The 52272-nt window shown below is 69.7% G+C and carries 38 protein-coding genes, 1 tRNA gene, 2 pseudogenes and 1 riboswitch (1 of these 42 cut by a window edge); of the genes and pseudogenes, 26 read left to right on the top strand and 15 right to left on the bottom strand.

Going from position 1 to position 52272, the window contains the following annotated elements; genetic code table 11:
• The 4 genes from AB0M67_RS24975 to AB0M67_RS24990 all read right to left on the bottom strand — a co-directional run.
• Window positions 1-600, bottom strand: the 5' portion of a protein-coding gene (locus AB0M67_RS24975; RefSeq protein WP_365748827.1) for an ABC transporter permease. It extends 192 nt beyond the left edge of the window; only the first 600 of its 792 coding nucleotides appear in the window; it begins with the start codon at window positions 598-600; its stop codon lies off the left edge, out of view.
• Window positions 597-1568, bottom strand: coding sequence for an ATP-binding cassette domain-containing protein (locus AB0M67_RS24980; RefSeq protein WP_365748829.1), 972 nt, complete (start codon window positions 1566-1568; stop codon window positions 597-599). Before AB0M67_RS24980 ends, AB0M67_RS24975 begins: the two co-directional genes overlap by 4 nt.
• 65 nt (window positions 1569-1633) lie before the next feature.
• Window positions 1634-1873, bottom strand: a complete 240-nt coding sequence (locus AB0M67_RS24985; RefSeq protein ID WP_365748831.1) for a DUF397 domain-containing protein — start codon at window positions 1871-1873, stop codon at window positions 1634-1636.
• Window positions 1874-2007: 134 nt separating this feature from the next.
• The gene (locus AB0M67_RS24990) at window positions 2008-2454 is read right to left on the bottom strand and encodes a nitroreductase family deazaflavin-dependent oxidoreductase (RefSeq protein WP_365748833.1); all 447 of its coding nucleotides are present in this window, start codon (window positions 2452-2454) and stop codon (window positions 2008-2010) included.
• A 276-nt stretch (window positions 2455-2730) separates the two neighbouring features.
• Between AB0M67_RS24990 and mfd the strand changes: the two genes are divergently transcribed.
• Complete coding sequence (gene mfd / locus AB0M67_RS24995) at window positions 2731-6291, top strand: transcription-repair coupling factor (protein WP_365748834.1); 3561 nt, start codon at window positions 2731-2733, stop codon at window positions 6289-6291.
• Window positions 6292-6429: 138 nt separating this feature from the next.
• Complete coding sequence (locus AB0M67_RS25000; RefSeq protein WP_365748918.1) at window positions 6430-7173, top strand: HNH endonuclease family protein; 744 nt, start codon at window positions 6430-6432, stop codon at window positions 7171-7173.
• A gap of 158 nt (window positions 7174-7331) precedes the next feature.
• Here the strand turns inward: AB0M67_RS25000 and AB0M67_RS25005 are convergent, their stop codons facing one another.
• A complete protein-coding gene (locus AB0M67_RS25005; RefSeq protein ID WP_365748836.1) occupies window positions 7332-8246 on the bottom strand; it encodes a class I SAM-dependent methyltransferase in 915 nt (304 codons plus the stop codon).
• 49 nt (window positions 8247-8295) lie between these two features.
• Window positions 8296-10800, bottom strand: a complete 2505-nt coding sequence (locus AB0M67_RS25010) for a YfhO family protein (RefSeq protein WP_365748837.1) — start codon at window positions 10798-10800, stop codon at window positions 8296-8298.
• A 174-nt stretch (window positions 10801-10974) separates the two neighbouring features.
• Here AB0M67_RS25010 and AB0M67_RS25015 point away from each other — a divergent pair.
• Window positions 10975-11343: pseudogene (locus AB0M67_RS25015) on the top strand (GtrA family protein); the annotation flags it as partial.
• 112 nt (window positions 11344-11455) lie between these two features.
• On the opposite strand, the gene AB0M67_RS25020 reads toward AB0M67_RS25015, so the two are convergent.
• Window positions 11456-13453 carry a tachylectin-related carbohydrate-binding protein gene (locus AB0M67_RS25020; protein ID WP_365748839.1) on the bottom strand — a complete coding sequence of 666 codons (1998 nt, stop codon included), beginning with the start codon at window positions 13451-13453 and terminating at the stop codon, window positions 11456-11458.
• A 187-nt stretch (window positions 13454-13640) separates the two neighbouring features.
• On the opposite strand from AB0M67_RS25020, the gene AB0M67_RS25025 reads away from it, so the two are divergent.
• The 11 genes from AB0M67_RS25025 (at window position 13641) to AB0M67_RS25075 (ending at window position 33443) form a co-directional block, all read left to right on the top strand.
• Window positions 13641-23438: a LamG-like jellyroll fold domain-containing protein gene (locus tag AB0M67_RS25025; RefSeq protein ID WP_365748840.1), complete on the top strand. Its 9798-nt coding sequence runs from the start codon at window positions 13641-13643 to the stop codon at window positions 23436-23438.
• Window positions 23435-23941 carry a hypothetical protein gene (locus AB0M67_RS25030; RefSeq protein WP_365748842.1) on the top strand — a complete coding sequence of 169 codons (507 nt, stop codon included), beginning with the start codon at window positions 23435-23437 and terminating at the stop codon, window positions 23939-23941. The genes AB0M67_RS25025 and AB0M67_RS25030 overlap by 4 nt, the downstream gene beginning before the upstream one ends.
• Window positions 23942-24105: 164 nt before the next feature.
• Window positions 24106-24765, top strand: a complete 660-nt coding sequence (locus AB0M67_RS25035; RefSeq protein ID WP_365748844.1) for a SurA N-terminal domain-containing protein — start codon at window positions 24106-24108, stop codon at window positions 24763-24765.
• A gap of 74 nt (window positions 24766-24839) precedes the next feature.
• Window positions 24840-25847, top strand: coding sequence for a nucleoside triphosphate pyrophosphohydrolase (locus AB0M67_RS25040; RefSeq protein WP_365748845.1), 1008 nt, complete (start codon window positions 24840-24842; stop codon window positions 25845-25847).
• A gap of 106 nt (window positions 25848-25953) precedes the next feature.
• Window positions 25954-27234 carry a cytochrome P450 gene (locus AB0M67_RS25045; protein ID WP_365748847.1) on the top strand — a complete coding sequence of 427 codons (1281 nt, stop codon included), beginning with the start codon at window positions 25954-25956 and terminating at the stop codon, window positions 27232-27234.
• Between the two features lie 147 nt (window positions 27235-27381).
• A complete protein-coding gene (locus tag AB0M67_RS25050) occupies window positions 27382-28368 on the top strand; it encodes a transglycosylase family protein (RefSeq protein ID WP_365748849.1) in 987 nt (328 codons plus the stop codon).
• A gap of 264 nt (window positions 28369-28632) precedes the next feature.
• A riboswitch (cyclic di-AMP (ydaO/yuaA leader) is annotated at window positions 28633-28808 on the top strand.
• Between the two features lie 4 nt (window positions 28809-28812).
• Window positions 28813-29529: a transglycosylase family protein gene (locus AB0M67_RS25055; protein ID WP_365748851.1), complete on the top strand. Its 717-nt coding sequence runs from the start codon at window positions 28813-28815 to the stop codon at window positions 29527-29529.
• Between the two features lie 311 nt (window positions 29530-29840).
• Window positions 29841-31136 (top strand): phosphopyruvate hydratase, encoded by a 1296-nt coding sequence (gene eno, locus AB0M67_RS25060; protein WP_365748854.1) that lies wholly within the window; start codon window positions 29841-29843, stop codon window positions 31134-31136.
• 162 nt (window positions 31137-31298) lie between these two features.
• Window positions 31299-31772, top strand: coding sequence for a septum formation initiator family protein (locus AB0M67_RS25065; RefSeq protein ID WP_365748856.1), 474 nt, complete (start codon window positions 31299-31301; stop codon window positions 31770-31772).
• A 133-nt stretch (window positions 31773-31905) separates the two neighbouring features.
• On the top strand, window positions 31906-32457 hold the full coding sequence (locus tag AB0M67_RS25070; RefSeq protein WP_365748858.1) for a DUF501 domain-containing protein: 552 nt from the start codon (window positions 31906-31908) through the stop codon (window positions 32455-32457).
• Window positions 32454-33443: a Ppx/GppA phosphatase family protein gene (locus AB0M67_RS25075; protein ID WP_365748860.1), complete on the top strand. Its 990-nt coding sequence runs from the start codon at window positions 32454-32456 to the stop codon at window positions 33441-33443. Before AB0M67_RS25070 ends, AB0M67_RS25075 begins: the two co-directional genes overlap by 4 nt.
• A 78-nt stretch (window positions 33444-33521) precedes the next feature.
• Here AB0M67_RS25075 and AB0M67_RS25080 read toward each other — a convergent pair whose 3' ends face one another.
• Both AB0M67_RS25080 and AB0M67_RS25085 read right to left on the bottom strand, forming a co-directional pair.
• Complete coding sequence (locus AB0M67_RS25080) at window positions 33522-34067, bottom strand: NUDIX domain-containing protein (protein ID WP_365748861.1); 546 nt, start codon at window positions 34065-34067, stop codon at window positions 33522-33524.
• Between the two features lie 16 nt (window positions 34068-34083).
• Complete coding sequence (locus AB0M67_RS25085) at window positions 34084-35205, bottom strand: adenosylhomocysteinase (protein ID WP_365748863.1); 1122 nt, start codon at window positions 35203-35205, stop codon at window positions 34084-34086.
• Between the two features lie 196 nt (window positions 35206-35401).
• Between AB0M67_RS25085 and AB0M67_RS25090 the strand changes: the two genes are divergently transcribed.
• The 4 genes from AB0M67_RS25090 to AB0M67_RS25105 all read left to right on the top strand — a co-directional run bounded on the left by AB0M67_RS25090 (window position 35402) and on the right by AB0M67_RS25105 (window position 37451).
• On the top strand, window positions 35402-35662 hold the full coding sequence (locus AB0M67_RS25090; RefSeq protein WP_365748920.1) for a hypothetical protein: 261 nt from the start codon (window positions 35402-35404) through the stop codon (window positions 35660-35662).
• Window positions 35634-36161 carry a DUF6879 family protein gene (locus tag AB0M67_RS25095; protein ID WP_365748865.1) on the top strand — a complete coding sequence of 176 codons (528 nt, stop codon included), beginning with the start codon at window positions 35634-35636 and terminating at the stop codon, window positions 36159-36161. The genes AB0M67_RS25090 and AB0M67_RS25095 overlap by 29 nt, the downstream gene beginning before the upstream one ends.
• Window positions 36162-36184: 23 nt before the next feature.
• Window positions 36185-37036, top strand: a complete 852-nt coding sequence (locus AB0M67_RS25100; RefSeq protein ID WP_365748867.1) for a helix-turn-helix transcriptional regulator — start codon at window positions 36185-36187, stop codon at window positions 37034-37036.
• Window positions 37037-37100: 64 nt separating this feature from the next.
• A complete protein-coding gene (locus tag AB0M67_RS25105; RefSeq protein WP_365748869.1) occupies window positions 37101-37451 on the top strand; it encodes a cupin domain-containing protein in 351 nt (116 codons plus the stop codon).
• Here the strand turns inward: AB0M67_RS25105 and AB0M67_RS25110 are convergent.
• Both AB0M67_RS25110 and AB0M67_RS25115 read right to left on the bottom strand, forming a co-directional pair.
• Entirely contained in the window at window positions 37430-37660 is a 231-nt protein-coding gene (locus AB0M67_RS25110) for a DUF397 domain-containing protein (RefSeq protein WP_365748870.1), read from the bottom strand. The two genes, AB0M67_RS25105 and AB0M67_RS25110, sit on opposite strands and share 22 nt — an antisense overlap.
• Window positions 37657-38490 carry a helix-turn-helix transcriptional regulator gene (locus AB0M67_RS25115; RefSeq protein WP_365748872.1) on the bottom strand — a complete coding sequence of 278 codons (834 nt, stop codon included), beginning with the start codon at window positions 38488-38490 and terminating at the stop codon, window positions 37657-37659. Before AB0M67_RS25115 ends, AB0M67_RS25110 begins: the two co-directional genes overlap by 4 nt.
• Before the next feature lie 181 nt (window positions 38491-38671).
• Between AB0M67_RS25115 and AB0M67_RS25120 the strand changes: the two genes are divergently transcribed.
• The 3 genes from AB0M67_RS25120 to AB0M67_RS25130 are packed head-to-tail and all read left to right on the top strand — an operon-like array spanning window position 38672 to window position 39202.
• Complete coding sequence (locus AB0M67_RS25120) at window positions 38672-38818, top strand: hypothetical protein (RefSeq protein ID WP_365748875.1); 147 nt, start codon at window positions 38672-38674, stop codon at window positions 38816-38818.
• Window positions 38808-39014 (top strand): hypothetical protein, encoded by a 207-nt coding sequence (locus tag AB0M67_RS25125; protein WP_365748877.1) that lies wholly within the window; start codon window positions 38808-38810, stop codon window positions 39012-39014. Before AB0M67_RS25120 ends, AB0M67_RS25125 begins: the two co-directional genes overlap by 11 nt.
• Window positions 39011-39202: a hypothetical protein gene (locus AB0M67_RS25130; RefSeq protein ID WP_365748879.1), complete on the top strand. Its 192-nt coding sequence runs from the start codon at window positions 39011-39013 to the stop codon at window positions 39200-39202. The genes AB0M67_RS25125 and AB0M67_RS25130 overlap by 4 nt, the downstream gene beginning before the upstream one ends.
• 1310 nt (window positions 39203-40512) lie before the next feature.
• Here the strand turns inward: AB0M67_RS25130 and AB0M67_RS25135 are convergent.
• Window positions 40513-41637 carry an NAD(P)/FAD-dependent oxidoreductase gene (locus tag AB0M67_RS25135; protein WP_365748882.1) on the bottom strand — a complete coding sequence of 375 codons (1125 nt, stop codon included), beginning with the start codon at window positions 41635-41637 and terminating at the stop codon, window positions 40513-40515.
• 160 nt (window positions 41638-41797) lie between these two features.
• Window positions 41798-41923: pseudogene (locus AB0M67_RS25140) on the bottom strand (SRPBCC family protein); the annotation flags it as partial.
• A 414-nt stretch (window positions 41924-42337) separates the two neighbouring features.
• Here AB0M67_RS25140 and AB0M67_RS25145 point away from each other — a divergent pair.
• The 3 genes from AB0M67_RS25145 to AB0M67_RS25155 all read left to right on the top strand — a co-directional run bounded on the left by AB0M67_RS25145 (window position 42338) and on the right by AB0M67_RS25155 (window position 46814).
• Entirely contained in the window at window positions 42338-43723 is a 1386-nt protein-coding gene (locus AB0M67_RS25145; protein ID WP_365748885.1) for an NAD(P)/FAD-dependent oxidoreductase, read from the top strand.
• A gap of 245 nt (window positions 43724-43968) precedes the next feature.
• A complete protein-coding gene (locus AB0M67_RS25150) occupies window positions 43969-45273 on the top strand; it encodes a cyclopropane-fatty-acyl-phospholipid synthase family protein (RefSeq protein WP_365748922.1) in 1305 nt (434 codons plus the stop codon).
• A 191-nt stretch (window positions 45274-45464) separates the two neighbouring features.
• Complete coding sequence (locus AB0M67_RS25155; protein WP_365748887.1) at window positions 45465-46814, top strand: phospholipase D-like domain-containing protein; 1350 nt, start codon at window positions 45465-45467, stop codon at window positions 46812-46814.
• Between the two features lie 115 nt (window positions 46815-46929).
• Here the strand turns inward: AB0M67_RS25155 and AB0M67_RS25160 are convergent, their stop codons facing one another.
• Together AB0M67_RS25160 and AB0M67_RS25165 are read right to left on the bottom strand one after the other, a co-directional pair.
• Window positions 46930-49473: an FtsX-like permease family protein gene (locus tag AB0M67_RS25160; protein ID WP_365748888.1), complete on the bottom strand. Its 2544-nt coding sequence runs from the start codon at window positions 49471-49473 to the stop codon at window positions 46930-46932.
• Between the two features lie 268 nt (window positions 49474-49741).
• The gene (locus tag AB0M67_RS25165) at window positions 49742-50512 is read right to left on the bottom strand and encodes an ABC transporter ATP-binding protein (RefSeq protein ID WP_365748890.1); all 771 of its coding nucleotides are present in this window, start codon (window positions 50510-50512) and stop codon (window positions 49742-49744) included.
• 432 nt (window positions 50513-50944) lie between these two features.
• On the opposite strand from AB0M67_RS25165, the gene AB0M67_RS25170 reads away from it, so the two are divergent.
• Both AB0M67_RS25170 and AB0M67_RS25175 read left to right on the top strand, forming a co-directional pair.
• Window positions 50945-51027, top strand: a tRNA-Leu gene (locus tag AB0M67_RS25170).
• 229 nt (window positions 51028-51256) lie between these two features.
• Window positions 51257-52135 (top strand): Bax inhibitor-1/YccA family protein, encoded by an 879-nt coding sequence (locus AB0M67_RS25175; protein ID WP_365748891.1) that lies wholly within the window; start codon window positions 51257-51259, stop codon window positions 52133-52135.
• Window positions 52136-52272 lie beyond the last annotated feature (137 nt).

Genomic DNA, 52272 nt, shown 5'->3' on the forward strand with positions numbered 1-52272 from the left:
GACCGGGACGAACGCGCTGGAAATGAGCGGGAGGATGACCAGCGGCAGCGCGTTGTTGCTTGCCGCCTCGGGGTTCGGGCTGGCCAGTCCCATTCCGACGGCGATCCAGGTGAACGCCAGGGCGACCAGCGCCAGCAGCCCGAACGCCGCCAGCCACTCCAGGGCCGTGGCGTCCGTGGACCGGAAGCCGATGGCCACGGCGACGGCGCCGACGACGACCACACCGGCGAGCGACTGCAGCACGCTGCCGACGACATGCCCGATGATGACGGAGCCGCGGTGGATCGCCATCGTACGGAAGCGGGCGATGATCCCCTCGGTCATGTCCATGGAGACGGACACCGCGGTGCCGGCCGGGGTGGCGCCGATGGTCATCAGCAGGATGCCCGGGACGAGATAGGCGATGTAGTCGGAGCGATCGGCGCCGCCGCCACCGATGCCCGCGCTCATCACGTCGCCGAAGACATAGACGAAGAGCAGCAGCAGGACGATGGGCGTCAGCAAGAGGTTCAGAGTGAGTGACGGGTAGCGCCGCGCGTGCAGCAGATTGCGGCGCAGCATGGTGGAGGAGTCGCGGACGGCTAGGGAGAGGGTGCTCATCGGACGGTCTCCTTGGGCTGGTTGGGGACGTGGGCCGGGCCGGTCAGGGCGAAGAAGACGTCGTCGAGGTCGGGGGTGTGGGTGGTCAGTTCGTCGGCCTCGATACCGGCGGAGTCCAGCCGGTCGAGAAGAGAGCGCAGCTCGCGCTGGCCGCCGTCGCTGGGGATCGTCAGTGTCAGTGCCTCGTCGTCCCGGGTGGCCTCGCGCAGCGCGAGGGCGGCGGATCGGTAGGCGGCCGGGTCGGAGAAGCGGAGCCGGATGTGTCCGCCGGGGACGAGCCGCTTGAGTTCATCGGCGCTCCCCTCGGCGGCGATCTTGCCGTCACTGAGCACCGCGATGCGGTCGGCGAGTTCGTCGGCCTCCTCCAGGTACTGGGTGGTGAGGAAGACGCTGACGCCGTCGGAGACGAGTCGCCGGATGATGCCCCACATGGTGTGGCGGCTGCGCGGGTCGAGGCCGGTGGTCGGCTCGTCGAGGAAGATGATCCGCGGACCGCCGACCAGCGTCATGGCGAGGTCGAGGCGGCGTCTCATGCCGCCGGAGTAGGTGGAGGCGGGCTTCTTCGCGGCGTCGGTGAGGTCGAAGCGCTCCAGCAGCTCGGCGGCGACCCGCCGTCCCTCGCGCTTGGACAGGTGGTGCAGGTCCGCCATGAGGAGTATGTTCTCCTCGCCGGTGATCAGACCGTCGACGGCGGAGAACTGCCCGGTGACCCCGATCGCGCCGCGCACGGCCTGCGGGTCGATGGCCAGATCGTGGCCCCCGACGTGCAGTTCGCCGGCGTCGGCGCTGATGAGGGTGGAGAGGATCTTGACGGCGGTGGTCTTGCCGGCGCCGTTCGGACCGAGCAGGGAGAAGACCGTGCCCGCCGGCACCGTCAGGTCGATGCCGTCGAGGACCGTCTTGTCCCCGTAGGCCTTGCGCAGCCCCCTGGCCGTGATGGCGAGAGAGCGAGAAGTCGGTGTCGTCATGGACCGGAGATTGCGGCAGGGCGCATTCAGCGCGGTTTCACGACGGTTTCAGTGCCGCGGGGTATTCAGCCGTCGGCGCTGGTGTCTGTCTCGGCGGTCGCGTCGGGGGCGGCGGCGAAGTGGTCGAACTCGCCTGCTTTGACGCCGAGGATGAAGGCGCGGAGCTTCTCGGGGGTGGTGGTGACGATGACGTCCGGCTTGTCGCTCTCGTGGAGCTTGATGGAGCCGTCGTCGGACACGGCGACGTTGACGCAGCCGTTCGCCTCGCCGCTGAAGGAGGACTTCTGCCAGTTGAGGGCGGACACGCGCTCACCTCTCTCGGGTGTCTTCCGCGACCTGGCGGATCGGATTCCGCCGACTCCGCCGCTGTGAGGCTACCGCTCTCCACGCGCTCGCGCTGTGCCCCGGGACGGGCCCGGGGCACAGGCAGGGCAATTGGTCAGTGGGGGGTCGGTGACGGCTCCAGGACGAAGACGGGGATCTCACGGTCCGTCTTCGTCTGGTACTCGGCGTACGGCGGGAACGCCTCGACCGCGCGGTTCCACCACACGGTCTTCTCCTCCCCGGTGATCTCGCGGGCGATCATGTCCTGGCGCACGGGGCCGTCCTGGAGTTCCACTCGGGGATCGGCCGTGATGTTGTGGTACCAGACCGGGTGTTTGGGGGCGCCGCCCATGGAGCCGACCGCCACGTAGACACCCTCGTGCTCCACCCGCATCAGCGGGCTCTTGCGGATCTTGCCGCTCTTCGCGCCCCGGGTGGTGAGGACGATGACGGGCAGACCGTTCAGCGTCGTCCCCTTCGTACCGCCCGAGCTCTCGTACAACTCGACCTGCTCGCGCGCCATCGGCATCGTGCTGGGCTCGTACTCACCCTCAAGAGGCATGGTGATCCATCCCATCATCCGTCGGAATCCGGACGTCGTGCCGGTCACGGCCCGCGTCCCGTGCTTCCTTCAATGACCAATCGGGTTCGGTCATTCCTGATTTCCGTCACTTCCTGTCACTTCTCGTCACCGACACCGCTCCGGTCGGCTTCCGGTCCCGGGTGTCACACCGGCGTCGTACGCTGGAGACCCCCCGGCCCGTGAGACGTGTCGGGTCCCTTGCGTTGCCCACGCTGTTCGCCCGCTCGATCCCGGACCTGGATGGAACCCCCCTTCATGAGCCTGCACGGTCTGCTGGACGCCGTCGTACGTGACCCGGCGCTCGCCGAAGCGGTGAAGGCCGCCACCGATGGTCACCGCCCGCACATCGACCTCGTCGGACCGCCCGCGGCGCGGCCCTTCGCGGTGGCCGCGCTCGCGCGCGAGTCCGGGCGGCCCGTGCTGGCCGTGACCGCCACCGGGCGGGAGGCGGAGGATCTGGCGGCGGCCCTGCGCTCGCTGCTCGACCCGGACACCGTCGTCGAGTACCCGTCGTGGGAGACCCTGCCGCACGAGCGGCTCTCGCCCCGCTCCGACACCGTGGGCCGCAGGCTCGCCGTGCTGCGCCGGCTCGCGCACCCGGCGAAGGACGACCCCACGGCCGGCCCGGTCAGCGTGGTGGTCTCGCCCGTACGCTCCGTGCTCCAGCCGCAGGTCAAGGGGCTTGGCGAGCTGGAGCCGGTCGCGCTGCGCAGCGGCGAGAGCGCCGATCTGAACGCGATCACGGAGGCGCTGGCCGCCGCCGCGTACGCCCGGGTCGAGCTGGTCGAGAAGCGCGGCGAGTTCGCCGTGCGCGGCGGCATCCTCGATGTCTTCCCGCCCACCGAGGAGCACCCCCTGCGGGTGGAGTTCTGGGGCGACGACGTCGAGGAGATCCGCTACTTCAAGGTGGCCGACCAGCGCTCCCTGGAGGTGGCGGAACACGGACTGTGGGCGCCGCCCTGCCGGGAGCTGCTGCTCACCCCCGAGGTGCGGGAGCGGGCCGCCGCGCTCGCCGAGCTGCATCCGGAGCTGGGCGAGCTGCTCGGCAAGATCGCGGAGGGGATCGCGGTCGAGGGCATGGAGTCCCTGGCCCCGGTCCTCGTGGATGACATGGAGCTGCTGCTCGACGTCCTGCCGGCCGGTTCGATGGCGCTGGTCTGCGACCCGGAGCGGGTACGGACCCGGGCGGCGGACCTGGTGGCGACGAGCCAGGAGTTCCTCCAGGCGTCGTGGGCGGCGAGCGCCGACGGCGGCGAGGCCCCGATCGATGTCGGCGCGGCCTCGCTGCGGGGCATCGCGGACATCCGGGAGCACGCCCGCGAGCTGGGCATGATGTGGTGGTCGGTCTCCCCGTTCGCCGTGGACGAGGAGCTGGAGGACGCCTCGGGCGAGGCCATCACGCTCGGGATGCGCGCCCCGGAGTCGTACCGCGGGGACACCGCACGCGCGCTCGCCGACACCAAGGGCTGGCTGGCTGACGGCTGGCGTACGGTCTTCGTCACGGAGGGGCATGGCACGGCGGCCCGTACGGTCGAGGTCCTCGGCGGCGAGGGCATCCCGGCCAGGCTCGACACCCCCGGCGCCCGCACCGCCCGCGGTCTGGAGGAGATCACCCCGTCCCTCGTCCATGTCGCGTGCGGCTCGATCGACTACGGCTTCGTGGACCCGGACCTCAAGCTCGCCGTGCTCACCGAGACGGATCTCTCCGGCCAGAAGGCGGCGGGCAAGGACGGCGCCCGGATGCCGGCCAAGCGCCGCAAGACCATCGACCCGCTCACGCTGGAGACGGGCGACTACATCGTGCACGAGCAGCACGGCGTCGGCCGCTATGTCGAGATGGTGCAGCGCACGGTGCAGGGCGCGACCCGGGAGTATCTGCTCGTCGAGTACGCCCCGGCCAAGCGCGGCCAGCCGGGCGACCGCCTCTACATCCCCACCGACCAGCTGGAACAGGTCACCAAGTACGTGGGTGGCGAGGCGCCGACGCTGCACCGCCTCGGCGGCGCCGACTGGACGAAGACCAAGGCGCGCGCCAAGAAGGCGGTCAAGGAGATCGCCGCCGACCTGATCAAGCTCTACTCGGCGCGGATGGCGGCCCCCGGCCATGCCTTCGGTCCCGACACCCCCTGGCAGCGGGAGCTGGAGGACGCGTTCCCCTACGTGGAGACGCCCGACCAGCTCTCCACCATCGCCGAGGTCAAGGAGGACATGGAGAAGACGGTCCCGATGGACCGGCTGATCTGCGGCGACGTCGGCTACGGCAAGACGGAGATCGCCGTACGGGCCGCCTTCAAGGCCGTCCAGGACGGCAAGCAGGTCGCGGTCCTCGTCCCGACGACGCTGCTGGTGCAGCAGCACTTCGGCACGTTCTCCGAGCGGTACGCGCAGTTCCCGGTCGCCGTGAAGGCGCTGTCCCGCTTCCAGTCGGACGCGGAGGCGAAGGCGACGCTCCAGGGCCTGCGGGAGGGCGCGGTCGACATCGTCATCGGTACGCACCGGCTGTTCTCGTCCGAGACCAGGTTCAAGGATCTGGGGCTGGTCATCGTGGACGAGGAGCAGCGGTTCGGCGTGGAGCACAAGGAGCAGCTGAAGAAGCTGCGCGCCAATGTCGACGTCCTCACCATGTCCGCGACACCCATCCCCCGTACGCTCGAAATGGCCGTCACGGGCATCCGCGAGATGTCGACGATCACCACGCCGCCGGAGGAGCGCCATCCGGTGCTGACCTTCGTCGGCCCGTACGAGCAGAAGCAGATCGGCGCGGCCGTCCGGCGTGAACTGCTGCGCGAGGGCCAGGTCTTCTATATCCACAACCGCGTGGAGTCGATCGACCGGGCGGCGGCCCGGCTGCGCGAGATCGTCCCCGAGGCGCGGATCGCGACGGCGCACGGCCAGATGGGCGAGAGCGCGCTGGAGCAGGTCGTGGTCGACTTCTGGGAGAAGAGATTCGACGTCCTGGTCTCCACGACGATCGTCGAGTCCGGGATCGATATCTCCAACGCCAACACCCTGATCGTGGAGCGCGGCGACAACTTCGGTCTCTCGCAGCTGCACCAGCTGCGGGGCCGGGTGGGGCGTGGCCGGGACCGCGGCTACGCGTACTTCCTCTACCCGCCGGAGAAGCCGCTGACGGAGACCGCCCATGAGCGGCTCGCGACGATCGCCCAGCACACGGAGATGGGCGCGGGCATGTATGTCGCGATGAAGGACCTGGAGATCCGCGGCGCGGGCAATCTGCTCGGCGGCGAGCAGTCGGGGCATATCGCGGGTGTCGGATTCGATCTGTACGTACGGATGGTGGGCGAGGCGGTCGCGGACTACCGCGCCTCCATCGAGGGCGGGGTGGAGGAGGCGCCGCCGCTGGAGGTCAAGATCGAGCTGCCGGTCGACGCGCATGTCCCGCACGAGTACGCGCCGGGCGAGCGGCTGCGGCTTCAGGCGTATCGCGCGATCGCCTCCGCCAATACGGAGGAGGACATCGCGGCGGTCCGCGAGGAGTTGACCGACCGCTACGGCAAGCTCCCGGAGCCGGTGGAGAATCTGCTGCTGGTGGCGGGGCTGCGGATGCTCGCGCGGGCGTGCGGGGTGGGCGAGATCGTGCTCCAGGGCGCGAACATCCGGTTCGCGCCGGTGGAGCTGCGGGAGTCGCAGGAGTTGCGTCTGAAGCGGCTCTATCCCCGTACGGTCATCAAGGCGCCGGCGCACCAGATCCTGGTACCGCGTCCGACGAGCGGGAAGATCGGCGGCAAGCCGGTGGTGGGACGCGAACTGCTGGCGTGGACGGGCGAGTTCCTGGCGACGATCCTGGGCTCGTAGCGGACCGCCGCGCTTCGGTACGCGCCGCCGCGCCGATGCGCCGACCCGCACTAGAGTGCGGCGGTGAGCAGTCTTGAGGAACGAATAGCGCGAACGCGTCGTGCGGGAAGGGCCCATGCCCTTCCCCTGGTGTCCCTGGTGTCCGTGGTGTCAGCGGTGGTGCTGACGGGGTGTACGGGGGAGCTGGGCGCCGATCCCGATGCGTCGGCGTCGGCGTCGGCGTCCGTGTCGGCGTCGAGCGGTGGCGGGTACGGTGCCGGGCCGCTCGGGAATCCCGACGGGACGAAGCCGGGGCTCGCGGCGATCAGTTCCGAGGCCGATCGGGAGAGCGCGCGGCAGCTCATCGAACGGGTACGCACCGCCGGGCGGGGGCCCAAGACCGGTTATGACCGGGACGAGTTCGGCTCCGCCTGGACGGACACGGCGGACGGGGTGCCGCTGGCGCGGAACGGCTGCGACACCCGGAACGATCTCCTGCGACGCGACGGCCAGGAGCTGCGCTTCCGCTCGGGCTCCGACTGTGTGGTCGCCTCCATGACGCTGCACGACCCCTACACCGGCACGACCATCGAGTGGAGCAAGCAGCGGGCGAGCGAGGTCCAGATAGACCATGTGGTGCCGCTGTCCTACAGCTGGCAGCTCGGCTCCGCCCGCTGGTCCGAGGAGAAGCGCCGCCGGCTGGCGAACGACACGCTGAATCTGCTGCCGGTGGAGGGCCGTGCCAACTCGGCCAAGCGTGACTCCGGTCCGGCGTCCTGGCTTCCGCCGGACAAGGCGATCCGGTGCTCGTACGCGGTCCGCTTCGGTCAGGTCGCGCTCAAGTACGAGATGCCGGTGACCACGGCGGACAAGCGGACGATGCTCCAGCAGTGCGGCGGCTGACCGGACAGCTGGACGGCTGATCAGACTGCTGGACGGCTGACCGGACTGCTGGACGGCTGATCAGGCTCCTGCCGACGCCGACGCCGACGCCGACGCCGCCGCCCCTCGGTCGGACAGACCCAGGGGCGGGGGCGGGCGGGTTGGTGTCGGGGAGGGCCCTACGCGGCCCGCGCCCGCAGGAACGCCGACGTCGAGACGCGTCCCAGCATCTCCAGTCGCGACGTGCCGTTCGCCAGGTACTTGTCCGTGGCCTCCTGGACGCCGGGCCAGTGGCCGTCGCCGTAGTCGTCGAGAACGACGATCCCGCCGGGTGCCACGATCTCCTCGACCCACTCCAGGTCGGCCAGCACGCCTTCCGCGGAGTGGTCACCGTCCACCACGATCACGCCGTACTCACGGTCGGAGACCGCGGCCCGCACCTCGGGGTCGCCGGAGAAGCCCTGCTGTATACGGGCCTCCTCGCCGGACCGGCCGCCCAGCGCGAGGTTGGCGCGTACGACGTCCATCCGCACCGGCGTGCCCGTGGGCTCGGCGGACTGCTTGGCGCCGGGCTGGAGCTGGCTGCCGACCAGCGGGTCGACGATCGTGAGCCGCGCTTCCGTACCGGCCCGGTGCAGCATGCGCATCATCGTGGCCGAGAACAGGCCGTACAGCGTGCCGATCTCCAGGACGTCGCGGTTCGGCGGGGAGAGCAGCGGCACGGTGGCGAGCTTGCCGCACACGTTCGAGGTGGAGCCGGCCAGCCGGCCCACGGCCAGCGCCTCCAGGGCGATCACATTGCGGTACGCGATCGTCACGTTGCGCCGGGCGTGCGCGCCGTCCTCGCCCGTTACCTCGGCGATCTGCTTGACGAGCGTGTTGATCTGCGCGGGCGTGGGCACCCGGTGACCGCTGCGCCCTGTCCGGTCGAACAGCAGGCCGAACGCGTACTGCTGAGCACGCAAGTCAGCGACTTCGCGCTTGAGGGCATCCAGATCAGTACGCAGGGGCGAGTGCTTGATGCGCCGGTCAACCATACCGGCGGCCGGCCGCAGAATGCGCTTCGCCAGCCGGTTGCTCAGAAGAGAAGCCATGCGCGGAAACTACGCTCCGACACGGGCACGGCGGGCCACACTCCAGTGCTCAATAGATGAAGGGTTGGTGTCGCGGGGGCGACGCGGGCATGGCGCGACGACGTGCGGCAGTGAGGAAAGCCACGCTGACCAGCACGATCAGGGCCGAGCCCGCCACCGCGGAGCCCAACCGCAATCCCGGGGGCCGAAATGAACAGTCCACGGTGGTTTGGGATCCGTTCAGTGGTGTCGCGACCAGTCCGAGGTAGGAGGCGGCGGGCTTGCCGTCGCAGCTCCAGCCCGCGATACGGGGCGCCGCGAGCACCGCGAGGCCCTCGCTGCCGGCCGGGACCTCGGCCCGTACGCCGCTGTCCGTCACCGTCACCGAGACGGCGCCCGTGTCCGTCAGCCGGTCCACCGCCGCCGACAGCCGCTTCCGGTCCAGACAGCCCACGCTCCACTCGCGCGGGCGTGCGCCGTCGAAGGTCATCGGGAGGTCCGCGCGCCCGGCCGTGCCGAGCGAGACCATCGCCGCCCTGCGCTTGGGCAGTCTGCCGGTCAGCGCGACGGGCGGGTGGTCGCCCAGTCGGGCCTTGCCGTAGTAGCCCGGCGCGAAGAGGAAGACCTCGGTGTCCGCCGGGCAGGCGGCGTCGGCCCCGGGGGAGGTGAGGACGCGGCTGTAGACCCGGGAGCCGAGCAGGAGTTCCTGGTTGCGGAAGGGTGAACGCCCATAGCGCGGCTCCGGCACGTCCCCCGCCGTCGGAACGTCCCGCGTCTTCGGCCGTACGGTCACCAGGGGCGGCGCCGGCGCCCGTACGACCACCGGCGCGTGCCCCGGCTCGGTACGCAGGCGCGCGCCCACCGCGAAGATCGCGTCGGTGACCGGATTGTCCAGGCCCTCCACCGCCCGTCCGCCGGAGGTCCAGCCACCGCCGAGCGCGGCCATCGTGCTGGTCAGTACGGCGGGCGTATGGCTGCTGTAGTACCCGCCGCCCTCGCCGCCGAGCAGCAGCGGGTCATTGGCGGTGATCCGCTCGCGCCCGGGATCCGTGCGGTAGCGCGGCCAGCCGTCGGCCCCCGCGATGGCGTCCGCCCTGGCGTTCTGGTCCGCGCCCCAGGCCGGGTAGTCGTCCAGCGCGGACAGCCGCTTGCGGTCCACGTAGGCGGTGGTGGCCGCCGCCTGCCCGGTCAGGCTGCCCACCACCAGCAGCGCGGCGAGCACGGCGTATCCGCGTGTGCGCGCCAGCGCCAGACCGGCCACCGCCGCGGCCAGCCCGCCGCCGAAGAGTGCCGTCGCCCGGGCGTCGGGGACGCCGCCGGCCGTCGCCACGAGCGCGACCGCCACGAGCACGCCCGTACCCACGAGCAGGGCGCGCCGGCCGGGCCAGCCATGGCTGATAGCCGTCCAGGCGGTGAGGACGAGGATCCCGGCGAGTATGAACGTCTGGCGGTAGGTGCTGCCGTTGGGGATCGCGAAGGCGTGCCACGCCAGACTCGTCGGCCCCCACTGCAACGACAGCGCCACCCCCACCGCCAGCGCCGCCCAGCCCACCCGTACGCGCCCCGGCACCGAGCGGTGCGCGAGCAGGGCGGCGGCGGGCAGCAGCACACACGCGCCCAGGAACAGCGCGGGGGTGAAGAAGCCGTACGTCGCCGGAAACAGCCGTGTGAACACCTGCGTCCAGGGGACCGGCACGAACTCCTTGGTCCAGCCGGGGGACGCGTGCCGGGTGCCGAGGAAGACGGGGACGAGCACGGGAGCGGCCAGCCCGATGCCGAGCAGCACCGTGCCGGTGGCCCGTGCCAGGCACCGGACGCGCTCGCGTGCGGTCCGTTCGCCGTCCAGCAGCAGCCGCAGACAGAGCACCAGCGCGGCCCCGAGGGTCGCCATATAGGCGGTGTAGAAGTTGGCGGTCCAGGCGAGCGCGACGACCAGCGGGCCGAGCACCGGCCGCCGCGCCGTACGGGCCCACTCGCCGACCAGACAGAGCAGCGGGAAGGCGATGAGGCCGTCCAGCCACATGGGGTTGTACGACGCCTCGGCGATGGACCAGCCGCAGAGCGCGTACCCGGCGCCCAGCACCGCCGCCGCCCACCGCGGCGAGTGGCGGGCGCCCCGGGCGAGACGGAGCAGCAGCACGGTCATGGCGGCAGCCGCCACGGCCATCTTGAGCAGGGTGATCGCGTAGACCGCGAGATCGATCCGGTCCCGGGGGAAGAGCCCGACCAGTACGGCGAACGGGCTGGTCAGATACGTACCGAGATCGGGCAGGAAGGCGGTGCCGTACCCCGAACGCCAGTTGAGCAGGATGCCGCCCTCGGCCCGTCCGTGCAGCAGGTCCCACAGCTGGGCGTGGAACGGTACGAACTGATTCCCGAGGTCACTGACGCTGCGGGTCCGCGGTCCGAAGGGGAAGACGCGGGCCACGGCGTCACCGGCGCAGACGGAGACCAGGGTGATCAGCGCGGCGGAGAGGGCCGGCAGGGCCGCCGCGGCGGGTGCGACGGGCGCGACCGGCACGGCGGGTTCGGCGGACGCGGTGCTCCGGCCGCGTACGTTCTTCAGGGCTGGCATGAAGCTCGAATATGCCAGTACAAAGCGGGAAAACCTGCCTCAATTCACTCTGTTCATCGAACGGTTGCCTGTAGGTCGTACGGGATGTCCTTCCGCGACATTCTCCCGGGTTTCTGTTCTCCTGGAGTGAAGCGGCCTCCGCCGGAGCCGTAACGAGGGGGAGCGCGCACGCACATGACGGTCCGGATCCAGATGGTCAGGTTCGCGCTGGTGGGCGTGGCGAACACGGGTACGTACTACGCCTTCTACCTGCTGTTGCTGAGCCGGCTGCCCTATGTGGCCGCGCATGTCGTCGCGTCCGTGCTGAGCATGATCGGCTCGTTCTTCCTGAACAGCTGGTTCACCTACCGGACGCGCCCCACCTGGCGGAAGTTCCTGCTGTTCCCGCTCACCAACGCGGCGAACTTCATCATCACCACCGTCGGGGTCTATCTGCTGGTGGACGTCATGCACTTCGGCAGCCGGTACGCGCCGCTGATCGCGGCGGCCGGGGCCATCCCGATCACCTTCGTCGTCTCCCGCGCCATCATGCTCCGCCCGGAGCCCGGCCTGCGGAAGGGCGACCGGTCAACGCCGGGCCCGCGGAAGGGTGCCATGTCACCGCCCGGCCCCCGGGAGGGCGCCGACCACGCTGCCGTGGCCGACGCCCCCGCCGTCACTTCGCCGGCGGCGGGGCCGGCAGGGTCCGGCCGGTGAAGACCGGCGCGTCGGCCGGGGCCGGGGAGCCGGCCGCGCCCTGAGCGCTCCGCGCCAGGCGCGAGAAGCCCGGGTTCAGGTGGTACAGCCGGGTCTGGTTGTCCGCCGTGCGGAACATATAGGCCCAGGTCGGCCCCGACGCGTCGGTGTACTCGAACGCGGTCGGCTCGGTGGCCGCCTGCTCATCGCTCGGCTTCTGCCAGGGCCGCCAGACCCCGGTGCCCTGGAGCGTCTCACCGGTGTTGTGGATCGTGCCGTCCGTGCCGAGCACCAGCACCTCGGTGATCCCGTTGACCGGGCTGATCACGGCGGTGGGCGAGCCCTTCGCGGTGACCCCGTCGATGGTGGACCACTCCCCGTAGGCGCCGCCCTCGGCGGACTGGGTGGTCGTGACGACCGTACCGTTGCCGTCGGTGGCGAAGACCCGCAGACGGTAGCCGGGATAGACGACGACCGCCGGGGTACCGGTCACGCCCTGCGCGCCGAGCGCGGTCCACGCGGACAGCGTGCCGGCCTCCTTGAACAGCGCCGTGCTCAGCACACCGGAGGCGTTCCGCCCGAAGAGCTGGATCCCGTCGCGGACGGTGACCGCGGTGAACGGCCCCTCGAAGCCGCTGCCCCCGAGCGGCATCCAGCCCATGAAGTCCACGTCGGCGCGCTGCTGGATGCGGTACCAGGGTTTGCCGTCGGCGTCCGAGGCGAACTGGACCAGCAGCCCGGCCGGGGTCTTTCCGGTGACGACGTGCCGCGCCATCGCCCCGCCGAGGTTGATCCAGCCGCCCCAGTCCTCGGAGGACACGGCGGTCTGGTTGCGCTGCCAGACGCTGCCCGAGGTGTTGTGCGCGCTCACCACGACGCGGCCGTTGCTGTGGGTGGCGAGGGACGGCTGCCCGGTGAAGGCCTCGTTGTCTGAGATCGTCGTCCACTTGACGCCGTTGAAGTCCGACGGGTCGGACTGCCTGCCGTACACCAGCCGGCCGATGTTGTCGGTGTACGCGTACTCCAGCGCGCCCGAGGGGGAGCGCATCGCGGAGCCGCGGCTGTAGGTCTCCAGCGGCACGGCCGGTGAGGCCGGCGTGTGGTTGGAGTCGAGGCGGCAGGAGTCGGGGGTCGTGGACACCGAGGTGTACGCGGCCCAGCCGCTGCTCTCCACCAGCTTGTTGTAGACGGGGAAGTTTCCCAGCGTCTCGTCGTAGCGGTAGTAGCGGACCTCGCCGTTGCCCTTGACGCGGAACAGCGTGTCCCCGCCGTACGAGCTCATGTACTTGGTGTCGCTCCAGTCCGCCGCGGACACCAGGACATGGCGCTCAAGCCAGCGCTGGCTGGTGTAGTCGTAGCGGGAGCGGTAGAGCTTGCCGTCGGACGCGGCGCGGCCGAACAGCACACCCTTGTCACCGGCGTAGATCGCGTCGTAGCGGTCCCATCCCATGTCGACGATCTTGCCGCCGTCGGCCACGAAGTCATCGGCGGCGGCGTCGTAGCGCCACCAGCGCAGCCCGCCGCTTGAGGGCTGGAACGTCCAGAGGTTGCCGCCGCGGTCCATGGTGATGTCGTCGGTCCTGGTGCCCGTGCGGAACTCGGCGAAGCCGGTGCTGATCTTCTTGTGGTGCACGTCCCAGGTGGCGGTCGCGCTGACGCGGTGGCTGTAGTAGAGGCCGTCCGTCTTGATTCCGTAGAACGCGCCCGCGGGACCGGCCAGCATCCTGCCGTAGCCGGACCACCCCGTGTCGATGGTGGTGGCGGTGGGCAGGGCGTTGCCGACGCCCGGCCCCGGCATGTCCTGGCGCAGCAGCTTGCCGGCCGAGTCGATCGCGTAGGTCGGGCCACTGGTGTTGCAGGTGAGCGGCACCGCCGCGTGTGCCGTGCCGGGAAGCGCGGCCAGCAGGGGTGCGGTGGCCGCCACCGCCATGACGAGTGCCGTCCAACGCCCGTTTCTTCGGGGCGAATTGAGAGTCATGCGCTGGACGCTAGGCGTCGCCGGGTGAACGGTGCGGTAGCGGTCAGGTGAACAACGCCCCGACGAAAGAGGCCAGTAGGTGAACCCTGCGTGCGAGTCTCGACATGTCCATCACATCCTCCTCATCATCTGGTTGATCGTTTCGTCTCGGATCGGTGGGGGGACCGTGCCGGCATACCGAAGGCATGTGCGGACATTCCTGATGGCCCGTCTGTACCGCACGGGCTGGGCCAAGTTGATCGCGCTCGCCGCGATCGGCGTCGTCGCCGTCGGCACCCTGGCGGTGGCCGGTGTGGGGTTCCCGCTCTTCCCCGACCCGCTGCCCGGCGCGAAGGGGCCCGGCCAGCGCTGGGGCAGCGCCGAGGGCCGTGACCATCTGGTCGCCGACGGGACCAACCGCACCACCGGGCAGTCGCTGCGCGCCAAGTACCCGCTGCGCGCGCCGTCGGTGCGGAAGCCGGCCGCGGGGCACAACACCGCCTCCGTCGCCACGCCGCCCGCCCCCGCCGACGCCGTCACCGGCTTCGACCGCGCGACCAGCGAGGAGATCGTCTCCGAGCGCGACGCGCACAGCCGTACGTACGCCAACGCCGACGGCACCGAGACGACCGAACTCTCCACCACCCCCCTCCACTTCCGCGACCGCGCGGGCGCCTGGCGGCCGGTCGACCCCACGCTGGTCGCGTCGGACGGCGGCTGGGCGGGCGCGGCGGACTCCGTGGGCGTACGGCTCGCCGACCGGGCGGACGCGGACCGGCTCGCGGCCGTCACCTTCCCCTCCGGCGAGTCCTTCGCGTACGGGCTGGACGGTGCGGCCGGCGCGAAGGGCAGTGCGGGGGAGACAGAGGAAGGCGGCGCGGCGGACAGCCGCGTCAGCTACCGCGATGTCCTGCCCGGGACCGATCTGTGGCTGGACTCGCGGGCGGGCGGGGTCAAGGAGACGCTCGTCCTGCGCTCCACCGACGCCCCCACCGCCTTCGACTTCCCGCTCACCCTCAACGGCCTCACCGCAAAGCCGGGGACCGCGGGCACCGGCGGCGAGGGCTCCGTCGTACTCGCCGACGACCGGGGGCGTACGAAAGCCGTCATCCCGGCCGGCTTCATGGAGGACGCCAACGGCGTGGTCTCCCACGCCGTCCGCTACGAACTGATCGCGCGGGACGGCGGTCAGGCCCTGCGGGTCAGCGCCGACCGCGACTGGCTCACCGATCCGGCCCGTGCCTTCCCCGTCCGGGTCGACCCGTCCGTCGACACCACCGCGTCCTCCCGCTCCATGTACGTCACGGAGAACGGACCGGTCGCGGGGTCGAACGAACTGCACGTCGGCAAGGGCACGGCCGGCTCCACCGCCTCCTATCTCGGCTTCCCCGGCCTCGACACCGAGCTCAAGAACCACAAGATCTTCGGCGCGCAGCTCCAGGTCGTGAACTACGACGCGCCCTCCTGCAAGCCCCGTTCCGTCTCCGTCCACCCCGTGACCCAGTCCTGGACGGCGGCGACCGGCGGCTCGTACCCCGGTCCCTCGGTCGGCGGCTCGCTGGCGTCCAAGTCCTTCGCGTACGGGCATATCGCCGTCGGCTCCTCGAAGTCCGGCTGCCCCGCCGCCGGTGAGCTGTTCGACCTCGGCAAGGCCGGCCGTGACCTGGTCCAGCGCTGGGTGGACGGCAGCCAGCCCAACTACGGTCTCTCGCTGCGCGCTTCGGCCACCGACCCGCTCGGATTCAAGAAGTTCACCGGCGACACCACCGCCAACCCGCCGAAGCTGTTCGTCACGCACTCCCCGTACAACGCGTCCTACTCCTTCGCCAAGCCGGTGCCCGACCCGCCCGTCCTCCAGAACCAGGCGGGCAAGGTCAAGGTCACCGTCACCAACAAGGGCGCGGAGACCTGGACCGCGGGCGGCTACTACCTCGCCTACCGCGCGTACGACTCCAAGGGCAAGCTCGTCACCCAGCAGCGCGCGGCCGATGTCACCGGGCAGGTGGCCCACGGCGGGCGCATCACCTTCGACGCGACCATCAAGGCGCTGCCGCCGGGCACCTACATGCTCGACTTCACGATGGTCCGCACGGGCGGCAAGGTCTTCACCGACGAGCAGGTGCCGCCTGGCCGGCTCGTCCTCCAGGTCTTCGACATCGCGCCGGTGGTCAAGGAGCAGTTCCCGCCCAACGGTTACCAGGCGCAGACCCTCACCCCGCAGCTGTGGGCGGCCGGTGTCGACATCGACGCACCGCCCGGCTCCGCCCTCCAGTACAAGTTCGAGATCTGCGAGGCGGACAAGGACAACAAGCCGACCGCCTGCACCACCTCCGCGTACCAGTCGGGCTCCGCCTATGCCGTGCCCGCCGGACGGTTGAAGTGGGGGACGACGTATCTGTGGCGCGGCTTCGTCAAGGACGCGTCGAACGAGGTGCCGACCGCGCAGGTCGCGCTGGTGGCGGCCGTCCCGCAGCCCGAGATCACCTCGCGGCTCGCCGAGGCCCAGGGCAAGGAGTTCGACCCGAACGTCGGCAACTTCACCACCGCCGCCATCGACGCCTCCGTGGCCGGGGTGGGCCCGGACCTCACGCTCGTACGGACGTACAACAGCCTGGACCCGAGGCGTGACGCCGCCTTCGGCGCGGGCTGGTCGACGCGGTACGACATGCGGCTGACGCCCGACGACGACGGCACGGGCAATGTCGTCATCCGCTACCCGGACGGCCAGGACGTCCGCTTCGGCAAGAACGCGGACGGTACGTTCGCCCCGCCGCCCGGCCGGTTCGCCAAACTGACCGCGGACGCCGCGGCCGGGACGTACAAGCTCCAGGACAAGTCGGGCACGGTCTACGACTTCAGCTCGTCCGGCCTGCTGGTGAAGGTCACCGACCCGTTCTCCGCGGTCGTCAACTACACCTACTCCGGCGGGAAGATCTCGACTGCGGTCAACGCCCGCACCGGCCGCTCCCTCACCTTCACCTGGACCGGCGCGCATGTCACCAAGGTGGCCACCAACGCGGTCAACGGAGCCGCGCTGAGCTGGGGTTACACCTACACCGGCGACCGGCTGGACTCGGTGTGCGACCCGGCGGCCGGCTGTACGCGCTACGGCTACGGCGCGGGCAGCCACTACCGCACCAGCGTCCTCGACTCCCGCCCCGAGTCCTACTGGCGGCTCGGCGAGACGGAGGGCACGGCCGCCAACAGCGCCGTCGAGGTCAACCTCGGCATGGACCGCGGCACCTACACCGATGTGACGCTGGGCGCGGCCGGCGGGATCACCGGCGACCCCGGCACCGCCGCCACCTTCAACGGCACCACCTCCCGGGTCGACCTGCCCTCCGGCACGCTCAAGAAGAGCCGTGACGCGGCCGTCGAGGTCTGGTTCAAGACCATCGCGTCGGGGCTCGGCGGCCCGCTCGTCGGCTACCAGAACAAGGCCTGGGGCACCGCCCCGACCAGCGGGGCTCCGCTGCTCTACGTCGGTACGGACGGCAAACTGCGCGGCCAGTTCTGGACCGGCACCGCCGCGCCCATCACCGACATCACCAAGAACGTCAACGACGGCAAGTGGCACCACGCCGTGCTCTCCGTCTCCGGCTCCACCCAGAACCTGTATCTGGACGGCAAGCTCTCCGGCACCCTCACCGGCGCCCAGCTCAGCCAGAACGATCTGACGTACAACCAGATCGGCGCCGCCCGTACGGTCACCCCGGCGTCCTGGCCCGGCTGGGGCACCGCCGCCGCCAAGTCGTTCGCCGGCACCATCGACGATGTCTCCGTCTACCACCACCCGCTGGGCGCGGCGGCCGTCGCGGGCCACTACCGCGAGGGCGGCCGGGCCGCCGATCTGCTCACCTCCACCACGCTGCCCTCGGGCCGTACCGCCACCGAGGTGCAGTACGACACCTCCCGTGACCGGGTCGAGGAGTACACCGACCGCAACGGCGGCACCTGGAAGATCGGCACGCCCGCGGTCTTCGGCAACGACAAGGACCTGCGGCGCACCGTCGAGGTCCGCGACCCGATGGACGCCCCCTACTTCTACGAGTACGACGGCCTGACCTCGCGGATGCTGCGCTACGGCGAGCCGATGGCGCTGGGCGCCCGCGAACCCGCGACCCCCTCGTCCCCGGGGCCGACGGAGCCGCCGGCCGAGATCTGCACCAAGCCCGACCCGGGCGACCCGGCCTTCTGCACCAACCCGCCGGGGGACGGCGGCAGCGAGCCCGACTTCATCCGGCACCCCGCGGACGGCGTGGCCATCCGTACGTTCGGCTACGACGACAAGGGCTTCCAGACCTCGATCACCAGCGAGAACGGTGACACCGTCGCCCTCGGCTATGACGACCGCGGCAATGTGGTCCGCCGTACGACCTGCCGGGCCAAGGACGACTGCCAGACCGCTTACACCACCTATCCGGTGGCGACGGGCGACTTCGACCTGCGGGCCGACCAGCCCTCCGAGACCCGCGACGGCCGTTCCACCGGCGTCACCGACAACCGCTACCGCACGCAGTACCAGTACAACGACAAGGGGGCGCTGCTCACTCAGACGGCGCCCGACGGCGGGGTCGTGCGCCATACGTACACCACCGGCGCGGAACCGGCGGTCGACGGCGGCAACACGGCCACCGGACTGCCGCTGACCACCACCGATCCGCTCGGCAAGGTCACCCGCTACCGCTACTTCAAGAGCGGTGATCTGGCCCAGCTGACCGAACCGTCCGGCCAGCTCACGAAGTACACCTATGACGCGCTGGGCCGCAAGCTCACCGAGACGACCGTCTCGGACGCCCAGCCGGCCGGGGTCACCACCACCTTCACCTACGACAAGCTCTCCCGGGTCGCCACCGTCACCGACCCGGCCGCCACCAATGTCGTCACCAACGGGGGCAAGCACCAGCAGAAGACGACCACCAGCTATGACGCCGACGGCAATGTGACGCGCACCGAGGTCAGCGATCTGCTCGGCGGCGACGCGACGCGGGTGATGACCTTCGCTCTCGACGACCGGGGCCGCCCCGAGACGGTCACCGACGCCGAGGGCAGCGAGACCACGTACACCTACGACGTCTTCGGCAACAAGACCTCGATGGTGGACGCCAACGGCAATCACTTCGACTACCTCTACACCGCGCGCAACATGATGGCCGAGACACGGCTGCGCGACTGGGAGGACGACGGCGGGGACGACGACTACACGGTCCTGGAGTCGTACGCGTACGACATGGGCGGCCGGGTCGCCAGGAACACCGACTCGATGGGCCGCACCGTCGTCTACCAGTACTTCGGCGACGATCTGGTCAAGTCCATCACCCTCAAGGACTTCCACAACCCCGACGGCACCAAGCGCGACCTCGTCATCGAGGCGAACACCTACGACGGCGCCGGCAATGTCCTCACCGAGACGGCGGGCAACGGCAAGCTCGTCACGCAGTACACCTATGACGAGGTCGGCCGTACGAAGTCGACGGTCTCCGACCCGAGCGGGGTGGCCCGCCGCACCACCCTGACCTACGACCTCGCGGGCAATGTGAAGACCTCCGCCTCCAGCGGGCTCGCCTCCAATGTGCCGTGGCCGGTGAGCGCCAACCCCGAGACGGTCACCTACCAGTACGACGACGCGGGCAACGCGATCAAGGAGACCGTCGAGAACGGTGCCGAGTCGCGCACCACGACCTACGGCTACGACCAGCGCGGACTGACGATCTCCCGGACCGACCCGGGCGGCAGGACCACCGAGTACACCTACGACGAGCTGGGCCGGCCGCAGTCCACGAAGGCGCCGGAGGTACGCACGGAGTCCGGCGGCGGCGCGCCCGTCACCACCCGGCCCGTCACCTACACCGGCTATGACACCTTCGGCGCGGCGACCGAGTCGGTGGACGCCCTCGGCCGGATCAACCGCTCCGCCTACGACCGGCTCGGCCGGCTCGTCTCCACCACCGCGCCCGGCTACACGGCGCCGGGCTCCAGCACGCCCGTCACCCCGACCGTCACGAACACCTATGACGCGCTGGGCAATGTGACCGAGTCGACCGACCCGCTGGGGCGGGTGACGCGCTACGAGTACGACCGGCAGAACCGTCTGATGGTCAGGGACGAACCGACCGGTTCGGGCTCCGGCGACGACCGCGCGCGCTGGTCGTACACGTACACCCGCACCGGCGAGGTGCTCTCGGTCACCGACCCGAACGGGGCACGGGCCGAGACGACCTACGACGACATGGACCGGCCGGTCACCACCACCCAGATCGAACGCCGCCCGCAGCCGGGCTCCTTCACCAGCCGCAACGACTACGACGACGCGGGCAATGTGGTGAAGCAGACCGCGCCGAGCGGCGCCGCCACCCAGTTCGTCTATGACGCGCTCGGCCAGCTGACCCGGCTGACGGACGCTGCGGGCGTGGTCACCCAGTTCGGATACGACATCGCCGGGCGCGAGGTGCGCCGTACGGACGGCAAGGGACGGACCTCGTCGAGGCTGTACGACGGGCTCGGCCAACTGGTCAGGGACGCCGACCTGGACGCCACCAACAGCCAGCTGCGCGAGGTCGGTTACGGCTATGACCCGGCGGGCAACCTCATCAGCGCGACCGACGCGCAGGGCCGCACCACGACCTATGCCTATGACGCGCTCGACCGGCTGACCAGCCAGACAGAACCGGTCTCGGACACCACATCGATCACCACGTCCTTCGGCTACGACGCGCTCGGCAACCGCACCCGCTACACCGACGGCCGCGGCAACAGCACCCTCTACACCGTCAACACGCTCGGGCTGCCCGAGTCCGTCGTCGAGCCGTCGACCGCGCGCGACCCGTCGCCCGCCGACCGCACCTGGACGACGGCGTACGACGCGACCGGCCGGGCCGTGAAGGTGACCGCGCCGGGCGGGGTCACGCGCGAGCGGGAGTACGACAAGGCCGGCAATCTGATCCGGGAGAGCGGCGCGGGCGCCGAGGCCACCACGGCGGAGAAGCGCTACGGCTACGACGCGGCCGGCCGGCTCACCAAGGCGTCGTCCCCCAAGGGCGACAACGGATACGAGTACAACGACCGGGGCCTGCTGCTGAAGGCCGAGGGCCCGTCGGGCGACGCCTCGTACACCTACAACGGCGACGGGCAGCTGACGGAGCGCACCGACGCCGCCGGAACCGCGACCTTCACCTACGCGCGCCAGCAACTGGCCGGTGCGAAGGACCCGTTGACGGGCGTCCAGCAGAGCTACGACTACGACGGCGCCGGCGCGGTCGAGCGGGTCGACTACGGCGCCGGGCAGTCGCGCGCGTACACCTATGACGACCTGGGCCGTCTCGACACCGACACGGTGAGGAGCAGCGGCGGCGCGGCCGTCGCGTCCACGGACTACGACTACGACACCAACGACCAGCTGACCGGCAAGACGACCACCGGCACCGCCAAGGCGGGCGAGAACACCTACGGCTACGACCAGGCGGGCCGGCTCACGTCCTGGACGGCGGACGGCGCGACCACCGAGTACGGCTGGGACGACAGCGGCAACCGCGTCAAGAACGGCGCCAAGACCGCCACGTTCGACGAACGCAACCGGCTGGTGTCCGACGGGGACTACACCTACGACTACACCGCGCGCGGCACCCTCGCCTCCCGTACCAGCTCGGGGCTGACGGAGGAGTTCGCCTTCGACGCGTTCGACCGGATGACGAAGGCGGGCGAGTCCGGGACGGCGTACACCTACGACGGTCTGGGCCGGGTGGCCACCCGCAACGGCGTGGACTTCACCTACGCCGGATTCGCCCCCGACCCGGTCAAGGACAACTCGGCCACCTACGGCCGCGGGGCGGCGGACGAACTGCTCTCGGTCGCCGAGGGCGGCGCGGCGCAGCTGTCCGTGACCGACAAGCACGGCGATGTGGTCGGCGGCATGTCGTCGACGAACGGTGCGCAGACGACCCTGGCGTCCTCGACGGCGTACGACCCCTTCGGCGCGACGATCGGCACGGCGGGGGCGTCCGACGAGGCGGGCAGCGCGGGCTTCCAGGGGGACTGGACCGACCCGGAGACCGACCAGGTCAATATGGGCGCGCGCTGGTACGACCCGGGCACGGGCACCTTCGACTCGCGCGACGCCTACACCTACGCCTCGGGCGCCTCGATCCTCGCCAACCGCTATACGTACGGCGCCGGTTCGCCACTGGACTTCACTGACCCGGACGGCAACTGGCCCAGCTGCGGCTGGTGCAAGAAGACCTGGAACAAGGTCAAGAACAGCAAGGCGGGGAAGTTCGTCGCCAAGGCGGCCAAGACGGTGTGGAAGGCCGCGGTCTACACCGTGCGCCATCCGCTCTCCGCACTGAAGATCGCCACGAAGGCCCTGGGCCGCGCGGCGAGCTGGGTGTACGAGAAGTCGGGCCTGAAGACGGTCGTCAACGCCGTCGCCAGTGTGACGAGATGGGTCGGCAGCAAGATCAGCTCGGCGGCCTCCTCGACGGCCGACTGGGCCAGACAGAAAGCGGCGGAGGCCCAACGCCAGTACCGTGCGGCCCGGGAGGCCGTCACCCGTAAGGCCAAGTCGGTCGCCGCGTATGTGGCCAAGCACAACCCGATCCCGGACATCGTGGCGGCGGCGAAACCGCTGATGGCGGTGGCCCACGCGATCGTCACGGCCAACCCCAACCTCCCGGCGATCATCGTCTCGGCCACCCGCGATGTCATCGCGGACGTCGCCAAGGTCACGAACGCCATCCGCGACGCGGCGGTGGAGCAGATCGGCATCGTGGTCGAGTCCGTCTCGGCGGCGGTCGACTACGCGATCGAGGTCGCCCCGGCGGTCTGGGAGGGCGTGAAGACGGTCGGCAATGTCGTCGGAGAGGTCACCGGCTTCAACGACATCAAGAACTGCGTCACCAAGGGCGACATGGAGGCCTGCGCCTGGGCCGTCGCCACGGTGGGCGGCCTGGCCCTGGGCGGAGTGGGCGCGGGCGCGGTCCGGGCGGCGAAGGCCGGACGCATGGGCATGAAGGCCGTGAAGTACGCGGACGACATCGCGAAGGCGGCCGACAAGATCGGCGAGGTGGCCGAGACGGTGGATTCGGCCGTGTCGTGCCTACAGCTCGCCGCCGACCTGACCGGGAACAGCTTCCTGCCCGGCACGGACGTGGTGATGGCCGACGGCACCAGAAAACCGATCGAGGACGTGGAGGCCGGCGACAAGGTCACGGCGACGGACCCGACGACCGGGAAGACCTCCGCACAGGAGGTCACCGAGACGATCGAGGGCAAGGGCCTGAAGAACCTGGTCAAGCTCACGGTCGACACGGACGGATCCAAGGGCGACGCGACGGACACGATCACGGCGACGGAGGGCCACTCCTTCTGGATCCCGGATCTGAAGAAGTGGCAGAAGGCCGGCGAACTGAAGCCGGGCCAGTGGCTCAGGACGGGCAACGGCAGCTGGGTCCAGGTCGAGACGGTCCAGGCGTGGACGCAGCAGGCGACGGTCCACAACCTGAGCGTCGACAGGGCGCACACCTTCTACGTGGCGGCGGGCCCGTCGACCGCCCTGGTCCACAACTGCGCGGCGGGCAAGGGCACCAGAGGCCTCAAGGGCAAGTTCCAGCCCACGGTGAGCGTCCACCGGGCCCAGGGCAACTGGGACATGGACGAGCGGATCTCCGACGCGACGGCACTGCGGGACGAGGCCGCTCGCGGCGCCACGGGCAAGGCGAAGTCACGGACGTACACAGCCGCTGTGCACCGGCAGACGGGCGACATCGCAGTAGGCTGCTCGGGGAACGGAAGCTGTGCGGAACCCAACATTCTCGACGCGACCGGCTGGGGGGCCGACGACGTGATCTTCACCCGGGCGGTCCGGCGCGAGGACATCGGCGACGGACTGGGGAAGGTGCTCCAGGAGAAGGAGATCTGTGTCGTCTGCCAGGGGAACTACTCACCCGACAACTTCGTCCCCGGGGTGCTCTACGACCCCAAGGGACCCTGGATGATCGGCGGGGCGGGATGAGAGCGTCGCTCATCGAGCTGGCCCGCCACGACTGGGCCGGCCTCCGCTGCGGATGCCGGGAGTCGGGAGCGCACCTCCCGGAGACCTTCACCCGGCTCCTTGAGGCCCGGAGTGCCGAGGAGACGGTCGGCCACGGCCTCGCGGGACACCTGGAAGAGCAGTCGATGCTGTTCCAGGTGGCCCCGCACGCCGTGCCCGTGATCCTGGCGGCGCTCACCGAGGATCTGCCGTCGTTCGTCAGAGGCCACCTCCTGACCACGCTCTGGCAGCTCGTGACCGGTGAGTCGCATCTCAGCGAGAGCGAGGCGGGCGAGCCGGAGCTGGAGGAGGAGTGCGGCGAGGCGGCGCGCGAGGGTATCTGGCTTCTCTACCGCGAGGCCGTCTCGGGTGACACGGAGACGGCGCTGGACATTCTGGAGTTCGTGGACCCCGATACGGACCGGTTCGAGGCGTTCCGGTCGGCGGTGGCCGCGAGGGCGGGAAAGCGTCTGCCACGGGACTGAGCGGTGTGCCGGGACCCGCGCCACCCGCTCGCCCGCCACGCGCGCGCATCCCGATCCGCCCGTGAATCGTTGGTCGAACCAGTGGCCCAGACCACGTCCACTGCCTACCATCGATCTCTGCAAGGCCTTGTGCATCGCCGCACAATCACGCCGGGAGGCCCCCTTTGCACCGCCGTCGTCGCACCGCGCTCTCCGTCTCCGTCGCGCTTCTCGCCGCGGCCCCACTCCTCACCGCCTGCGGCAACGAAGCCCACCCCGGAGCGGCGGCCGTCGTCGGCGGGCAACGGATCGAGGTGTCCGCGCTCCAGGCCCAGGTACGGGACGTACGGGACGCGCAGCGGAGCGCGCCGGAGGCCGAGCAGCTGATCAAGAACACCGGGCAGCTCAGCCAGGCCAAGCTGAACAGCATGATCTTCGACCGGGTGCTGGAGAAGGCCGCCGACAACGCCGGGGTCACGATCAGCCGCAAGGAGATCCAGACCACCCGGCAGCAGGCCGCCGCCCAGTCCGGAGGTGAGGAGCAGTTCGCCGCGATGCTGCTCCAGCAGGGCGCTCTCTCCGCCGACCAGATCGAGTCGGCGATCCGCCGCGAGGTGCTGCTGACCAAGCTGGCCGTGGCGCTCGGCGCCAACACCACGACACCGCAGGGCCAGCAGACGGTCCTCGCCGAGCTGACGAAGACCTCCGAGAAGCTCGGTATCGACGTCAATCCGCGCTACGGCAGCTGGGACAACAAGCAGGTCAGGCTGGGCGAGGCCAAGACGCCGTGGATCACCCAGCTCACCAGCGAGGCGCCGGAGCAGGAGCAGCCGGCGGGCGCCTGATCCGTCGGCAGGGGAGAGCCGCCCGGCTTCGGCCCGCGAGCGGGGCGGCCGGCGGCCGGAGGTAGGTTCGAGAGGTGACAGACGAAGCTTCCGCCACCCCCGGCCGTATCGTCCTGCTGACCGCCAGCCACCGGGTCGCCCCCGGGCTGCTGTCCTGGCCCGCCTGGCAGCTGCTGCACTCCGCCGACGCGGTGGTGTGCGCCGACGCCGGCCATCCGCAGCTGCCCTATCTGCGCGAGGCGGGCGTCGCCGTCGAGCAGGCCGCGCCCACCGCGCGGGAGCTGGTCGACGCCTGCGCGGACGGCCGTACGGTCGTGGTCATCCCCTCCAGCGAGGGCGACGGGACCGACGCCCGGCTGACCGACGGCCTGGCGCGGCTGGCGGGCTCGGGCCGGGTCCGGATGCCCGACCTGGAGCTGCTGCCCGGCTCGTACGACCTGCCGGGCGCCCGGCTGCTCGACCTCGTCCAGGTCATGGACCGGATCCGCGTCGAGTGCCCGTGGTCATCGACCCGGACGCACCAGGGGCTCGCCAAGTACGCCATCGAGGAGGCGTACGAACTCGTCGAGGCGATCGAGGAGGGCGACGCCGACGAGCTGCGCGAGGAGCTGGGGGACGTACTGCTCCAGGTCGTCTTCCACGCCCGTATCGCGGAGGAGCGCTCCGCGGCGGAGGAGGGTGCGGACGACGAGGGACCGTTCTCCATCGACGACGTCGCCGGCACGATCGTGGAGAAGCTCATCCACCGCCACCCCCATGTCTTCGGCGACGAGACCGCCGAGACCCCCGAGGACGTCAAGACCCACTGGCTCCGGATGAAAGCGGTCGAGAAGCAGCGCGACTCGGTCACCGACGGAGTCCCCCTGGGCCAGCCCGGCCTGGCCCTCGCCGCGAAACTCGCGGGCCGCACCCGCACGGCCGGCCTCGACGTTCCGCTCCCGAAGGCCGAGGGCGTCGGCTACGAACTGCTGGCACTGGCGGTACGAGCGGAAGAGGCCGGCGTCGACCCGGAGGCGGCACTGCGCGCGGCGGCCCGCGTATACAGGGACGCGATCCGCACGGCCGAGGGCCACGCCGGATAGCCGTACGGCCGCCGCGGGCGGTACGGCGCCGCCGCCCGGCCCCTCCCGGCGGCCGGGCGGCGGCCGGGTGAAGGGGGCGGTTACTGCCGAGGGTTACTGTCGGGGGATGCACCACCAGCCCGCCGTCATATCCCCGGCCGCACCCGCTCCCGCGCTGTTCACCTGGGAGTTCGCCACCGATCCGTATCCCGCCTACGCCTGGCTGCGCGAGCACTCGCCCGTGCACAGGACCACGCTGCCCAGTGGCGTCGAGGCATGGCTCGTGACGCGGTACGTGGACGCCAGGCAGGCACTCGCCGACGCTCGGCTCTCCAAGAACCCCGCGCATCACGCCGAGCCCGCGCACGCCAAGGGGAAGACGGGCATACCCGGCGAGCGCAAGGCGGAGCTGATGACACATCTGCTCAATATCGATCCGCCCGACCACACCCGGCTGCGCCGGCTCGTGTCCAAGGCGTTCACGCCCCGCCGCGTGGCCGAATTCGCGCCGCAAGTGCAGGAGTTGACCGACCGGCTCATCGACGGCTTCGCCGCGAAGGGTGAGGCGGACCTGATCCATGACTTCGCGTTCCCGCTCCCCATCTACGCGATCTGCGATCTGCTCGGGGTGCCGCGCGAGGACCAGGACGACTTCCGCGACTGGGCGGGCATGATGCTGCGACATTCGAAACCGGGGCACGCGGGCGGCCCGCGGGGCGGAGTCGGGCGCGCCGTCAAGAAGATACGGGGCTATCTCGCCGACCTCATCCACCGCAAGAGGGCCGACCCCGGCGACGATCTGATCTCCGGACTCATCCGGGCCGGCGACCACGGGGAACATCTCACCGAGAACGAGGCCGCGGCGATGGCCTTCATCATCCTGTTCGCCGGTTTCGAGACGACCGTGAACCTCATCGGCAACGGCATGTTCGCGCTGCTGCGCCACCCCGAGCAGCGTGCGCTGCTCCAGCGCTCGCTCGGAGCGGGGGAGACCGGCCTGCTCGCGACGGGGGTCGAGGAACTGCTCCGGTACGACGGTCCCGTGGAGCTGGCCACCTGGCGGTACGCGACCGAGCCACTGACGCTCGGCGGACAGCGGATCGCGGCGGGTGATCCGGTCCTGGTCGTCCTCGCCGCCGCCGACCGTGACCCCGAGCGCTTCACGGATCCGGACACGCTCGACCTCTCCCGGCGTGACAATCAGCACCTCGGATACGGACACGGCATCCACTACTGCCTCGGCGCACCGCTCGCCCGGGTGGAGGGGCAGACCGCGCTCGGCACCCTGCTGACCCGGCTGCCCGACGTGCGGCTTGCGGGAGATCCTGCCGATTTGCGCTGGCGCGGAGGGCTCATCATGCGTGGATTGCGCACGCTTCCGGTGCAGTTCACGCCATTGTCCGACTGAAGCTTTTCTGACGGTCCGTCAAGACTGTGACTTTGACGTGATCTCCGCTGCATCGACTTGTGACAGGAGTTCGAGTACCGCTACGTTCTCGAAAACTCAGCCGCCACACGCACCAGTCGAAACATCAGTCACACGGAAGGCAATCACATGCGCTCCGGGAACGGCCGACACCGTCGACCTCGCCAGGCCCCCGCTCTGATCGTCGCGGCAGGGGTGACCGGCTCGGCGATCGCCATTCCGCTGCTCGGTGCCACCGGTGCCAGTGCGGCGGACGCCTCCACCTGGGACCGTGTCGCCGATTGCGAGAGCGGCGGCATGTGGAGCGCGGACCTCCGCAACGGCTACTACGGCGGACTCCAGATCTCCCAGGAGACCTGGGACGACTTCGGCGGCGCGGAGTACGCGGCCAGCGCCGACCTCGCGAGCCGCTCGCAGCAGATCGCGATAGCCGAGAAGATCCTCGACGCGCAGGGGCCGCGGGCATGGGCCAGTTGCGCCGCGGTCGCCGGGCTGACGGCGGGCAGCGCCGCGCCGGGCGTGGATCCCGGTACGGCGCCGGAGGCCGCGCCGGAGACGACTCCCGGGGCGCAACCTGAGACGAAGCCCGGGACGGCTCCTGAGACGGCTCCTGAATCGTCAGGGAAGACCGGGGGCGCCTCTCCCTCGGACGCCTCCTCGGCCACACCGGACACCCCCGCCTCCGGCGGTACGGGGGAGCCCGCTCCCGCCGAGTCCTCCGGCTCCGCCGGGTCCGGTGAGGGCGCCGCCAAGGGCAAGCACCGCGGCGATGCCGCCCCGGATGACTCCGTACCGGGCAATTCGGGCGAAGGGCGTGAATCCGGCCGTCATGCCTCGCGCGGTGACGGATCGACACGTAACGCCGACGGTACGGCGGATGGCGCGACGGACGGTGCGACCGGCGGTGCGGCCGACGGCGCGACGGGCGAAACGGAAGGCGCGGACGCGGCGGATGGTGAGTACACGGTCCGGGCGGGCGACTGCCTTTGGCTCATCGCCGACGAGCGCGAGGTGCCCGGCGGATGGTCCGCGATCTATGAGGCGAACAAGGAGACTGTCGGCGCCGACCCCGATCTGATCCTGCCTGGCCAGACCCTTGATCTCGGCGTGAAGTAGCGGCAGTTAGAGACCCTATGTCCACTTCTGCGAAAGTGAGACAAGGGTCTCTTCGCCGCAACTGGGGCCTTTTGCTCGGGCGGTTGGGTCGTTTCGTCTCTCACCTGCGTAAATGGGTTCATCCAAGGGGGAGGTAAGGGCGATTTTTCCTTGATGTTCTCCTTTGAACAATGGGCGGACCTGTGATTACGGTCTGAACCGCTCGCACCGCGGGCCCCGTCGACCGTCACGCCGAATCCTGCCGTCGGTCGGGGGGAGTAACCGACGCGTCAAGCGCCGTAGGCAGGAGCGGGGGACCCAAGGTTCGTGCCGGGCTCCGGCCGTCGAGAGACGGCCGAGGACCGGCTTGGGGTGAAGTCGTGTGCGACAGAGCACACGGCCGGGCAACTCACTTGGCCCGAACCCGACAGCTGACCTCGTAGGCGTCGGTGAGGGAGATGTTCCATGCTGCTGCGTTCCAGCAAGGGCAAGCACCGCCGCCCGTCGAAGGCCGTCCGCTATGCCACGCTCGCCGGGGTCACCGGTGCCGCCGTCGCCGCCCCGCTGATCGGTGCGACCTCGGCCTCCGCCGCGACCGCCGCCGAGTGGGACAAGGTCGCGCAGTGCGAGTCCGGAGGCAACTGGTCGATCAACACGGCCAACGGCTTCTACGGCGGCCTTCAGTTCACGCCGTCCACCTGGGCCGCCTACGGCGGTACCGCGTACGCCGCCCGCGCCGACCAGGCCAGCAAGTCCCAGCAGATAGCCGTCGCCGAGAAGGTCCTCGCCGGCCAGGGCAAGGGCGCGTGGCCGAACTGCGGCGTGGGCCTGTCCAGGGCCGCGTACGACGGTGGCTCCGCCACTCAGAGCACCCAGCCCGCCCAGCCCGCCCAGAAGCAGTCGCAGCCGACCCAGCGGCAGGCCCCCAAGCAGCAGCAGGCGCAGCCGAAGCAGCAGGAGACCGCGCGCGGCGCGGCCCAGCCGGCCTCGCGCGGCGAGAGCCGTCCCGCCACGATCAAGAAGGGTGACGGCGAGTACAAGGTCAAGTCCGGCGACTCCCTCTCCAAGATTGCCAAGGCCGAGGACGTCGAGGGCGGCTGGCAGAAGCTGTTCGACCTGAACAAGGACATCGTCAGCGACGCCGACGTGATCTACCCGGGCCAGCAGCTCCACCTGAGCTGAGGGCCTCTGCGGGCCACGGCTCCCCTCTGAGCCCCTGAGCCCCTGAGCTGACCCACCCGGCCTCGTCCGGGCCGCACCGGAGACCGTCCCCACCCGAGACCGCCCCGGCCGGGCGCGTATTCCCCCGTACGCGCCGGGCCGGGGTTCCGGCTGTGGCCCGCCTTCCGGCGGCCATGGCCCCGGCGTGGGGGAATCGGGCCTCATTTCGTCTTAGGTGGCGGGCACCGGCCGACCGATCACCCCGCGCCGGATAGTCTCGTGTCGCAAGGCCAATGAGACCCTGCACTCCAAGCGTCACATCCCAGAAGGAGATGCTCGTGCCGTCCATCGACGTCGTCGTAGCCCGGGAAATCCTCGACTCCCGAGGCAACCCCACGGTCGAGGTCGAGGTCGGCCTCGACGACGGCAGCACGGGTCGTGCTGCTGTCCCCTCCGGTGCCTCCACCGGTGCGTTCGAGGCCCTTGAGCTCCGCGACGGTGACCAGAACCGCTACCAGGGCAAGGGTGTCGAGAAGGCCGTCCTCGCCGTCATCGAGCAGATCGGCCCGGAGCTGGTCGGGTACGACGCCACCGAGCAGCGCCTGATCGACCAGGCGATGTTCGACCTGGACGCCACCCCGGACAAGTCGTCGCTCGGCGCCAACGCCATCCTCGGCGTCTCCCTCGCCGTCGCGCACGCCGCCTCCGAGGCCTCGGACCTCCCGCTCTTCCGCTACCTCGGCGGCCCGAACGCGCACCTGCTGCCCGTTCCGATGATGAACATCCTGAACGGCGGCTCGCACGCCGACTCCAACGTGGACATCCAGGAGTTCATGATCGCCCCGATCGGCGCGGAGTCCTTCTCCGAGGCCCTGCGCTGGGGCGCCGAGGTCTACCACACCCTCAAGAAGGTCCTGAAGCAGAAGGGCCTGTCCACCGGTCTCGGCGACGAGGGCGGCTTCGCGCCGAACCTGGAGTCCAACCGCGCCGCGCTCGACCTCATCCTCGAAGCGATCAAGGAGGCCGGTTACGTCCCCGGCCGCGACATCGCGCTCGCGCTCGACGTCGCCGCGTCCGAGTTCTACAAGGACGGCTCGTACGAGTTCGAGGGCAAGTCGCGCTCGGCCGCCGAGATGACCGAGTACTACGAGGAGCTCGTCGCCTCGTACCCGCTCGTCTCCATCGAGGACCCGCTCTTCGAGGACGACTGGGCCGGCTGGAAGGTCCTCACGGACAAGCTCGGCACCAAGGTCCAGATCGTCGGCGACGACCTGTTCGTCACCAACCCCGAGCGCCTCGCCCGCGGCATCGAGGAGGGCTCGGCCAACGCTCTGCTCGTCAAGGTCAACCAGATCGGTTCGCTGACCGAGACCCTGGACGCCGTCGAGCTGGCCCAGCGCAACGGCTTCAAGTGCATGATGTCCCACCGCTCCGGTGAGACCGAGGACGTCACCATCGCCGACCTCGCCGTCGCCACCAACTGCGGCCAGATCAAGACCGGCGCCCCGGCCCGCTCCGAGCGCGTCGCCAAGTACAACCAGCTGCTGCGCATCGAGGAGATCCTCGACGACGCGGCGGTGTACGCGGGCCGCAGCGCGTTCCCGCGGTTTCGCTCCGCGAACCATTAAGAGGATGCGCTCCGCGAACAATTAATAGGATGCGTTCTTCCTGATCCTGTCGGTACGAGGGCGAGGGGCGGCTCCGCCCGTCGTCCGTACGTCCCCGGTCGCGGTCCCGTACCGTGTCCGGGGACGTACGTACAACAGGGGACGTAAAAGGGGAGGCGAGCCATGGCCGGGAACCGGGACCGGTTCTCCACCGCGACCAGGCTGCGACTGCTCGGCGAGCAGACGGCCGCCCGGGTCTACCGCTCGCAGAACCGCAGGCAGGACCGCCGCTCCCGGCTCACCGGCCGGGCCGCTTTCCTCGCCCTGGTCGTGTGCACACTGGTGGTGGCGCTCGCGTATCCGATGCGGCAGTACGTGTCGCAGCGGAACGAGATCGCCGACCAGGAGCGGCTGACCCGCGAGGCGAAGCTACGGGTCGAGGAGTTGCGCGACGAGAAGGCGCGGCTCCAGGACGACGCGTATATCCAGCGGCTGGCCCGGGAGCATCTGCATTACGTGATGCCGGGGGAGACCGGCTACACCGTGATCGACCCGGAGGTGCGCGAGCAGCGCCGCGAGGAGCGGGGGGCGACGGACCGCCCCTGGTACTCGAATGTGCTGGACGGCGTGGACAACGCGGACCGTCAGGACAGATAGTCGGGGACGGCCGGGGACAGCCGGACAGAGCAGAACAGAACACGCTCGGCCCGAGAACGACAGAACACTCAGCACCACAGAACACCCGAGAACCACAGAACACCCGAGAACCGCAGAACCTACATAGGCAGGCATGGACACGCCCCCTCCGCAGACCGAACGCACGGAACCCACCGACGCGGACGTCGCGGCATTCAAAGAACAGCTAGGCCGCCCGCCGCGCGGACTGCGCGCCATCGCGCACCGCTGCCCCTGCGGTCAGCCGGACGTGGTCGAGACCGCCCCCCGGCTCCCCGACGGCACCCCCTTCCCGACGACGTACTACCTCACCTGCCCGCGCGCGGCCTCGGCCATCGGCACGCTGGAGGCGAACGGCGTCATGAAGGAGATGACGGAGCGCCTCGCGACCGACCCCGAGCTGGCCGCCGCGTACCGCGCGGCCCACGAGGACTACATCGCCCGCCGTGACGCCATCGAGGTCCTGGAGGGCTTCCCGAGCGCCGGCGGCATGCCGGACCGGGTGAAGTGCCTGCACGTCCTGGTCGGCCACTCGCTGGCGGCGGGGCCCGGAGTGAACCCGCTGGGCGACGAGGCGATCGCGATGCTGCCGGAGTGGTGGGCGAAGGGCCCGTGCGTGACACCGTGCGTATCCGGTCCGTCCGACGACGAGGGGGACAGGGCATGACCAGGGTCGCCGCCATCGACTGCGGTACGAACTCGATCCGGCTGCTCGTCGCCGACGCCACTGTGTCCGACAGCGCCTCCGGCGCGGGCGAGACGGGTGAACTGGTCGACCTCGACCGCCGGATGAAGATCGTCCGCCTGGGCCAGGGCGTGGACAGGACGGGCCGGCTCGCCCCGGAGGCGCTGGAACGTACCTTCGCCGCCTGCCGGGAGTACGCCGCCGTCATCAAGGAACACGGCGCCGAGCGCGTCCGCTTCGTCGCCACCTCCGCCTCGCGCGACGCCGAGAACCGCGACGAGTTCGTCAGCGGGGTCCTGGACATTCTGGGCGTGGAGCCCGAGGTGATCACCGGCGACCAGGAGGCGGCCTTCTCCTTCACCGGCGCGACGAAGGAACTGGGCCCGGCCGACGGGGACAGCTACCTGGTCGTGGACATCGGCGGCGGCTCGACCGAGTTCGTCGTCGGCGACGATCACGTACGCGCGGCACGCTCCGTGGACATCGGCTGCGTACGGCTGACCGAGCGCCACCTCGTACGGGACGGCGTCGTCAGCGACCCGCCCACCGATACGGAGATCGCCGCGATCCGCGCCGACATCGAGGCGGCCCTCGACCTGGCCGAACAGACGGTCCCCCTGCGCGAGGCCCGCACCCTGGTCGGCCTGGCCGGTTCCGTGACCACGGTCGCCGCGATCGCGCTCGGCCTGTCCGAGTACGACTCCGCCGCGATCCACCACTCCCGGATCTCATACGACCAGGTCCAGCGGATCGTCACCCGCCTGCTCCACGCCACACACGCGGAACGCGCCGCGATCCCCGTCATGCACCCGGGCCGGGTGGACGTCATCGGCGCGGGCGCCCTCGTACTCCTCGCGATCATGGAACGGACCGGGGCCCAGGAGGTCGTGGTCAGCGAACACGACATCCTGGACGGGATCGCGTGGGCGGCGGCGGAAGAGATCCATGCCGCCGGAAAGCGCGACTGAACCTGCGGTGATGCTCTGACCCACAGCGGCCCCGGTATCTCCGCGGTACCGGGGCCGGGCTGTTTCCGGCGGCCGACGCTACCTTGTGGCGATCACGATGCGGGAGCGCAGAGGCTCGGCCGTCAGCGCGTCGGCGAACTGCCACGAGTACGCCGTGACCTCCTCCTCCCGCAGTTCGACCCTGTCGGTTGTCGTGCGGAACAAGAACCGGAAATCGAAGTGAAGATGCCGCGGCTCCGCCTTCTCCGGGTTCGCCGGGATCGAATGCACCTCGATGTGAAGAGGCAGGCCACTGTCCGGCTCGACGTGGTCGGGAGCGATCCCCGTTTCTTCCTCCAACTCGCGCAACGCGGCGGCGACGAGCGTCGTGTCGTTCTCCTCGACGTGCCCGCCGGGCAGCAGCCACTTACCCAGCACGCGGTGCTCGACGGTGAGTACGCGGCCGTCGGGGCGGAGCAGTGCGGCGGCGGCCGTGACGTGACCCCGGAACTCCTTGCGCGAGGCGATCGTGTCGCCTGCCCGGTCGAGGGTCCGGACGAGGGCGGACAGGCTGTCCTTCTCGTCAGGGTGTTCGGTGAGGTAGGCGATGACCGTCTCACGCACGTGCTGTGCCGTGATCGGCATGGGGCGCTCCTGTCCTTTATCGGTTGAAGTAGCTGAGCCACGTGGCCGCGATGGTCGCCCGATCGTCGGCGCCCACCTCGTGCATACCGGGTCCGAGGTCGCCGCGGGTGAGCATCCGGATTCCGGCGAGGATTTCGGCCTGCACGAGGAAGATGAAGGGCCCGACAGAGGCGCCGTGCAGGAAGTTGACGGCGTTACCTTCGTTGAGCAGGTAGAAGTAGTGGCCGGTCGTTGAGTAGCGCGTGACGTGATCGCCTTGGGGTGCCCGCTGGTAGACCCTGGGCAGTGCGGCGAGGTCGAGTTCGTCCTCGGATGAGGTCACCGTCGCGACATAGGCACCGTTACGCAGGCTCGAAAAGTCCTCGCCGCGCAGCGACACCGCGCCGGTCGCGCAGAGGACCAGGCCCGCGCCGCGCAGGGCGGCGTCACGATCCCGCGCCACTGCGAAGCCTTGCGAGAGCGCGTGTGTCCGCCGGACAGGGTCGACGTCGTGCACGGTGACCTGTACGCCCTTGGCGTGGAGCAGGCGGGCGATGCTCGAACCGAGCTTGCCGAAGCCGATCACGAGCGCGGGGCGGCCGTGCGGGATGTCGCCGCGGCCACGCATGAGGGCTTCGGTGGAGAACACGACGGACTGCCCGACGAGGAAGTCCTCGGGGTCCTTCAACGGGCTGCGCGCGACGGAGATCACGGGGCAGGGCAGCTTGTCGCGATCGGCGTAACGGCGGTGACCGTTCTCGGTGTCTTCGACGATGCCGACGATACGCCCGGAGAAGCGGTCGCCCAGGGCGTCGAGCGAGGGGGCGAAGTAGCCGCCGACATCCAGTAGAACGACGTCCTCGCCGGCCGCGCGCGACTCGATGTACTCGACTGCGGCGTCCGCGTCTTCGAACAGGTCGCGCGTCAGACAGTCGCACGGGGTCGTCCTCTCGACCTCGCGCAGTGCGGCCGGGGCGATGGACTTCGGCTTGGGCAGTACGGCCCGTAAGGCGCTGCTCCTTCCCACTGCCTGTACGAACGATGGACGCTCGGGCAGTAGATGAGTGATCAGGAAGGACGACGGGCGTTCGGTCGGGGCGAAGTCGTCGGCGACGCGCGCGAAGTAGGCGTCCAGCCGGGCGCGCTCGAACTGTTCCATGGACTCACTTCCCTTGATGGTCAGACCTTGACGGTAGAGAGGTGATGCTCACTGCTTCCAGCGATGTGCAGCGATGTTCACGCCGACGCGTTCCCACAGCCCTTCTGTCCTTCGGCTGAATGATGTCCTTGACGCGGAACCTTCGGAGGGCGATTGTTGTGCACATCCGTGCACGCCAAGAGCGCCGGAGGCGGCGATGAAACTACGGTTCATCGGCATCGACCCCAACACCGGTACGGGGGAGAGCCCGACCGTGTGGGTCGACGAAAGTACGAGTGAACTGATCATTCAGGGATGGAAGCCAGGGCCGGAACTCGAAGCGGAGTGCTCTGTGTTCGAGCTGCCAGGACACGCGACGGGCATCCCCGATCACGAGGCAGTCATCCGGATTCCGGCTCGCATGGTGCCGTTCTTGAGGAAGGCGTGTGATGTCGCAGAAGGTACCGAGCTTCGCTGAACTCCTCGACGGAGCACAGCAGACGGCCTGTCATCTGGAAATGCGCGACGCGTACGGGGTGGACAGCGAGGCCGGCGATTTCGCGCGCTGGAAAGCGACGGGGCAACGCGACATCGACCCCGGCTCTCCCTACTGGGGGCCGTGGGTCGAGTTGATCCGACGCACGGTGACGCGCGGTGTCGTGGTTCGCCGGGTCCGCGTCGTCTCCGAACCGGTCAGCGACTACATCCGCTACGAGCACGCGGGAACGCCCGTCAACCTGGAGGCAGGCGAGCAGGTTCGATGGCTGGCGCGCCGTCGAGCCTCTGATGTGGCCTTGCCCGGCAACGACTTCTGGCTCATCGACGGGCGGCTGATCCGCTGGAACCACTTCACCGGAAACGGGGCATCGGCGGGCGGGGAGATGAGCGACGATCCTGCGACGGCGAGGCTGTGTGCCGATGCCTTCGACGCGGTGTGGGAGCGCGCCGTGCCCCATGAGAACTACACGATCAACTAGCCCAAAGGTCATCAGGCCGGCTCATGCCCGAATCCCCTTCGTCCTCAGCACAGGCTGCCCGCGAGCGCGTCGCCGGCCGGCTGCGAGTTCTCCGAGCCGAGGCGGGGCTCACGGGCGGTGAGCTGGCCGCGCGCTGTGGCTGGACCCATCCGAAGACGTCGCGCATCGAGAACGCGCGGACTCCGCCTTCCCCGGACGACATCCGACGGTGGTGCAAGGCCTGTGACGCGGTGAATCAGGCCCCGGACATCATCGCGCAGTCCCTCAACGCGGAGTCCCAGTTCGTCGAGTGGCAACGCCAGGTACGCGCCGGGCTTCGGCACCTGCAAGACAGCTATGTGCGACTGTACGAGTCGACCGAGCTGTTTCGGGTCTACTCGCCGAACCTCATTCCGGGGCTGTTGCAGACGGAGGGTTACGCGCGTGCTCTCCTCAGCGGCAGTGCCCGTTTGCTCGATGTCCCGGATGATGCGAAGCAGGCCGCCGTGGCGCGAGTCGCGCGTTCGGAGATCATCAACAAGGCCGGACACCGCTTTGTCCTCGTCATCGAAGAGTCCGCGCTCTACCACCAGTTGGGGGACCACGACGCCATGGCGGCCCAACTCGGCTACCTGCTCACGGCGGGGGCCCTTCCAGCGGTGTCACTGGGCATCATTCCGAGCGCTACGCCGGCCAGGAGCCTCTTCCCGCAGGAGCTGTTCCACATGTACGACGACACCCTCGTCTCAGTCGAGCTGATCTCGGCCCGAGTGACGCACACACAGCCGAGCGAGATCGCTCTGTACACGAAGGCGTTCGAGACGCTGCGGAGTATGGCGGTGTACGGGGCAGGCGCCCGTGCGCTGATCGTGCGGGCAATCGACGTGCTGCGTTGACACGCCTCGCTACTTCGAGGAGAACCGTTGAGTTCACAGACGAGTGAGGGAGCGGAGGGCACGGATGAAGGACATGCATGAGTTCCTCGACGCGGCGGACCTGCCGTGGCAGGACGTCGACGGGCACCCGGGCGTGACGGAACGGGTGCTCAGCGCGGCCCCGGGCGACGCGGGTGAGTTGACTCGTCTCGCCCGCTGGGCGCCGGGGCTGGACACCTCCGAGGCGGGGGTCATCCGGCACGAGTACTACGAAGAGGTCTACCTCCTCGATGGCGAACTGCACGACCTGACGCTGGGCGCGACGTTCACGGCGGGTTACTTCGCGTCGCGGCCACCGGGGATGCCGCACGGGCCGTACCGGACGGAGACGGGGTGCACGATGCTGGAGATCCGCTACTGGCCGGCGTCTGCGTAGGCGGTGGCGTGAGTGGTGGCGAAGGCTACGAAGTCGGTCCAGGCGCGGGGGGTGACGGTGAGGTGGGGGAGGTGGGGGGCTTTGCTGTCGCGGATGGGGACGAGGTTGTGGGAGTGGGCGTGGGAGGGGGACCATTCGACGCAGTTGCCGCCTTCGCCGCTGGTATAGCTCGACTTGACCCACACAGTGGGCGTGGGGTTGAGATTCAAAGTGACTCCATGTGCTTTCTGATGACGGCAGCGCTCTCCCGTGCCGAGAGCGCCTCGCTGGTCAGATCATCGCAGGCACTCATCGCCGGCCGGACATGTTCTTGATCTTCGTGGATGCTCGACGTACGGAATGCCTCAACGCAGACCGCAGTCATATGGTTTGGCGCTGTCAGGAGTGTGATCGGTCCATCCATGAGGAGATGCGCCTCCGCGTCGAGCGGCAGTACTTGAAGGCGTGTGGTGTGCCGTTCGCCGTGCCCAAGGAGTACTGCCAGTTGCTCACGCATCATGTCGCGACTCCCGAAGCGACGGCGGATTACAGATTCACAGAGCACAACGCGAACGGTCGGCGGCGCGTCACCCCGTAGAAGTTCCTGCCGAGCGAGTCGCGCTCTTGCCATGCCTGCGAGCTCTTCGTCGGTCGCCCGTGGATTGCTGGAGCGGAACAGTCGACGGGCGTACTCGGCAGTCTGAAAGAGGCCGGGGATGAGAGTGGGTGACCACTCGAAGATGGCTGTGGCTTGACGTTCCATGGCCATGCGGCGACGGAACAGAGCCGGGAAGGACTGATTGACCACCTCTTCGTACAGCCGCTTGAAGTATCCGTCCGTCTCAAAGATCTGATCGAACAGCGCGGGCAAATGGCTGGCGATCGGCGGAACTCCGGCTTCGATGCGGCTGATGGTGGATTTTGACGTATGTGACAACCTCCCCAGGTCAGATTGCGAGAGCCTGCCTGCTTTCCGCTGCTTGCGGGCGTTACGCAACGCCTCACCGAATGCCCGGCGCGGGTTGCTGGCCGTGCTGTAAACGCCGTGTTGCCCTGTCACAAGGATCCCCCTTGACCACTGGCTTGGGAATGACAGCCACCCACCGTTTTCATGCAGGTCAGGCGCTCGAAGGCAGACCAGAGCGCCCAACGCGCAGGTCGGACGGTGAGGCACTTCCCAAGCTAGCGCGACTCGTCGCACTCTGAACACGGTTCGTAACTAATCGTAAGAAGGGTGCGACGTGGTGGATCCGACCGAAGAGACCGACGAGGACTTCTGGCGACTCGTCCCCGAGTGGGTGCCGCGCGACGGGTACGCGACAGCAACCCCCGCGCTGGTGCGCGAAGTTGAGGCCGGACTGATGCGGCGGTTGTCCGATGGCGACTAGCGACGCGCGACGGCTGCTGTCCCTGCTGATCGAAACGTTCGGCGCGGACGGCGCGCTCCTTGTGTGGAAGGAGCCGCTCGGCGTGGAGGGGGAGGGGCAGGCCCCTCGCGGCGACGAGCCCGCCGGTGGGTCGCCCGAACAACTCAGGGCGCGGGTGGCGGAACGTAACAAGTGGAGCAGCAGGGGTGGAGTGTGAAGCGCGCGTGGCGCTGGTTCAGGGGCACGCTCTCAGTCGCCGTACGGGTGGTCAGCCCACGTCGGCGGCGTGCCCACCGGGAGTACAAGCGCTGGGAAGCGCTGTTCGCCTACCAGGAGCCGGACGAAGCGGCTCTGTATGAGCGGATCTTCGGCTATCCGCCGCCGGGTGCGAGGGAACGCGAATGACGCGCGTCGCCGCCATCGCGGTCACGATCGGCGCGAGCCTCTGGGTGATTGTGGTGGCGGCCATGCTGAGCCGGCTGTGAGCGAGGGGTCGCCGGGGAAGCTCGGTTGTTCCGGGGGCCGGTTGCCGGCCTCGGGTGGGTGGGCCTTGCGGGGCGCGCGGGAGTGGAGTGGGGTGGCCCGGCACCGGCAAAGCGACTGACGGCATGTGGGGAGCCGGGATTCATGCCCCGCTGGTGGCGGTTGGTTGTCGGGTGCGGGTGAGGACCGAGGGGTAGTCGGGCTCACCCAGGACGTGTGGTCTCGGGTGGGGGCCGCCCCTAGGTTTCAGTTTCGCGGTTGCGGATTGGGTGTCAAGGGCGCTCCTTCGTCGCGTCGGCAAGCCGATGGGCTACGCCCACCCTTGACACCCAACCCTCCACCGCAAGTGCAGCTTTGAGGGGGGCGGCCCGGGGGAGGGGTCCCCGGGGAAGCTCGCTTGTTCCGGGGGTTCGTTCCCGGCTTTCAGCCCGGTGGGCCCTGCGGGGCGCGCGGGAGTGGAGTGGGGCGGCCCGGCCCCGGCTCAGCGGGCTGATGTGGGTGAGGTGTTGGGACTCATGCCCCGCTGGTGACAGTCCATTGACGCCTGCACCTGTCAGCCGAGGCGGCGAGCCTGTCACCTGCCCCCAATGTCCCACTTTGGAAAGGGCTTTGGGGAGTGCTCCGGCGGGTGATGCGTCCTGGGTTCGGTTAAGTCGTCCCCACGACACATCACCTCCTCTGCCCCGCCCAATCGGCGCCTCCCAAGTCACAGCCACCCCACCACCCACACACCGCCACCAGCGGGGCATGATTCCCGGCCTCCCACATGCCGTCAGTCGCTTTGCCGGGGCCGGGCCGCCCCATTCCACTGCTGCGCAGACCACCCACCGAGCCGAGGCCGGGAACGAACCCTCCGCACATGGGTGCTTCTCCGGGGACCCCTCCCCCGGGGCCGCCCCCCTCAAAGCTGCACTTGCGGTGGAGGGTTGGGTGTCCAGGGTGGAGCGAAGCGGAATCGGCGTAGCCGACGCGACGTAGGAGCGCCCTTGACGCCCGACCCGGAACCGCGAAACTGAAACCTAGGGGCGGCCCCCACCTGCCATGACCGGCCCCGGCCCACCCCGGATACCCCTCGGCCCTCACCCACACCCGAAGTCGAACCGCCACCAGCGGGGCATGAATCCCAGCTACCCACCCACATCAGCTCGCTGAGCCGGTGCCGGGCCACCCCACTCCACTCCCGCGCACCCCGCCCCCGCCCCCGACCCCGTCCCCGTCCCCCGACCGACGGCTCATACCGGCTGCTCGTTCTGGGCGAAGAAGTTGATCATGTCCTCAAGTGTGCCGTGGGCAGAGGTCTCGGCCTCGGCTTCGGCGACCTCGGTACTGCGAGGGAACATCGCCTGCTCGTATTCCGTGAGAGCGGCCTCGATGTCGCCGGGGTGCGCCGCGAGGGCCTTGCCCAGTTCGGCGCCGTCCAGCATGGCCAGGTTGGCGCCTTCGCCGTTCGGGGGTATGAGGTGGGCGGCGTCGCCGACCAGGGTCACCCCCGGCATTCGGTCCCACCGGTGCCCGACCGGCAGCGTGTAGTGGGGGCGCAGGACCGGTGCGGTGTCGCTGTCGGTGATCAGGGCGGTGAGCTCCGGGGCCCAGCCGTCGAACTCCTGGGCGACCCGTGTGGCGGTCGCGGTGGGGTCGGTGAAGTCGATCGCGGCGAACCAGTCCTCGGGCCTGTACAGCATGACGTAGGTGTGGAGGGTCTCGCCCTTCTCCCGGTGAGCCGCGATCTGCGTCTCACTCGAATCGAGTGCGAACATCGTCCCGTCGCCGACCGCCTTCGCGGCAGCGGGGTGCCGGGTGTCGGCGTCGAACAGGTAGGTCTCGACGAACGACATGCCGGAGTACTCGGGGATGGCGTCGGAGAGCAGCGGCCGGACCCGTGACCACGCGCCGTCCGCGCCGACCAGCAGGTTCGTGACGACGGTGCCGCCGTCGGCGAAGGTCACCTCGTGGCGGCCCTCGCCGAGGGCGCGGACGCCGCTGACCTTGTGGCCCCACCGGACGGTGCCGGCCGGGAGCGAGTCGAGCAGGATCTGCCGCAGCTCGCCGCGCTGCACCTCGGGGCGTCCGCCCGTGCCGTCGTCGGCCTGGTCGAACTGGACGATCCCGTCCCGGTCGAGGATCCGTAGCGCCTCGCGGCCCTCCAGGACGATGCCGCGGAACTCCTCCATCAGGTCGGCCGCCCGGACGGCCAGTTGGCCGTTGTGGTCGTGGATGTCGAGCATCCCGCCCTGTGCGCGTGCCGTCGGTGAGGTCTCCGCCTCGTAGACCGTGGCCGGGATGCCGTGGACGTGCAGGACGCGGGCGAGCGTGAGGCCGCCGAGTCCGGCGCCGATGATCGTGACGCCAGTGATCATGTCGATTCCTTGTCTGTCGCACGCCTGCTGGATGGGTGCCCAGCAGGATCTCCGGCAAGGCTTCAGCCCTCGGCCGACAGACGACCGACATCGGAACCGGCACCCCCGACAAATGACCGACACCGCGCCCCGCACGGCCCGGGTGGAGACGAGGGAAGCGCTATGCGCGCTCCATCACCTGCTTGAGCGTGGTGAGGTCGGCCAGTACCGCGTCCGCGTCGCGTTGGAAGTCCTCGTCGCTCATCCCCGCCCGTCGGCGAAGAGTGAACACCACCTCGCTCCCGGTGCGAACGAATCGGCCTTCCCCGTCGTACCCGTCCGCCCGGCCCTTGGAGACCCCCTGAAGGGCAGTCGCCACGACTCCGCGAGAAAGTTCGTGAACTTCTTCACAAGGAAATCGGTCCTGTGGAGTGGCGGGGCTGTTCCTGATGGCGGTCTGTTAGCCCCAAGGGGCCCCCGCGCCCTTATACCGGGCGGTTCCGGGCACGTTACGCGCGTATGAATGGGGCGGGGCGGTTCACCCCTGGTTGAGTGCTGAGGGCCAGCTCACAAGGGGTGGGCAACGACTAAACCCGCCGTCTGGTTCCCCCTGTGGACCATGATGTCGATCACGCGGGCCGCGCAGTGTAGCACTAGGGGGCCCTGACCTTGTGAAGGGGCTCACGAGCCACCCCCCTGAGAGGGGTGGATACTCGATGGCATGAGCACCACGGAGCGTCCCAGGATCCTCGTTGTAGGCGGTGGGTACGTAGGCCTGTACGCAGCTCGTCGCATTCTGAAGAAGATGCGCTACGGGGAGGCGACCGTCACGGTCGTCGACCCTCGCTCGTACATGACGTACCAGCCCTTCCTCCCCGAAGCCGCCGCCGGCAGCATTTCGCCTCGGCATGTCGTCGTCCCGCTGCGACGCGTGCTGCCCAAGGCTGAGGTGCTCACCGGCCGGGTCACGACCATTGACCAGGACCGCAAGGTCGCCACGGTCGCGCCGCTCGTCGGCGAAGCCTATGAGCTGCCCTTCGACTACCTCGTCGTCGCGCTCGGCGCCGTCTCCCGTACCTTCCCGATCCCCGGCCTCGCCGAGCAGGGCATCGGTATGAAGGGCATCGAGGAGGCCATCGGGCTGCGCAATCACGTACTTGAGCAGCTCGACAAGGCCGACTCGACCACCGACGAGGAGGTCCGCCGCAAGGCGTTGACCTTCGTCTTCGTGGGCGGCGGCTTCGCCGGTGCGGAGACCGTCGGTGAGGTCGAGGACCTGGCGCGCGACGCGGCCAAGTACTACACGAACGTGAAGCGCGAGGACATGCGCTTCCTCCTCGTCGACGTCGCCGACAAGATCCTTCCCGAGGTCGGCCCGAAGCTGGGCGCCTGGGGCAAGGAGCACCTGGAGAGCCGTGGTGTCGAGGTCTATCTGAAGACCGGCATGGACTCCTGCGTGGACGGCCACGTCATGCTCAACAACGGCCTTGAGGTCGACTCCAACACCATCGTGTGGACGGCCGGCGTCAAGCCGAACCCGGCGCTCGCCCGCTACGGTCTGCCGCTCGGCCCCCGGGGCCATGTGGACACCAGCGAGAAGCTCCAGGTGCAGGGCACCGACTACATCTGGGCCGCCGGCGACAACGCCCAGGTCCCGGATGTCATCGGCCGCAAGGCCGGCAACCCGAACGCCTGGTGCCCGCCGAACGCGCAGCACGCGCTGCGGCAGGCGAAGGTCCTCGGCGACAACGTGATCTCCGGTATGCGGGGCTTCCCGCAGAAGGAGTACAGCCACGCCAACAAGGGTGCGGTCGCCGGTCTCGGTCTGCACAAGGGCGTCGCGATGGTCGTCATGGGCAAGATGAAGATCAAGCTCAAGGGCCGGCTGGCCTGGTACATGCACCGTAGCTACCACGGCATGGCCATGCCGACCTGGAACCGCAAGATCCGGGTCTTCGCCGACTGGACGCTCGCGATGTTCCTCAAGCGCGAGGTCGTCTCGCTCGGTGCCATGGAGACGCCGCGCGAGGAGTTCTACGAGGCGGCCAAGCCGACCCCGGCGGCAGCCGTGGCGCCGTCCGCGCCGGAGAAGGCGAAGGCTTCCTGACGCCGCCGCGCCGAACCCCGAAAGGGCCGTCCGCCATCCGTGGTGCGGGCGGCCCTTTCGTGTGCCCCGGGCGCGGTGGGCCTCCCCGGCCCGGGGGTGCAAAGGGCGCACATCCACCCCAAAGTGCGTGGTAGATGCAGGTATTTTGCCGTCTCATTGCGCGTCGCCGGGACTGCGACCACACCCGACCGGTGTTTACGTGGTGTTGAGCATTTCCGGTATTCCTCATGACGGAGGTGTACGCCATGGCCGACGCCGCACTGCGGCTGACCACTCTTGCCGAAGAGTTGCTGGGGGCCCCGCTCCCGGTCCGTATCCGTGCCTGGGACGGCAGCGAATCGGGTCCCCCGGACGCGCCGACCCTGATCATCCGTAACCGTCGTGCCCTGCGTCGCCTGCTGTGGAAACCCGGCGAACTGGGGCTCGCGCGCGCCTGGGTGGCCGGGGAGATCGATGTGAAGGGCGATCTCTTCGAGGCCCTGGGACTCCTCGCCGGGCTCATCTGGGAGCGCGGCGCCGACACCAAGGACGAGCCGCATCCCGTACTCGACCCCCGTATGCGGGCCGTCGCGCGCGGCCTCGTACAGATCGCGGGCCCCTGGCCGCCGCCCGCCCCGCCCGCCGAGGAGATCCGGCGGCGGCACGGCGCGCTGCACACCAAGCGCCGCGACAGGGCGGCGATCAGCCACCACTACGACGTGGGCAATGACTTCTACGAGCTGGTGCTCGGCCCCTCGATGGTCTACTCGTGCGCCTACTGGGGCGACGGGGACGGCGACGGCTTCACCCTTGAGGACGCACAGCGCGACAAGCTCGATCTGATCTGCCGCAAGCTCGGCCTCAAGGAGGGCGACCGGCTGCTCGATGTCGGCTGCGGCTGGGGCTCGATGGCCATCCACGCCGCCCGCGAGTACGGCGTTCGCGTCACCGGTGTCACCCTCTCGCGGGAGCAGGCCGCCTACGCGCGCAAGCGCGTCGCCGAGGAGGGTCTCACCGACCGGATCGAGCTGCGGGTCCAGGACTACCGGGACGTCAGGGACGGACCGTACGACGCGATCTCGTCCATCGGGATGGCCGAGCACGTGGGCTCGGTCAAGTACCGCGAGTACGCCGACGATCTGTACGCCCTGCTCAAGCCGGGCGGCCGGCTGCTCAACCACCAGATCGCCCGCCGGCCCGAGCAGGACGAGAGCAAGTACCGCATCGACGAGTTCATCGACGCGTACGTCTTCCCGGACGGCGAGCTCGCGCCGCTCGGCAGGACGGTCGCCACGCTGGAGGAGGCGGGCTTCGAGGTCCGCGACGTCGAGTCGATCCGGGAGCACTACGCCCTGACCCTGCGCCGCTGGGTGGCCAACCTGGAGGACCACTGGGCCGAGGCCGTACGCGGTACTTCCGCCGGACGCGCCCGCGTCTGGCGCCTCTACATGGCGGCGTCCGCGCTCTCCTTCGAGCGGAACAAGATCGGCGTCAACCAGATCCTGGCCGTGAGGACCCCGGAGAGCGGTGCCTCCGGGATGCCGGCGCGAGCGCGCGTGTGGGGCGGCTGACGCGGGACATCGTGCGGGTGACAAAGAGGTGAGTAGGCCCGGATGACGGCGGGGGAGTTGGTACGTTCTGCCGTCCGGGCCCGAATGACGGAGCCGCCGGGCACATCCCTGCCCGGCGGCTCCGTTTTCCGTGCCCGCGGTACGTGCTCCCGACACGCGCTCCCTGAGCCGAAACCGAACAGGAGGCCGGTGTGCACCGCCATCGCCACCGCAGAATCCGGCTGTTGGGCCTGGCCGTCGCCCTGATGTCCGTCGTGGCCGTCCCTGACGCCGCGTGGGCCGACGGGGACGACGGGTCCGAGTTCCATGCCCCGTCCGAGGCGGAATCCCCGTCCAAGGCCGAGCCCGAAGCCTCGTCGCAGTCTCTCTTAGCGGCCGGGGCGCCCGCCGCCCCGGTCACCACCGGCGCGATCTTCAACGACCCCGCGGGCACCCCCGCCCAGCGGGACAGGATCAGGAACCATGTCGTCTCGCTGGTCGGCGGCGCCGCCGCGGGCAGCTCGATCACCGTGTCCCTGTACACCTTCACCGACGACAGCGTCCGCGAGGCCCTGATCGCCGCCAAGGAACGCGGCGTCGCCGTCCGGGCGATCCTGGACCACAAATCGCACGCGACGGTCACCGCCGGGGGTGAGTACGAGAACCTCGCGGCGGGCCTCGGCACCGACCGAACCCGGCCGTCCTGGGTGATGTCCTGTCCCTCGACCCGCTCGTGCGTCGGCAACCGCGCCATCGGCAGCCGCGCGATCAACCACAACAAGTTCTTCCTCTTCTCCCGCACCGGAGGCGTGGAGAACGTCGTCGTGCAGACCTCGGCCAATATGACCGGCACCCAGCGCACGGATCTGTTCAACAACGCCGTGACGATCGCCGACCCCGGTCTCTACGACAACTACGCGGCGTACTTCTCCGACCAGCTGAGGTACGGCGCCTCGGGCGCGGGTCTCGCGACGTACTACCGGACGCCGTCCAGCGCGACCGACCCCGCGTACAAGACGTACTTCTTCCCGCGCCGGGAGACCTCCGGCACGGACTACCGGAAGGACCCGGCCACCGACACCGTCAAGCTCGTCCTCGACAAGGTCGCCTGCTCGTCCACGCACCACTCCGAGGTGCGGATGGCGGCGAACCTCTTCTACCGCGACCAGATCGCGAGCAAGCTCGTGGCCATGAAGAACGCGGGCTGCCTGGTGTATCTGGCGGGCGACGGCAATCCGAACGGCGGGGGCGTCGGCGTACCGTCGCTCGGCAGGACCGTCACCTCCATCGTCTCGGGCAAGCTCACCCAGCGCGTGGAGTGCTGGGAGAACCCGCCCACGAACGGGGCGCCGAAGATCGGGCTGCACTCCAAGTACCTGCTGGTGAAGGGTACGTACGACGGTGTCGCCGACCGGAAGATCGTCTGGACGGGCAGCCACAACTACTCGTGGCAGGCGCTGCGTTCCAATGACGAGACCCTGCTGAAGATCGACAACGACGTGATCCACGACCAGTACGAGGCCAACCACGATCATCTGATGCGGTACTGCGCCGGCACCTGAGAACGCGGGAGAGGGCGGGCCCCGTCCTGGGGTCCCGCCCTCTTCCGCCCTCTTCCGCCCTCTTCCGCCCCTCTCCCGTGAGCGGCGCCGTCCCGTGCGCCGCCCCCGTCCCGCGCTACTCGGTCTTGATGGCCGTCAGCATGTTCAGCTTCGCGGCGCTGCGCGCGGGCCACAGCGCGGCCAGCACACCCACCACCCCGGCGAGCACCAGGAAGAGCCCGACCCGGTCCCACGGGATGACCAGCGCGTAACCAGGGATCTGGTCCTTGATGGTCTGACCGATCGCCCAGGCCACAAAGGATCCGAGGCCCACCCCGATCACCGCGCCGAAGAGCGAGATCACCACGGCCTCCAGCCGGATCATCCGCTTGACCTTGGCCCGGTCGAGGCCGATGGCCCGCAGCATGCCGATCTCCTGCTGACGCTCGAAGACGGACATCGCCAGCGTGTTGACGACCCCCAGGATCGCGATGACCAGGGCCATGGCCAGCAGGCCGTACATGATGTTCAGCGCGGTGTTGATGAGACCGCCGAACTGGTTCCTGATGTCCTGCTGATCCATGATGGTGATCGCCGGGTTCTTGCCGAGCGCATCCACCAGCGCCTGCTCGTGCGCTGCGCTCGCGCCGCCGTCCATCTTCAGCCACACCTCGGGGATGGACGCCCTGGCCTCGTGCGCCGCGGCCACCTCGGTCGACATCAGCACCGGTGAGAGGAATTCGTTCTTCTCGAAGGTGGCGCCGACCTTCAGCGTGCCGGTCTTCCCGTCGTCGTAGGTGACCGACAGGGTGTCACCGACCTTCCAGCCGTTGGACTTGGCGGTGTCCTCGGCCACCGCGATCCCGCCCTGGGCGAGGGTGTCGAGCGAGCCGGAGACCGAGGCGATGTTGATGACCTTCTCGATGTCCCCGGGGGTGACCGCGGAGGCGGAGTGGAAGCGGCCCTTGACCTCAAGCGACGAGATCTGCTGCGGGGAGACCGCGCTCACGCCCGGCGCCTTCTCCAGCGCGGTGAGCGTGGACTCGTCCAGCCGGCCGCCGCCCGCCATCGTCACCATGTAGTCGGCCTTGATGTTGTCTGTGGTCATCTTGTCCACGGCCTGGCCGATGGTGACACCGAGCACCGTCAGCCCGGTGACCAGCGTGAGTCCGATGGCCAGCGCGGAGGCGGTGGCGCCCGTACGCCGCGGATTGCGGACGGCGTTCAGCCCGGCCAGCTTGCCGGACACCCCGAAGACCCGGAGCAGCAACGGCCGTACCAGCGCGATGACCGGCCGCGACAGCAGCGGGATCAGCACGATCACACCGACCATCGTCAGGAACGCGCCGGCACCGATGAGCAGCCGGCCGTCGGAACCGGCCGCGGCGCCCGCGACGATCACGGCGGAGCCGAGCAGGGCCAGCACACCGCCGATGGAGTTGCGCACGACCAGCGACTTGGTGGTGGCCACGCCGTGCACACTGCTCATCGCGGCCACCGGCGGGATCTTCGCGGCCCGGCGGGCGGGCAGCCAGGCGGCGAGCAGCGTGATCAGGATCCCGACACCGAAGGCGGCGCCGACGGCGGTCGGCGAGATCACCAGCGCGCCCGCGGGCATCTTCGCGCCCGCCATGTTCATCGCCGAGCGCAGCGCCACGGCGAGCCCGATGCCGAGGACGAATCCGATCGTCGAGGCGATCGCGCCGACCACCGCGGCCTCGGCCAGCACCGAGCGCTTGACCTGGCGGCGGGAGGCGCCGACGGCGCGCAGCAGCGCAAGTTCCTTGGTGCGCTGGGCGACCAGCATGGTGAAGGTGTTGGAGATCAGGAAGATACCGACGAAGAGCGCGATGGCGGCGAAGGCCAGCAGCATCTGGTTGATGCCGCTCAGGCTCGACTCGATCTGTTCGGCCTGGTCGGAGGCGAGCCGCTCACCGGTCTTCGCCGTGGCGTTGTCCGGCAGCAGGGGCGCGACCTCGTCGAGGATCGTGCTCTCGGAGGCGCCGGCCTTGGCGGTGATGGTGAGATCGCTGAAGAAGCCGGGCTCCAGATAGAGCTTCTGCGCGACGGCGGTGTCGAAGAGGACCAGGCTGCCGCCCGCGTTGACCTCTCCGTCCTCGGTGGTGAAGACACCGGCGAGGGTGTACTCCTTCACCGGCCCGCTGGAGGCGACCCGTACCGGCTTGCCGACCGTGTACTTCCCCTTGGCCGCCGTCGCCTTGTCGAGCGCGATCTCACCGTCCTTGGTGGGTCCCGTGCCCTCGACGAAGGTGTAGGAGGGGTCCTTGCCGTCCTTGCCCGGCGCGAAGTTGGAGCCGTTGTTGGCCCAGCCGCCGCCGATCAGCTTGCCGTCGGGGTCGGCGACCCCGGCGAAGCCGCTGACCCGGGCGGTGACGGAGGCGACCCCGTCCAGGGCCCCGATCCTGCCGATGGTCTCCTGGCTGACCCCGGGGTCAGAGCCGGCGTCGGAGCCGTCGCCGGAGTCACGTTTGTCGTACGAGGTGACGCCGACGGCGACGTCCTTGTAGCTCTTGGCCGACTGGTTCTGGAAGGCGTTGCCGAGGGTGTCGGTGAAGACCAGGGTGCCGGAGACGAAGGCGACGCCGAGCATGACGGCGAGGACGGTCATCAGCAGCCTGGCCTTGTGCGCGAGCACGGTGCGCAAGGCGGTACGGAACATGGTGGAAGTCCTGGTGAGGGTGGGCGGAGAGGGCAGGCCGAACAGACGGGCCGACACGACGGACCGGACCGAGGGGGCGGAGGCGGGGGGCCGACTGCCGGAGCGTCAGCGCGAGTGGGCCGCGTACGGGTCAAGGGCCACGCACGGGAGAAGCACCCCGTACGGGTTAACCGTCACGCATGAGCTCGTACGGACCGGTCGGACGGTGACGGCCCAGGGGCCGCGTACGGGCGTAGGGGCGTACGGACAGAACGGAGCCGGCGGAGCGTCAGCTCGTACGGCCCTTGGCGTCGAAGGCCTTCATCCGGTCGAGCACACCGTCGGCGCTCGGGTGCAGCATCTCGTCGACGATCCGGCCGTCGGCGAGGAAGATGACACGGTCCGCGTAGGAGGCGGCCACCGGATCGTGCGTCACCATGACGACGGTCTGGCCCAGTTCCCGAACGGAGTTGCGCAGGAAGCCCAGCACCTCGGCGCCGGAGCGCGAGTCCAGGTTCCCGGTCGGCTCGTCACCGAAGATGATCTCGGGCTGGGAGGCCAGCGCGCGGGCGACGGCCACGCGCTGCTGCTGCCCGCCGGAGAGCTGGGTGGGCCGGTGGCCGAGCCGGTCGGCGAGCCCGATCATCGAGATCACCTGGTCCAGCCACGCCTTGTCGGGCTTACGGCCCGCGATGTCCATCGGGAGCGTGATGTTCTCCAGGGCGGTCAGGGTCGGCAGCAGGTTGAACGCCTGGAAGATGAAGCCGATCTTGTCCCGGCGCAACTGCGTGAGCTGCTTGTCCTTGAGCGTCGACAGCTCGGTCTCACCGAGCCGCACGGAACCGCCGCTGAAGCTGTCGAGGCCGGCCACGCAGTGCATCAGCGTGGACTTGCCGGAGCCGGAAGGGCCCATGATCGCGGTGAACTCTCCCTGCCGGAAGTCCACGGAGACATGGTCGAGGGCGACCACCTGGGTCTCGCCCAGGCCGTAGACCTTCGACAGATCGGAGGCGCGGGCGGCCACGGCGGTTGCGCGGTGGGCGAGCGAGGTGGTGGTCACGGGAGGACTCTCCTGTCGGTGTGCTGTGAGGACTTCTCCATCCTCATGGCGGGCGGAGCGCGAGTCGTCCGCCGCGGTAACCGTTCCCGGGGCCCTCTTGGGGCTGACCGCCGGGCCGCGCCCTCCTCCTCGGGGATGACACGACCCCTGAGACGGGTTCGCCGTAAGTCGGTTCGCGGCCGTGTTCGAGGCCGTCTCCGTGCCGCGTGTACGCGGCGACGATGCCGAATGCGTGACCGGGCGGCGACTTTTCGTCATTCCTGCACGCCCCGGTCGGGGATGACCACCCCCGCCGGGCATGTGCCGACGACTCGTTACGTGGTCTGACGCACCCTCAGACGTCAATAAAATAAGACAACATCGGGTAGCCGCTCGGCTGTTCGAGTGGTGTGCCCCGATAGGCTCCTGTGCCAACGCGGCGTCGCGCGCCTTGCCCGGATGGTGGAATGCAGACACGGCGAGCTTAAACCTCGCTGCCCCTCGGGGGCGTGCCGGTTCAAGTCCGGCTCCGGGCACATCACCGGCGAAGGCCGGACGGCCGGCACCGGTGGACGCGCCGGGCCGGAAGCGCTCCGGTGAGACGGGAGCGCTCCGGAGTGACCACCGGGGTGACAGCCGGTGTGACGAGATGCACCCAGCGGACGTCACGATCCTGGAAAGATCCTCCCCGAGCACTAGGGCGTACGCTTTGCGCTCCCATTACTCTTGTCCCAAGGCCGCGCAGGGCGGCCATGGAGGAGTGAGATGAGGAGCAGTAACCCGGTCTTCTCGCGACGGGGCTTCAGCCGCGACAACGGCCACGCGGGCTTCAACGCGGCGCCGCAGGCCGGGGGCCCCGCTGTAGGAACCAACCCGTACGCGACCAACCCGTACGCCACCAACCCCTATGCCCCGCAGCAGGGCACCCAGCTCGGCGGCCCGCAGGCGCCCGCGCGCCCCGACGTCATGACGATCGACGACGTCGTGAGCCGTACCGGCATGACGCTGGGCACGGTCGTGCTCACCGCCGTCCTGTCGTGGGTCCTGCTGCCGGTGGACCCCGCCAACCTCGGCAAGTCGTACGGCATCGCCATCGGTGCCGCGCTGGTGGCGATGGTCCTGTCGCTGGTCCAGTCCTTCAAGCGCAGGCCGACGCCCGCGCTGATCCTGGCGTACGCCGCCTTCGAGGGTGTCTTCCTCGGTGTGATCAGCTCCGCGGTGAGCACCTATCTCGCGCCCGGTGTGGTCGTCCAGGCGGTCATGGGCACGATGGCGGTCTTCGCCGGTGTGCTGTTCGCCTACAAGATGCGCTGGATCCGGGTCACCCGGCGCTTCTACGGTTTCGTGATGGCCGCTGCCATGGGCTTCGTGCTCCTGATGGTCGCCAACCTGCTCTTCAGCGTCTTCGGCGGCGGTGACGGCCTCGGCTTCCGCAGCGGCGGTCTTGGCATCATCTTCGGCATCGTCGGGATCATCCTCGGCGCCTGCTTCCTCGCGCTCGACTTCAAGCAGGTCGAGGACGGCGTCGCGTACGGCGCTCCGCGCGAGGAGTCCTGGCTCGCGGCCTTCGGTCTCACGCTGACCCTGGTCTGGATCTACCTGGAGATGCTGCGGCTCTTCTCGATCCTGCAAGGCAACGACTGACGCCATACGGCCCGAGTCCGGGCCGCACAGCACGAAGGGGTGCGGGGGGGGGGGGGGCGCGGGCCCCCAGGGGGGGTGTGGGGGGGGGGGGTGTAGGGTGGGGGGTGGGGGGGTGTCAGGGGGCGGGGGGGCCCCCC

The organism is Streptomyces sp. NPDC051662, assembly GCF_040681655.1.
GTDB lineage: Bacteria > Actinomycetota > Actinomycetes > Streptomycetales > Streptomycetaceae > Streptomyces.

Excerpts from the sequence above, each read along its gene's own strand:
- AB0M67_RS24980 (WP_365748829.1), bottom strand. The coding sequence starts at position 1,568 with ATGACGACACCGACTTCTCGCTCTCTCGCCATCACGGCCAGGGGGCTG.
- AB0M67_RS24990 (WP_365748833.1), bottom strand. The coding sequence starts at position 2,454 with ATGCCTCTTGAGGGTGAGTACGAGCCCAGCACGATGCCGATGGCGCGC.
- mfd (WP_365748834.1), top strand. The coding sequence starts at position 2,731 with ATGAGCCTGCACGGTCTGCTGGACGCCGTCGTACGTGACCCGGCGCTC.
- AB0M67_RS25005 (WP_365748836.1), bottom strand. The coding sequence starts at position 8,246 with ATGGCTTCTCTTCTGAGCAACCGGCTGGCGAAGCGCATTCTGCGGCCG.
- AB0M67_RS25010 (WP_365748837.1), bottom strand. The coding sequence starts at position 10,800 with ATGCCAGCCCTGAAGAACGTACGCGGCCGGAGCACCGCGTCCGCCGAA.
- AB0M67_RS25020 (WP_365748839.1), bottom strand. The coding sequence starts at position 13,453 with ATGACTCTCAATTCGCCCCGAAGAAACGGGCGTTGGACGGCACTCGTC.
- AB0M67_RS25030 (WP_365748842.1), top strand. The coding sequence starts at position 23,435 with ATGAGAGCGTCGCTCATCGAGCTGGCCCGCCACGACTGGGCCGGCCTC.
- AB0M67_RS25045 (WP_365748847.1), top strand. The coding sequence starts at position 25,954 with ATGCACCACCAGCCCGCCGTCATATCCCCGGCCGCACCCGCTCCCGCG.
- AB0M67_RS25050 (WP_365748849.1), top strand. The coding sequence starts at position 27,382 with ATGCGCTCCGGGAACGGCCGACACCGTCGACCTCGCCAGGCCCCCGCT.
- AB0M67_RS25055 (WP_365748851.1), top strand. The coding sequence starts at position 28,813 with ATGCTGCTGCGTTCCAGCAAGGGCAAGCACCGCCGCCCGTCGAAGGCC.
- eno (WP_365748854.1), top strand. The coding sequence starts at position 29,841 with ATGCTCGTGCCGTCCATCGACGTCGTCGTAGCCCGGGAAATCCTCGAC.
- AB0M67_RS25065 (WP_365748856.1), top strand. The coding sequence starts at position 31,299 with ATGGCCGGGAACCGGGACCGGTTCTCCACCGCGACCAGGCTGCGACTG.
- AB0M67_RS25070 (WP_365748858.1), top strand. The coding sequence starts at position 31,906 with ATGGACACGCCCCCTCCGCAGACCGAACGCACGGAACCCACCGACGCG.
- AB0M67_RS25075 (WP_365748860.1), top strand. The coding sequence starts at position 32,454 with ATGACCAGGGTCGCCGCCATCGACTGCGGTACGAACTCGATCCGGCTG.
- AB0M67_RS25080 (WP_365748861.1), bottom strand. The coding sequence starts at position 34,067 with ATGCCGATCACGGCACAGCACGTGCGTGAGACGGTCATCGCCTACCTC.
- AB0M67_RS25085 (WP_365748863.1), bottom strand. The coding sequence starts at position 35,205 with ATGGAACAGTTCGAGCGCGCCCGGCTGGACGCCTACTTCGCGCGCGTC.
- AB0M67_RS25090 (WP_365748920.1), top strand. The coding sequence starts at position 35,402 with ATGAAACTACGGTTCATCGGCATCGACCCCAACACCGGTACGGGGGAG.
- AB0M67_RS25095 (WP_365748865.1), top strand. The coding sequence starts at position 35,634 with ATGTCGCAGAAGGTACCGAGCTTCGCTGAACTCCTCGACGGAGCACAG.
- AB0M67_RS25100 (WP_365748867.1), top strand. The coding sequence starts at position 36,185 with ATGCCCGAATCCCCTTCGTCCTCAGCACAGGCTGCCCGCGAGCGCGTC.
- AB0M67_RS25105 (WP_365748869.1), top strand. The coding sequence starts at position 37,101 with ATGAAGGACATGCATGAGTTCCTCGACGCGGCGGACCTGCCGTGGCAG.
- AB0M67_RS25125 (WP_365748877.1), top strand. The coding sequence starts at position 38,808 with ATGGCGACTAGCGACGCGCGACGGCTGCTGTCCCTGCTGATCGAAACG.
- AB0M67_RS25135 (WP_365748882.1), bottom strand. The coding sequence starts at position 41,637 with ATGATCACTGGCGTCACGATCATCGGCGCCGGACTCGGCGGCCTCACG.
- AB0M67_RS25145 (WP_365748885.1), top strand. The coding sequence starts at position 42,338 with ATGAGCACCACGGAGCGTCCCAGGATCCTCGTTGTAGGCGGTGGGTAC.
- AB0M67_RS25150 (WP_365748922.1), top strand. The coding sequence starts at position 43,969 with ATGGCCGACGCCGCACTGCGGCTGACCACTCTTGCCGAAGAGTTGCTG.
- AB0M67_RS25160 (WP_365748888.1), bottom strand. The coding sequence starts at position 49,473 with ATGTTCCGTACCGCCTTGCGCACCGTGCTCGCGCACAAGGCCAGGCTG.
- AB0M67_RS25175 (WP_365748891.1), top strand. The coding sequence starts at position 51,257 with ATGAGGAGCAGTAACCCGGTCTTCTCGCGACGGGGCTTCAGCCGCGAC.